The 57,308-nt window shown below is 45.3% G+C and carries 60 protein-coding genes (1 of these 60 running past the window's edge); 16 read left to right on the top strand and 44 right to left on the bottom strand.

The genetic code is table 11. From position 1 onward, the window contains the following. On the top strand, positions 1-64 hold the end of the coding sequence (locus tag AC1WMD_RS14465) for an EAL domain-containing protein (RefSeq protein ID WP_494257731.1). It extends 2,498 nt beyond the left edge of the window; the window shows 64 of its 2,562 coding nt (coding positions 2,499-2,562); its start codon lies off the left edge, out of view; the stop codon is at positions 62-64. A gap of 251 nt (positions 65-315) precedes the next feature. On the opposite strand, the gene glpK is transcribed toward AC1WMD_RS14465, so the two are convergent. The 4 genes from glpK to AC1WMD_RS14445 form a co-directional block, all read right to left on the bottom strand. After that, positions 316-1,806, bottom strand: coding sequence for a glycerol kinase GlpK (gene glpK / locus AC1WMD_RS14460; RefSeq protein ID WP_043904251.1), 1,491 nt, complete (start codon positions 1,804-1,806; stop codon positions 316-318). A gap of 19 nt (positions 1,807-1,825) precedes the next feature. Continuing rightward, complete coding sequence (locus AC1WMD_RS14455) at positions 1,826-2,653, bottom strand: MIP/aquaporin family protein (protein WP_043904250.1); 828 nt, start codon at positions 2,651-2,653, stop codon at positions 1,826-1,828. 234 nt (positions 2,654-2,887) lie between these two features. Next, on the bottom strand, positions 2,888-3,286 hold the full coding sequence (locus AC1WMD_RS14450; RefSeq protein ID WP_043904249.1) for a sporulation protein: 399 nt from the start codon (positions 3,284-3,286) through the stop codon (positions 2,888-2,890). A gap of 204 nt (positions 3,287-3,490) precedes the next feature. Continuing rightward, positions 3,491-3,742: a hypothetical protein gene (locus AC1WMD_RS14445; protein ID WP_043904248.1), complete on the bottom strand. Its 252-nt coding sequence runs from the start codon at positions 3,740-3,742 to the stop codon at positions 3,491-3,493. Between the two features lie 332 nt (positions 3,743-4,074). Here AC1WMD_RS14445 and cspD point away from each other — a divergent pair, with 332 nt between their 5' ends. The 3 genes from cspD (at position 4,075) to AC1WMD_RS14430 (ending at position 5,046) form a co-directional block, all read left to right on the top strand. Beyond that, positions 4,075-4,275: a cold-shock protein CspD gene (gene cspD, locus AC1WMD_RS14440; protein ID WP_003251474.1), complete on the top strand. Its 201-nt coding sequence runs from the start codon at positions 4,075-4,077 to the stop codon at positions 4,273-4,275. A gap of 175 nt (positions 4,276-4,450) precedes the next feature. Continuing rightward, a complete protein-coding gene (locus AC1WMD_RS14435) occupies positions 4,451-4,651 on the top strand; it encodes a cold-shock protein (protein WP_494257729.1) in 201 nt (66 codons plus the stop codon). A 128-nt stretch (positions 4,652-4,779) separates the two neighbouring features. After that, positions 4,780-5,046 (top strand): DUF2564 family protein, encoded by a 267-nt coding sequence (locus AC1WMD_RS14430; RefSeq protein WP_043904246.1) that lies wholly within the window; start codon positions 4,780-4,782, stop codon positions 5,044-5,046. Positions 5,047-5,095: 49 nt separating this feature from the next. On the opposite strand, the gene AC1WMD_RS14425 is transcribed toward AC1WMD_RS14430, so the two are convergent. Together AC1WMD_RS14425 and AC1WMD_RS14420 are read right to left on the bottom strand one after the other, a co-directional pair. Continuing rightward, on the bottom strand, positions 5,096-5,314 hold the full coding sequence (locus AC1WMD_RS14425; RefSeq protein WP_043904245.1) for a zinc-finger domain-containing protein: 219 nt from the start codon (positions 5,312-5,314) through the stop codon (positions 5,096-5,098). A 7-nt stretch (positions 5,315-5,321) separates the two neighbouring features. Beyond that, positions 5,322-5,987: a ribonuclease H family protein gene (locus AC1WMD_RS14420; protein ID WP_043904244.1), complete on the bottom strand. Its 666-nt coding sequence runs from the start codon at positions 5,985-5,987 to the stop codon at positions 5,322-5,324. 240 nt (positions 5,988-6,227) lie between these two features. Here AC1WMD_RS14420 and AC1WMD_RS14415 point away from each other — a divergent pair, with 240 nt between their 5' ends. After that, the gene (locus AC1WMD_RS14415; protein ID WP_043904243.1) at positions 6,228-7,157 is read left to right on the top strand and encodes a DMT family transporter; all 930 of its coding nucleotides are present in this window, start codon (positions 6,228-6,230) and stop codon (positions 7,155-7,157) included. A gap of 401 nt (positions 7,158-7,558) precedes the next feature. Next, on the top strand, positions 7,559-7,696 hold the full coding sequence (sspL, locus tag AC1WMD_RS14410) for a small, acid-soluble spore protein L (protein ID WP_043904241.1): 138 nt from the start codon (positions 7,559-7,561) through the stop codon (positions 7,694-7,696). 40 nt (positions 7,697-7,736) lie between these two features. Here the strand turns inward: sspL and acnA are convergent, their stop codons facing one another. Continuing rightward, complete coding sequence (gene acnA, locus AC1WMD_RS14405; RefSeq protein ID WP_043904240.1) at positions 7,737-10,457, bottom strand: aconitate hydratase AcnA; 2,721 nt, start codon at positions 10,455-10,457, stop codon at positions 7,737-7,739. 220 nt (positions 10,458-10,677) lie between these two features. Here acnA and sspO point away from each other — a divergent pair, with 220 nt between their 5' ends. Next, entirely contained in the window at positions 10,678-10,827 is a 150-nt protein-coding gene (sspO, locus tag AC1WMD_RS14400) for a small acid-soluble spore protein SspO (RefSeq protein ID WP_017434996.1), read from the top strand. Positions 10,828-11,052: 225 nt separating this feature from the next. Beyond that, on the top strand, positions 11,053-12,723 hold the full coding sequence (locus AC1WMD_RS14395) for an IS200/IS605 family accessory protein TnpB-related protein (protein WP_494257726.1): 1,671 nt from the start codon (positions 11,053-11,055) through the stop codon (positions 12,721-12,723). A gap of 334 nt (positions 12,724-13,057) precedes the next feature. Here the strand turns inward: AC1WMD_RS14395 and AC1WMD_RS14390 are convergent, their stop codons facing one another. Then, positions 13,058-13,318: a hypothetical protein gene (locus tag AC1WMD_RS14390; RefSeq protein WP_017434998.1), complete on the bottom strand. Its 261-nt coding sequence runs from the start codon at positions 13,316-13,318 to the stop codon at positions 13,058-13,060. Between the two features lie 125 nt (positions 13,319-13,443). Between AC1WMD_RS14390 and AC1WMD_RS14385 the strand changes: the two genes are divergently transcribed. Together AC1WMD_RS14385 and AC1WMD_RS14380 are read left to right on the top strand one after the other, a co-directional pair. Further along, positions 13,444-13,590, top strand: coding sequence for a small acid-soluble spore protein P (locus tag AC1WMD_RS14385; RefSeq protein ID WP_070104934.1), 147 nt, complete (start codon positions 13,444-13,446; stop codon positions 13,588-13,590). A 100-nt stretch (positions 13,591-13,690) separates the two neighbouring features. Beyond that, on the top strand, positions 13,691-14,074 hold the full coding sequence (locus AC1WMD_RS14380) for an Hsp20/alpha crystallin family protein (RefSeq protein ID WP_052351425.1): 384 nt from the start codon (positions 13,691-13,693) through the stop codon (positions 14,072-14,074). 48 nt (positions 14,075-14,122) lie between these two features. On the opposite strand, the gene AC1WMD_RS14375 is transcribed toward AC1WMD_RS14380, so the two are convergent. Both AC1WMD_RS14375 and AC1WMD_RS14370 read right to left on the bottom strand, forming a co-directional pair. After that, positions 14,123-14,524 (bottom strand): sigma 54-interacting transcriptional regulator, encoded by a 402-nt coding sequence (locus AC1WMD_RS14375; protein ID WP_043904238.1) that lies wholly within the window; start codon positions 14,522-14,524, stop codon positions 14,123-14,125. Between the two features lie 152 nt (positions 14,525-14,676). Further along, positions 14,677-15,342 carry a cell wall hydrolase gene (locus AC1WMD_RS14370; protein WP_494257724.1) on the bottom strand — a complete coding sequence of 222 codons (666 nt, stop codon included), beginning with the start codon at positions 15,340-15,342 and terminating at the stop codon, positions 14,677-14,679. A 261-nt stretch (positions 15,343-15,603) separates the two neighbouring features. On the opposite strand from AC1WMD_RS14370, the gene AC1WMD_RS14365 reads away from it, so the two are divergent. Beyond that, positions 15,604-16,038 (top strand): DUF2621 family protein, encoded by a 435-nt coding sequence (locus tag AC1WMD_RS14365; RefSeq protein WP_043904236.1) that lies wholly within the window; start codon positions 15,604-15,606, stop codon positions 16,036-16,038. A gap of 87 nt (positions 16,039-16,125) precedes the next feature. Here the strand turns inward: AC1WMD_RS14365 and AC1WMD_RS14360 are convergent, their stop codons facing one another. The 3 genes from AC1WMD_RS14360 to AC1WMD_RS14350 form a co-directional block, all read right to left on the bottom strand. Continuing rightward, complete coding sequence (locus AC1WMD_RS14360; RefSeq protein WP_043906507.1) at positions 16,126-16,605, bottom strand: CcdC family protein; 480 nt, start codon at positions 16,603-16,605, stop codon at positions 16,126-16,128. An 83-nt stretch (positions 16,606-16,688) separates the two neighbouring features. Further along, positions 16,689-17,045, bottom strand: a complete 357-nt coding sequence (locus AC1WMD_RS14355) for a response regulator (protein ID WP_043904235.1) — start codon at positions 17,043-17,045, stop codon at positions 16,689-16,691. 31 nt (positions 17,046-17,076) lie between these two features. After that, positions 17,077-17,784 carry a cytochrome c biogenesis CcdA family protein gene (locus AC1WMD_RS14350; RefSeq protein ID WP_043904234.1) on the bottom strand — a complete coding sequence of 236 codons (708 nt, stop codon included), beginning with the start codon at positions 17,782-17,784 and terminating at the stop codon, positions 17,077-17,079. Positions 17,785-17,964: 180 nt separating this feature from the next. Here AC1WMD_RS14350 and AC1WMD_RS14345 point away from each other — a divergent pair, with 180 nt between their 5' ends. Further along, on the top strand, positions 17,965-18,141 hold the full coding sequence (locus AC1WMD_RS14345; RefSeq protein WP_043904233.1) for an aspartyl-phosphate phosphatase Spo0E family protein: 177 nt from the start codon (positions 17,965-17,967) through the stop codon (positions 18,139-18,141). A 21-nt stretch (positions 18,142-18,162) separates the two neighbouring features. Here AC1WMD_RS14345 and AC1WMD_RS14340 read toward each other — a convergent pair whose 3' ends face one another. The 8 genes from AC1WMD_RS14340 to yneA form a co-directional block, all read right to left on the bottom strand. After that, entirely contained in the window at positions 18,163-19,947 is a 1,785-nt protein-coding gene (locus AC1WMD_RS14340; RefSeq protein ID WP_043904232.1) for an ABC transporter ATP-binding protein, read from the bottom strand. After that, positions 19,944-21,698 (bottom strand): ABC transporter transmembrane domain-containing protein, encoded by a 1,755-nt coding sequence (locus tag AC1WMD_RS14335; protein WP_043904231.1) that lies wholly within the window; start codon positions 21,696-21,698, stop codon positions 19,944-19,946. Before AC1WMD_RS14335 ends, AC1WMD_RS14340 begins: the two co-directional genes overlap by 4 nt. Positions 21,699-21,814: 116 nt before the next feature. Continuing rightward, positions 21,815-22,027 (bottom strand): YneF family protein, encoded by a 213-nt coding sequence (locus AC1WMD_RS14330; RefSeq protein ID WP_043904230.1) that lies wholly within the window; start codon positions 22,025-22,027, stop codon positions 21,815-21,817. A gap of 87 nt (positions 22,028-22,114) precedes the next feature. Then, positions 22,115-22,552: a sporulation inhibitor of replication protein SirA gene (sirA, locus tag AC1WMD_RS14325; RefSeq protein ID WP_043904229.1), complete on the bottom strand. Its 438-nt coding sequence runs from the start codon at positions 22,550-22,552 to the stop codon at positions 22,115-22,117. A 156-nt stretch (positions 22,553-22,708) separates the two neighbouring features. Next, entirely contained in the window at positions 22,709-24,715 is a 2,007-nt protein-coding gene (gene tkt, locus AC1WMD_RS14320) for a transketolase (protein ID WP_494257720.1), read from the bottom strand. 135 nt (positions 24,716-24,850) lie between these two features. Continuing rightward, entirely contained in the window at positions 24,851-25,081 is a 231-nt protein-coding gene (locus AC1WMD_RS14315) for a DUF896 domain-containing protein (protein ID WP_043904227.1), read from the bottom strand. 155 nt (positions 25,082-25,236) lie between these two features. Next, on the bottom strand, positions 25,237-25,896 hold the full coding sequence (locus AC1WMD_RS14310) for a YneB family resolvase-like protein (RefSeq protein ID WP_494257718.1): 660 nt from the start codon (positions 25,894-25,896) through the stop codon (positions 25,237-25,239). A 21-nt stretch (positions 25,897-25,917) separates the two neighbouring features. Beyond that, a complete protein-coding gene (gene yneA / locus AC1WMD_RS14305; RefSeq protein ID WP_494257716.1) occupies positions 25,918-26,223 on the bottom strand; it encodes a cell division suppressor protein YneA in 306 nt (101 codons plus the stop codon). A 151-nt stretch (positions 26,224-26,374) separates the two neighbouring features. Here yneA and lexA point away from each other — a divergent pair, with 151 nt between their 5' ends. After that, the gene (gene lexA, locus AC1WMD_RS14300) at positions 26,375-26,998 is read left to right on the top strand and encodes a transcriptional repressor LexA (protein WP_043904224.1); all 624 of its coding nucleotides are present in this window, start codon (positions 26,375-26,377) and stop codon (positions 26,996-26,998) included. Positions 26,999-27,083: 85 nt separating this feature from the next. Here lexA and glnA read toward each other — a convergent pair whose 3' ends face one another. The 4 genes from glnA to hflX all read right to left on the bottom strand — a co-directional run bounded on the left by glnA (position 27,084) and on the right by hflX (position 31,470). Further along, a complete protein-coding gene (gene glnA, locus AC1WMD_RS14295; protein WP_043904223.1) occupies positions 27,084-28,418 on the bottom strand; it encodes a type I glutamate--ammonia ligase in 1,335 nt (444 codons plus the stop codon). 42 nt (positions 28,419-28,460) lie between these two features. Then, the gene (locus tag AC1WMD_RS14290) at positions 28,461-28,862 is read right to left on the bottom strand and encodes a MerR family transcriptional regulator (protein ID WP_043904222.1); all 402 of its coding nucleotides are present in this window, start codon (positions 28,860-28,862) and stop codon (positions 28,461-28,463) included. Positions 28,863-28,937: 75 nt separating this feature from the next. Beyond that, positions 28,938-30,206 carry a methionine gamma-lyase family protein gene (locus AC1WMD_RS14285; protein WP_043904221.1) on the bottom strand — a complete coding sequence of 423 codons (1,269 nt, stop codon included), beginning with the start codon at positions 30,204-30,206 and terminating at the stop codon, positions 28,938-28,940. A gap of 13 nt (positions 30,207-30,219) precedes the next feature. After that, a complete protein-coding gene (gene hflX / locus AC1WMD_RS14280) occupies positions 30,220-31,470 on the bottom strand; it encodes a GTPase HflX (protein WP_043904220.1) in 1,251 nt (416 codons plus the stop codon). A 166-nt stretch (positions 31,471-31,636) separates the two neighbouring features. Here hflX and AC1WMD_RS14275 point away from each other — a divergent pair, with 166 nt between their 5' ends. Then, entirely contained in the window at positions 31,637-32,257 is a 621-nt protein-coding gene (locus AC1WMD_RS14275) for a trimeric intracellular cation channel family protein (protein ID WP_043904219.1), read from the top strand. A 33-nt stretch (positions 32,258-32,290) separates the two neighbouring features. On the opposite strand, the gene AC1WMD_RS14270 is transcribed toward AC1WMD_RS14275, so the two are convergent. The 16 genes from AC1WMD_RS14270 to AC1WMD_RS14195 all read right to left on the bottom strand — a co-directional run bounded on the left by AC1WMD_RS14270 (position 32,291) and on the right by AC1WMD_RS14195 (position 50,356). Further along, the gene (locus tag AC1WMD_RS14270) at positions 32,291-33,439 is read right to left on the bottom strand and encodes a thiolase family protein (RefSeq protein WP_043904218.1); all 1,149 of its coding nucleotides are present in this window, start codon (positions 33,437-33,439) and stop codon (positions 32,291-32,293) included. A gap of 18 nt (positions 33,440-33,457) precedes the next feature. Then, positions 33,458-34,309 (bottom strand): 3-hydroxyacyl-CoA dehydrogenase family protein, encoded by an 852-nt coding sequence (locus tag AC1WMD_RS14265; RefSeq protein ID WP_494257712.1) that lies wholly within the window; start codon positions 34,307-34,309, stop codon positions 33,458-33,460. Between the two features lie 51 nt (positions 34,310-34,360). Beyond that, positions 34,361-35,980 (bottom strand): long-chain fatty acid--CoA ligase, encoded by a 1,620-nt coding sequence (locus AC1WMD_RS14260; protein WP_494257710.1) that lies wholly within the window; start codon positions 35,978-35,980, stop codon positions 34,361-34,363. 7 nt (positions 35,981-35,987) lie between these two features. Next, positions 35,988-37,064 carry a CaiB/BaiF CoA transferase family protein gene (locus tag AC1WMD_RS14255; protein ID WP_494257709.1) on the bottom strand — a complete coding sequence of 359 codons (1,077 nt, stop codon included), beginning with the start codon at positions 37,062-37,064 and terminating at the stop codon, positions 35,988-35,990. Positions 37,065-37,079: 15 nt separating this feature from the next. Further along, a complete protein-coding gene (locus AC1WMD_RS14250; protein WP_043904214.1) occupies positions 37,080-38,225 on the bottom strand; it encodes an acyl-CoA dehydrogenase family protein in 1,146 nt (381 codons plus the stop codon). Between the two features lie 3 nt (positions 38,226-38,228). After that, complete coding sequence (locus AC1WMD_RS14245; RefSeq protein WP_494257707.1) at positions 38,229-39,800, bottom strand: fatty acid--CoA ligase; 1,572 nt, start codon at positions 39,798-39,800, stop codon at positions 38,229-38,231. A 195-nt stretch (positions 39,801-39,995) separates the two neighbouring features. Beyond that, the gene (gene spoVK, locus AC1WMD_RS14240) at positions 39,996-40,928 is read right to left on the bottom strand and encodes a stage V sporulation protein K (RefSeq protein ID WP_043904212.1); all 933 of its coding nucleotides are present in this window, start codon (positions 40,926-40,928) and stop codon (positions 39,996-39,998) included. 244 nt (positions 40,929-41,172) lie between these two features. Beyond that, positions 41,173-41,397: an RNA chaperone Hfq gene (gene hfq / locus AC1WMD_RS14235; protein ID WP_043904211.1), complete on the bottom strand. Its 225-nt coding sequence runs from the start codon at positions 41,395-41,397 to the stop codon at positions 41,173-41,175. Positions 41,398-41,430: 33 nt separating this feature from the next. Beyond that, positions 41,431-42,378, bottom strand: a complete 948-nt coding sequence (miaA, locus tag AC1WMD_RS14230) for a tRNA (adenosine(37)-N6)-dimethylallyltransferase MiaA (protein WP_043904210.1) — start codon at positions 42,376-42,378, stop codon at positions 41,431-41,433. Between the two features lie 114 nt (positions 42,379-42,492). After that, positions 42,493-44,184, bottom strand: coding sequence for a methyl-accepting chemotaxis protein (locus AC1WMD_RS14225; RefSeq protein WP_494257704.1), 1,692 nt, complete (start codon positions 44,182-44,184; stop codon positions 42,493-42,495). A gap of 102 nt (positions 44,185-44,286) precedes the next feature. Next, positions 44,287-45,639 carry an MDR family MFS transporter gene (locus AC1WMD_RS14220; RefSeq protein ID WP_494257702.1) on the bottom strand — a complete coding sequence of 451 codons (1,353 nt, stop codon included), beginning with the start codon at positions 45,637-45,639 and terminating at the stop codon, positions 44,287-44,289. 220 nt (positions 45,640-45,859) lie between these two features. Further along, positions 45,860-47,392 (bottom strand): MDR family MFS transporter, encoded by a 1,533-nt coding sequence (locus tag AC1WMD_RS14215; protein WP_494257701.1) that lies wholly within the window; start codon positions 47,390-47,392, stop codon positions 45,860-45,862. A gap of 18 nt (positions 47,393-47,410) precedes the next feature. Next, complete coding sequence (locus tag AC1WMD_RS14210) at positions 47,411-48,142, bottom strand: polymer-forming cytoskeletal protein (RefSeq protein ID WP_043904206.1); 732 nt, start codon at positions 48,140-48,142, stop codon at positions 47,411-47,413. Between the two features lie 13 nt (positions 48,143-48,155). After that, the gene (locus AC1WMD_RS14205; RefSeq protein ID WP_494257699.1) at positions 48,156-48,860 is read right to left on the bottom strand and encodes a polymer-forming cytoskeletal protein; all 705 of its coding nucleotides are present in this window, start codon (positions 48,858-48,860) and stop codon (positions 48,156-48,158) included. A 4-nt stretch (positions 48,861-48,864) separates the two neighbouring features. Then, entirely contained in the window at positions 48,865-49,494 is a 630-nt protein-coding gene (locus tag AC1WMD_RS14200; RefSeq protein ID WP_043904204.1) for a YhbD family protein, read from the bottom strand. Between the two features lie 121 nt (positions 49,495-49,615). Beyond that, positions 49,616-50,356 carry a metallophosphoesterase family protein gene (locus AC1WMD_RS14195; RefSeq protein ID WP_494257698.1) on the bottom strand — a complete coding sequence of 247 codons (741 nt, stop codon included), beginning with the start codon at positions 50,354-50,356 and terminating at the stop codon, positions 49,616-49,618. Between the two features lie 634 nt (positions 50,357-50,990). On the opposite strand from AC1WMD_RS14195, the gene AC1WMD_RS14190 reads away from it, so the two are divergent. Further along, positions 50,991-52,709 (top strand): GMC family oxidoreductase, encoded by a 1,719-nt coding sequence (locus AC1WMD_RS14190; protein ID WP_494257696.1) that lies wholly within the window; start codon positions 50,991-50,993, stop codon positions 52,707-52,709. Positions 52,710-52,991: 282 nt separating this feature from the next. Here AC1WMD_RS14190 and AC1WMD_RS14185 read toward each other — a convergent pair whose 3' ends face one another. Then, a complete protein-coding gene (locus tag AC1WMD_RS14185) occupies positions 52,992-53,351 on the bottom strand; it encodes a nuclear transport factor 2 family protein (protein WP_494257695.1) in 360 nt (119 codons plus the stop codon). Positions 53,352-53,686: 335 nt separating this feature from the next. Beyond that, entirely contained in the window at positions 53,687-54,703 is a 1,017-nt protein-coding gene (locus tag AC1WMD_RS14180) for a C40 family peptidase (protein WP_494257693.1), read from the bottom strand. Between the two features lie 378 nt (positions 54,704-55,081). On the opposite strand from AC1WMD_RS14180, the gene AC1WMD_RS14175 reads away from it, so the two are divergent. Next, complete coding sequence (locus AC1WMD_RS14175) at positions 55,082-55,267, top strand: hypothetical protein (protein WP_043904200.1); 186 nt, start codon at positions 55,082-55,084, stop codon at positions 55,265-55,267. A 176-nt stretch (positions 55,268-55,443) separates the two neighbouring features. On the opposite strand, the gene kimA is transcribed toward AC1WMD_RS14175, so the two are convergent. Then, complete coding sequence (gene kimA / locus AC1WMD_RS14170) at positions 55,444-57,267, bottom strand: potassium transporter KimA (protein WP_494255957.1); 1,824 nt, start codon at positions 57,265-57,267, stop codon at positions 55,444-55,446. Positions 57,268-57,308: the final 41 nt, after the last annotated feature.

Raw genomic sequence — 57,308 nt, 5'->3', positions numbered from 1 at the left:
CCGCCCGCCGGTGCCCGCCGTGGAGGCGACCGATCTGCTTCGTAGCGGAGTTGCCCATACATGAACGTAATCGGGATACCCTCTTCCATCATCCTTGTGCAGAAAAATGGACAATCCTTCACTTAACTTCTGAAGTGGGGGCTCTGGAGCAACCTTGTATGTTTTCGCGATTGAATATAAAACCTCAAAAAAATAACAAATGGTTTATCTCCCACTTGCTTCATTGAAGTGGGAGTGTTCTCGGCTAAAAAGAAGGGGCGGTTGCAAAAGATCGATTCCACCATCTTTTGCGTCAGCCCCTTTTTGCATCCTTCCTTATTTAAACGCCATTGCCGCTTTGACTGCTTTTTTCCACCCCGCATACAACGCTTCTCGTTTTTCTTCTGCCATTTGCGGTTCAAAGCGGCGCTCTAATTGCCACTGGGCGGCAATTTCATTGCGGTCTTTCCAATAGCCGACGGCAAGCCCGGCCAAATAGGCGGCGCCAAGCGCCGTTGTTTCATTGATGACCGGACGCTCTACCGGCACGCCGAGCATATCGCTTTGGAATTGCATTAAGAAGTTGTTTTTCACCGCTCCGCCGTCGACGCGCAGCGTTTTCAAGGCAATGCCCGAGTCCGCTTCCATCGCCGTCAGCACGTCTTTCGTCTGGTAAGCGAGCGATTCCAATGTCGCGCGAATGAAATGTTCTTTCGTCGTACCGCGCGTTAGGCCGAATACCGCACCGCGGACATCGCTATCCCAATACGGCGTGCCAAGGCCGACGAATGCCGGCACGACGTAAACGCCGTCAGTCGAGTCTACTTTTTCCGCATATGCTTCGCTGTCTGCCGCCTGCTTAATCATGCGCAACCCATCACGCAGCCACTGAATCGCCGAACCGGCGACGAAAATGCTGCCTTCAAGCGCATATTCGACTTTTCCGTCAATTCCCCAGGCAATCGTGGTTAACAAACCGTGCTGCGATTGCACCGCTTTTTCGCCCGTATTCATCAACATAAAGCACCCGGTGCCGTACGTGTTTTTCGCCATTCCTTCGGCAAAGCACGCCTGCCCGAACAGCGCCGCTTGCTGGTCGCCGGCCGCCCCGGCAATCGGCACTTCGACACCGAAGAAATGATATGGAATCGTTTTGGCATACACTTCGGAAGATGGACGCACTTCTGGAAGCATCGACTTTGGAATGCCTAAAATCGTTAAAATTTCTTCATCCCATTGCAAGGTGTGAATGTTAAATAACAATGTACGCGACGCGTTGGAATAGTCGGTAACATGGGCGCGGCCGCCGGAAAGCTTCCAAATGAGCCACGTGTCGATCGTACCGAACAATAAATCACCTTTTTCTGCTTTCTCCCGCGCTCCTTCCACGTTGTCTAAAATCCATTTTACTTTTGTCCCGGAAAAATAAGGGTCAATTAATAAACCAGTTTTCTTGCGGAATAAGTCATCATATCCTTGTTGTTTGAGTTGTTCGCAAATGTCGGCCGTCTGCCGCGATTGCCAAACAATTGCATTATAAACTGGCAACCCTGTATGTTTATCCCATACGACGGTCGTTTCCCGCTGGTTCGTAATGCCGATCGCTGCTACTTGTTCCGGCTTCACCGATGCTTCTGACAAGACGCTGGCAATCACCGCCAAAATCGATCCCCAGATTTCATTGGCATTATGCTCGACCCAGCCCGGTTTTGGAAAATATTGTGTAAATTCCTGTTGCGCGATATGAACGATTTCTCCTTTTTGATTGAACAATATGGCGCGTGAGCTTGTTGTTCCTTGGTCTAGTGACAAAATGTATTGTTCCATTACCATTTCCTCCCCCTAATTACATTAAAGCATTTTTTGGTTTATTATAGCTACTCGATGTTTTTTCTTGACTAATGAATGCAAATGCGAGTACTACTACAATTGCAATAAGCACATACCAAAATGCTGCTGTCATTTTTCCTAGAAAGACAGCTTTGTAAAATAACCCGCCAAATGAACCGCCAAGAACCGGTCCAACAACCGGAACCCATGCGTAAGACCAATTAGATGATCCTTTTTTTGGTATCGGAAGCAAAAAGTGAGCGATGCGCGGTCCTAAATCACGCGCCGGGTTAATGGCATATCCTGTCGTTCCGCCAAGAGAAAGACCAATGGCGACAATAAGAAACCCGACGATAAACGGATTTAGCCCATCAGCAAATTTATTGGCACCAATTGCTAAAATGCCAAGTACTAATACAAACGTGCCAATCATTTCGCTTATTAAATTCGCAAAATAGCTTGGAACAGCCGGACTTGTTGCAAACACGCCAAGTTTTACGCCAGGGTCGTCTGTTTCTTTCCAATGAGGTAAATAATGAAGATATACAATGACAGCACCAATCATTGCACCAAGCATTTGCGCAACAATGTATTTTGGCACATCTGTCCATGGAAAATCACCGTTAAACGCTAATGCAAGCGTTAACGCTGGATTTAAATGAGCGCCGCTAAATTGACCAACCGCATATGCTGCTATTGCAACCCCAAGCCCCCATCCCATTGTAATAACGATCCAACCAGAGTTTTGCGCAAATGACTTTTTTAAGTTTACACCCGCGCAAACCCCGCCACCAAAAATAATTAGTAACGCAGTTCCAACAAGTTCAGCAACGAACGATGACATCTTTTCTCCCCCTTGTCTTTGTTTTTTGTAACTGCCTATCATCCCCATCTCTACGGTGGAAAACACCGGATGTTTTGAAAGCAGTTACATTTTTTTGGCAGAAGATAAGACAAAAACCCACACATCTTCCCTCTGAAAACAAGGAATATGTGTGGGTCTCCGATTTCTCCGCCACAAATTATTAACTTAATTATAAGATTAATCCATTTTGTAAGCGTTGTCAATAGATTTAGATTATTTTGGCAAAATTTGAATATAATCGAAATCAAGCGTATCGACCGCATCTTCAATATCGAGGCGGGTGATAAACCGGTAAGACAATCCAGGCTGTGAAGGCGGAAGCGAATCCGGTATCTGGTACGTAAACGGCATTTCCTTCCTTTCTCCTGCATCGATGCGAAACGCTCCTGCAACCGGAATCGTCGCAATGACAGTATCGGCTTCTTTCCCATCACGCAGCGTTTTTTGAACCAATTCTACATCCAGTTTTTCAATTTTTTGCTCCACCGTTCCGCCGCAAATATGAAGAATCCCCTCTATGCATTCTCCTGGTTGAAATATGGTTTTATTTAAAATCAAATCGACATACGCCGATCCGACCCCTATTCTTGACATCATTTTGCGCAATAACATCTGCCACACCTCTTGTCCATTGTTCTTTTTTGTTCTTCATATAATACGAAACAATGCGAAAGTTTGTTTCGTTATTTGCCCATAAAAAATAAACAGACTTGTGCTTTACACAGCATAAGTCTGTTCCTGCAAACGAACAGGCAAAACAAGCGATCATTTTGATACCGCTTACGGTGTAGATGGCGGTCTGTTGTTTGGCGACGGTTATTCGTACACATTTTCATTTTCAATAATATAATCAATACGAATAACTGGAATGTCGTTTCTTTCGACCTCAGCGACGATGAAGCCGATGCGGTCGTTGTAAATGCAAAATGTTTCTTGTCCTTTGCGAAACGCCGTCTCCCCGTAAGAAAGCACCATGTTGTAAATTTTATTGTCGGAAAAGTAGCGCCGGCTGACTCGATTTCCTAAGCGAATAATCACATCTTTCCCCGCGATTTTCCCGCGGTACATCCGATCCATCCTCCTTTTTCATCCCTTTTATTCCAATGTATGGCACGTTTCTTCCATCCATTCTTACTTTTTTACCTTTTACCAAACTATTTTGACGATGCCGCAAGAAATCCCTGCTTTTTTCTCCTTTTATAACTTTTTTCGGAAATTTCCTTTCTTTTTCTTGACGGTGCCCTTCCATTAGTGTATAGTAAAGTCATCACATAACAGAATATATTTCAGGCATCAGCATGGTTATGCACCTTAGATTGCTGTGGAGTATATTCCGTTATTTGATAAAAAATCTTTAAGTTAGCCAGATCGGCTAAAGGTATTAGGAGGAATTCAGTATTATGCAACGTGGTAAAGTAAAATGGTTTAACAATGAAAAAGGTTACGGTTTTATCGAAGTAGAAGGCGGTTCTGACGTATTCGTTCACTTCACAGCAATCCAAGGTGAAGGATTCAAAACGTTGGAAGAAGGCCAAGAAGTTTCTTTTGAAATCGTTCAAGGAAATCGTGGACCTCAAGCTGCTAACGTTGTCAAATTATAAGACGTTCGTTGACATAAACGAAAGAACGTAATCGAAACCAATGAGAACTGAAAGACCGGCGGTGCGCCGGTCTTTTTGTTTGGCACGCATACTTTTTCTTCTTTCGCGAACACTATCCGTTAGGGGGGATACTGATATTCATACCGACTATAACGATTTAGGGGGGATTCGTATTATGCAACATGGTAAAGTAAAATGGTTTGACAATGCAAAAGGTTATGGTTTTATCGAGGCAGAAGATGGTTCTGACGTATTCGTTCACTTCACAGCGATCCAAGGCGAAGGGTTCAAAACGTTAGAAGAAGGCCAAGAAGTTTCTTTTGAAATCGTTCAAGGAGATCGTGGACCTCAAGCTGCTAACGTTGTCAAATTATAAAGCGTTCGTTAACATAAGCGAAAGAACATACCATAAGAGCTGAAAGACCGGCGGTGCGCCGGTCTTTTTGTTTGGCACGCATACTTTTTCTTCTTTCGCGAACACTATCCGCTAGGAGGTGTTGGCAAATGGAACGGGATATCGATATTCATACCGGCTATAACGATGTTAAACAGGTCGAAATGTTTGTCGAAACGGCCGAAAAAATGGTCGGACAAGCGACGATGAGCTTGGACAAGGAGATGCTTGAAGGGGCAAAACAAGCGATCGAAAATGCCCACGCCCAGCTTTCCCGCGCCCGCACGCAAGCGACTGGCGTGGATGAAGAGTTTTTCAAACATTGCGAACAGAAGCTGGCAAGAGCAGAACACCAATTAAATGAGGCGCTGCGTTAAGCCGCTGCCATGAAAAAAAGGGCTTCCGATAGTGTGAAGTCCTTTTTTGTTATTTGGCGGAACGCGAAGAAGAGGCTAAAAGCATTGCCCCGTACTGCCGCATTTTCTCACCGACCGTGCATTGGTTGATGCAAAACGATTGCGCATATGTTTTTCCATATTCTTTGCGAAAGGTGCTTTTTAAAAAACAGCCTTCGCAATACATTTGCTGCAATTCCGTAATTTTGTCTAATATTTCTTTTCGCTTGTTTGGCTTTTTCTTGTTCATGGTTTGTCTATCCTTTCTCCGTAAGTTCCATCGTGCTTGTAATCACCTGCCCAGCGAGCGCTTGGCGAGCAAGCTGATCGGCTTCTTTATTTTGCTTTCGCGAAATCGGTTCATAAGTCGGCTCAATCCCCAATTCACTCATCTTTTCTTCGATGCGGTCAAGCCATGCGTTATAATCGTCTTCAAAACACGGCCAATCGCCGGACAGCTGCTTTAAAACAACGTGCGAATCCCCGCGGAAAGTGACTGGCAAATGATGGACACCAAGCTCCTCGAGCATTTGCATTAAAAACCAAAATGCGGCGTATTCCGCCTCATTGTTGGATTTTAACTCATCAAGCTGGAGATTGGCGCGCAAACGATACTGCCCATTGTTTTGCTTATAGTAAACGACGACACCGACCCCTCCTTTTGCAGTCGCATGGTCAAAGCCGCCGTCAAAATAAGCAATTACATCATGCGGTTCGCTTTCCATTTCTTTCAAAAGCTTGTTTAGCTCTTTTTTCGACCATATCACATCATGATGATCCATAAAATGTATTTCTTTCACCCGGCCGGTTTTTTCGAAATCTTCGGCTAATGCAAGCGCCTCTTCCGCGCGGATAAAGTCGGAAATCAGCACCACTTCGCGTTTTTTCGGCGTCATATATGTCCAGTGGATCCTAACGTCCAAACCATCGTCACCCTTCCATCGTCTATCCGTGTCGTATTTCCTATTTTTATTATACAATGATAGTCAAGAAAACAGGTAAAGCAATCCCTTTTCATTACCTATTATTATGCACGATTTGTTTAGATATCAACATTACGTATATTTTTCAAAAAAGTGTGTTCTTTTTCAGCGATTTATAGTATACTACCGTTCGACTATGTTTAGCGTTCGCAAAGGCGAAAATAGAACGGGGGGATGGGGTTGAAAAAACGCTGGATTGCCGATATCAGCCTGCTGGCAGTGACATTCGTCTGGGGAGCGACGTTTGTCGTCGTGCAAAATGCGATATCGTTTCTTGAACCACTTTCGTTTAATGCCGTCCGCTTCAGCTTGGCGGGAGTATTTTTACTACTATGGCTAGCAATTTTTCATCGCTCTCTTTTTCGGCATTATACGTTGCCACTCATTCGCGCCGGTATATGGATGGGGCTATGGCTGTTTAGCGGCTACGCGTTTCAGACGATCGGCCTGTTGTACACGACTTCGTCGAAAGCCGGATTCATTACCGGGCTCAGCGTCGTGCTTGTGCCGTTATTTTCATTTCTCTTTCTCAAACAAAAACCATCGCTTAACGCGGGAATTGGGGCGGTCATCGCCGCTATTGGCCTTTATTTTTTGACGATTGGCGACGGGAAAATGGTGCTGAACCGCGGCGATGTATTCGTATTTTTTTGCGCTCTTTCATTTGCGATGCACATTATTGTCACCGGAAAGTATTCGTCCCGCTATTCGACACTGTTATTAACGATGACGCAAATTTTTACGGTAGCCATCATGTGCGCCATATTTGCGTTTTTGTTTGAAGATGCCACGCAAATGTGGAATATCGCGGTGCTGCGGAAACAGGAAGTATGGAACGCCCTTCTCATTACGTCCTTGCTTGCCACTACCGCCGCCTTTTTAATTCAGACGAACTTTCAGAAATATACGACGGCCGCCCGCGTCGCCCTCATTTTTGCGATGGAGCCCGTCTTTGCCGCCATAACCGCCTACATTTGGGCGGGGGAGCGGCTTACCGCTTCCGGCGTCATCGGCTGCATCGGTATTTTGGGCGGCATGATTCTCGCTGAACTGCCGCTGGCGTGGATCGTTGGAAAATGGTGGCGGACAAAGCGGCATTTTACTTCATGAACCCCCTCCCACTTCATTCCATGAAGAGGTGGGAGTTTCTTGCCATCTCCATCGAAGAAGTTTTTGTGTAGGAGAAGGATGCTCCTTCCGTTCGATGTCTGCATCGGAATCTTTCTCGAGGCTCTTGACCAATGGAGCGGTCCAGCTCTTCTCCTGCTTTTTGCTTACACAGTCGGTAGAAGGTTCGTTTTTGTGATTCATCTCCCGCCTTCCCTTCGTTTCGAAGAGAGAGACTTCTCGGGAAAAATGTTAAATCGTTTGCTTCAAGGTTTCTTCTTGAGCGAGAAAAAGATATTTCTTTTTGCCGCATACTAAAAAATCCCAATCAGTGCGCCGTGAGCCGCTTTCCTATTCATATTTTCTTGCTAGCCGGTGATACTATGCCCATGGAGGTGAGAGAAATGGCAAAAAACGGCGGCAAAAATCGCGGAACAAAGGCGCCTGGCGTCAATCCGCAAGGCTTTGGCCAAGATGCAACATTAACCCCAGATCCGAAAAGCAAGCTAGAAGATGCGGCAAAACGGTCGAATACGAAATAAAAGCAGGCTTCCAATCACGGAAGCCTGCTCATTTTATTGTTTATTGTTTCACTTTCGCCAATTTTTCACGCAATACCATTTGTAAAATTCCGCCGTGGCGGTAATAGTCGATTTCCACTTCGCTATCAAAGCGGACGATCACTTCAAATTCTTTTTTCTCGCCCGTATCCGGATTTGTTGCTGTCACTTTGACAAGGTCGCGCGGTTTGACGCTTTCATCAATATGCACTTCGAATACTTCTTTGCCGGTTAAGCCGAGCGTTTCCGCGTTTTCCCCTGCTTTAAATTGCAGCGGCAGCACGCCCATGAGCACAAGGTTGGAGCGGTGGATGCGCTCAAAGCTTTCCGCAATGACCGTTTTAATGCCAAGCAAGAACGTTCCTTTTGCTGCCCAGTCGCGGGAGCTTCCCATTCCGTAATCTTTGCCGGCAATGACGACAAGCCCTGTGCCGTCTTGTTTATATTTCATGCATGCATCGTAAATCGACGTTACTTCACCTGTCGGCCAGTAAGTCGTATAGCCGCCTTCTGTGCCAGGAGCGATTTGGTTGCGGATGCGGATGTTTGCGAATGTGCCACGCATCATCACTTCATGGTTACCGCGGCGAGATCCGTAAGAGTTGAAATCTTTCGGCTCGACACCTTTCGAGATGAGATATTGACCAGCAGGTGTATTTTTGCCGATCGCTCCGGCTGGCGAAATATGGTCGGTTGTGACGGAGTCTCCGAATTTGCCGACGACGCGCAAACCTTTGAGTGGTTCCACTTTGCGCACGTCTGGCGACAAGCCTTCAAAGAACGGCGGATTTTGAATGTATGTCGAGTTTTCATCCCATTGATAAAGCGGCTCATCCGTCGTTTCGATCGCATTCCAGCGCGGATTGCCGTCGAACACGCGCTCATATTCTTTGCGGAACAATTCTGGATCGACCGCCTGTTTGACAACGGCTTTAACTTCTTCCATCGATGGCCAAATATCGCGGAAATATACGTCATTGCCATCTTTGTCTTTGCCGATTGGCTCGCTTAACAAGTCGATATCGACCGTGCCTGCGAGCGCATAAGCGACAACAAGCGGCGGCGATGCCAAATAGTTTCCTTTCACTAGCGGATGGATCCGGCCTTCGAAGTTGCGGTTACCGGAAAGGACGCTTGTCACGAGCAAGTCGTTTTCAGCGATCGCTTTTTCCAGCTCTGGCGCGAGCGGCCCGGAGTTGCCGATACATGTCGTACAGCCATAACCAACGATGTTAAAGCCGATTTGTTCGAGATATGGAAGCAATCCCGAATCGCGCAAATAGCCAGTTACGACTTTCGAACCTGGTGCAAGCGATGTTTTTACATATTTCGGAACTTGCAATCCTTTTTCCACTGCTTTTTTCGCTACTAAGCCAGCAGCAATGAGCACGTATGGGTTCGAGGTATTCGTACAGCTTGTAATCGCGGCAATGACAACGGCGCCTGTTTTCATTTTCACTTCTTCGCCGTTTAACGTTACCGTAATTTCTTTGTCGAGATCCGCTTCCGTCAATCCAAAGCCTTGGTTGCCTTGCGGCGCTTTTACCGCATCGCGGAACGCTTGTTTCATTTTCGAAAGCGGAATCAAGTCTTGCGGACGTTTCGGTCCGGACAAGTTCGTTTCAATTTCGGACAAGTTAATTTCGACTACATCCGTAAACACTGGCTCTGGCGCATCAGGAGTGTAGAATAAGCCGTTCGCTTTGCAGTAGGCTTCCACTACTTGAACATGATGTTCATCGCGGCCAGTTAGGCGCAAATAGTCAAGCGCTTCTGCATCGACCGGGAAGAAACCGCATGTCGCACCGTATTCTGGCGCCATGTTGGCAATCGTTGCACGGTCTGCAAGCGGCAATGTCGCTACGCCTGGACCAAAGAATTCAACAAATTTGCCGACCACACCTTTTTTGCGAAGCACTTGCGTCACTTTTAGGGCAAGGTCTGTCGCTGTCGAACCGTCTGGCAATTTTCCTGTTAAACGGACACCGATCACTTCCGGTACCGGGAAGTAAGAAGGCTGCCCAAGCATGCCGGCTTCCGCTTCAATTCCGCCGACCCCCCAGCCAAGAACGCCAAGGCCGTTGATCATCGTCGTATGGGAGTCCGTGCCGACCAGCGTATCCGGAAACGCTTCATATTCGCCGTTGTCTCCTTCTACTGTATGAACGACGTTAGCGAGATACTCTAAGTTGACTTGGTGGACAATCCCTGTTGCCGGCGGAACAGCGCGATAGTTGTTAAATGCTTTCTGTGCCCATTTTAAAAACTTATAGCGCTCGGCGTTGCGCTCAAACTCTAAGTTCATGTTGTACTCTAACGCATCGTCCGTTCCAGCGCGGTCCACTTGCACAGAGTGGTCAATGACAAGGTCGACTGGAATTTCCGGGTTGATTTCATATGGGTCGCCGCCTAAGTCCGCCATCGCTTTGCGCATCGATGCCAAGTCCACGACAGCTGGCACACCAGTGAAGTCTTGCAAAATAACGCGCGACGGCTTAAACGGAACATCGATGTCTTTCATTTCCGGCGTTCCCCATTTGGCAAGGTTTTCGACGTGCTCTTTCTTGATCACACGTCCGTCTACTTGCCGAAGCACCGATTCCAATAACACTTTGATTGAGTATGGCAAACGGGAGATGTTGCCAATCCCTGCTTCTTCAAGCGCTTGCAAACGGTAATAGTTGTATTTTTTACCGTTTACTTCAAATGAAGAGCGGGCATTAAAAACGTCTTGTTTCGCCATATGTATTACCCCCTCACATCAATACTATACTATTTTTTCGCGGCAAAGTCGAAAAAATAGCACGAATTCTCCCAATACCCGTAAATTTGGTACGTTTTTATCTTATTATAACGAAGGACATGTTGTAAATAGAATTTCGAAGGTTTCGTCATATTATCCCACTCCCTAGATGAGCATAAAGTTGTCTTTCGGTCGCAAACTAGTACCGGAGGTGAAGAGGATGGGCAAACGAAAAGCCAATCACGTCATTCCAGGCATGAACGCGGCAAGCGCGCAAGGAATGGGAGCCGGCTATAACGAAGAATTTTCGAACGAACCATTGACAGAAGCGCAGCGCCAAAACAATAAAAAAAGAAAAAAGAACCAATAACCTTGCGCTTGTTTCGTCATCCCAGACAAAAGGGAATGTCGGATGGTGACATTCCCTTTATCTTTTTTTTGCCAATTCATCCCCCCACCTCTAAGCGAAGCATAGGTGGGGAATGAATCGGCATTTTTTGTTTTTTGTAATCGTAATAGTTGAAAAACTTTCTTCCTCTGTCATAAAATATAAACAAATATATCGAACCTACGTTCTGTTAGAGGTGGGGAAAAGATGAAAAAAGCGTATTTTTCAAGAAGATTGTATAAATCCGAAATAGATATTCTTCATGTGACGGAAACATCTTATGCATTAGAGTTATTCAATCAAGCGAAACGTTTCGCCTTTCAAACGCTGGTCCGAGAAAAACGATGGGGACGAAAATTGTATCCAAGTCTGCATATCGCTGTGAAGAAAAAGTACGGACTGAACGATTATTTCACCAACAGTGCAGTCCGAGAAGCAAATGCTCTTTTCTCCTCTCTAATGGAATTAAATAAAATACACGTTCAACAGACAGAAGAAAAAATAAAAAATTTGAAGAAAAAACTGAAAACAGAACGAACCAAACTGACAAAATTACGCAAAACCAAAGAAAGTTGTATCAAAGGAAACTTACGGTTTCTGAAAAATACAAACTTTGTTTTGCATAAGAGCGGAATCATTTCTCTTGAATTAAAAAATAGATCTTTGATTTGGATGAATTCCTATTTGTTTGAACATCGTTATTTAGATGTGAAAATTAAACAGACTAAAGCAAAAATCGGTCGTTTAAAACATCGTTTAGATAGATTAGAACAAAAAAAAGCCAAATTAAAAGAACACATTCCAAGTGTTGTTTTTGGCAGTAAAAAACTATTCAAACAACAATTTACAAAAGAAGAATTTATGAAAGATCACGAATCCTGGAGAAAACTTTTTTTAGCTGCACGAAATAAAGAAATGATCATCTCCGGCCGGAAAGATGCCGGCTCTGGAAACTTTGTGTTTCACTATAATCCAATTACAAAAGAACTTCATATGAACTCGATAACAGGAAAAGTAGTTGCCTTTTCGGGAGTAATATTCCCTTACGGCCAAGAAATTGTGGATAAAACGGTGACAGATCAAATCCAATGTAAAAACAAAAAAGAATACGGAAAACCAATCTCTTGGTCCGTGGAAGATCACGGGGAATACTATATCATCAAATGTTTGGTGAATGTAGAATCGAATCCATATATTAATTTTTCTACTTCCGATGGAGTTATTGGTGTAGATTGTAACTATAATCACATTGCTTGGACGGATGTTTCGAAAGACGGAAACTTTTTGGAAAGCGGAAAACTTTCGTTTTCGATAGAAGGGAAAACTTCGGGCCAGATTACAAAAATCATCGAAGCAGAAGTCATTGCTTTAGTGGATATTGCGGTTCGAAAGAAAAAACCTATTGTTTTGGAGAAGTTAGATACCACCTTATCCAAAACAGGAGATCGATACGGCAACAAAAAAGCAAATCGAATGAAGAGTATGTTCGCGTATCGAAAAATGATACAAGCAATCAAAAGCCGTGCCGATAAAATGGGAGTTGCTGTTATAGAAGTGAATCCAGCTTTTACTTCTGTCTCTGGGAAACTGAAATATATGCGCAAATTCGGTATCTCTATCCACCAAGCAGCTGCATTTACGATTGGCCGTCGAGGATTAGGATATAAAGAAAAAGCTCCAAAGGTGCTTAAAAAGTATGTCCCGAAAGATGCTTCTCATCATTGGAAGCATTGGTCTATTTTAGATAAAAAGTTTTCTGTTCGTACACATACACTGTACCATCTTTTTAATGTGAATCAACCATATCAAGAGATAGATGTATTTCATCCATCGTTGTTAGAAGAAGAAAAACATCAATTAATAAAAGCTTTAGCGTAATAAACAATGAGATTTCATGATCGCTTAGCGCTTTAAAATAAAAGAACACATTGTACCAGTCTCTTACTCTCGTCACCGGAGCAGATGGCGGTTCTAGGAACTGGATGCATTGCAATGTGTTCTTTGGATGCCATACGAATGGAAGATGGTGTACCTTCTATGTGAGCTGCATCAGCAGACATATAGCTGGTCGTCCGGAAAGGACACTTCGGACATCTCGTATGGCTACTCCTCTCGTTGAACGGAGGGGGTTCTTGGGACCTTTGAGCAACAACAGTCAAAGGAAACAAGAATCCCCCACTTCCACCGGCTTTAGCCGGTAAGTGGGGATAGTTCAATGTATTTCATTGACTTCATCGACAATCGCCTGCAAGTCATTGCGAAACTTTTCGAGCTGCACCCGCTGTTTTTCCGAAGCGACTTCAAGAGCGTTGTTAATTTGTTCAAACGCCTCGTTTACCTCTTGCTTTAAATGGCTTAATTGATGGCCGTAATCGGCTTGGTCGCGCACTAAATGGTCATGCCATTCTTTTGCTTCCATCGTTGCCTTTTGCGCCGCTTGAAACGCTTCTTGTTTCGTTTTATGATAAGCCATAATTGCCTTCCTCCTTTGCTAGTGGCGGTCATTCATTACTTATCGTTTCAAACATGGCGCAAATTATACCGCGAATAATTAAAAGGGATGCCGGCATGCTAATAGACAAAAGGAGGGGGATGAACATGACCAATAAAAACACAGGCGCAGACATGCGTAAAAATGCGCCAAAAGGCGATAATCCGGGGCAGCCGGAGCCGCTAGACGGTTCAAAAAAAGTGAAAAACAAAAACCATACGCGGCAAAAACATAATTCCGGCCACGACATGTAATAAAAAATGATTTTTCGCTCCCGCCGCGAACCTCTTCGGTGATGCTGCATATGATAAACAACAGCAATACAGTTTAACAATGCGGAGGGAGCTTTCCATCGTGCATAAAAATGGCGATGAACAAAATGAGCTGCGGCAGTGGCTTGACTTGTTATGCAACGATCCGCTTGCTCCTCTGTTGGACGAAACGATCTTTCACGTCGAAGTGCTCGAAACAGAGGAAGACTATATTATCGAAGCAGAGCTTTGCCATTGTCAAAAAGAACATATTGTCGTACTGCGCGAAAGCCGTTCCCTTTCGATTCAAATCCAGAAAAACGGCCACGTGGAAAAGCAGCGGACAATTTTACTACCGTTTTCGCTTGCGGACAAACATATTTCCGCGCATTTTTCCGCACCTATTTTAGAAATTCGCATCAGCAAAAGCGCGCGACAAAATGATGTGCAGCCACAAGGCAATTCGATCATCGATATCAACGAGTAGGCTCTTACTAAAAGGGCTTTTTGTTTACATAAAATATTTATCGGAAAATCAACTTTGACGTGAAAAGCCCAGCTTAGGTTTCCCTTGCTGGGCAAACATCGATTTGCCTGTGCCCGTTTCGCCGAAAATAAGCATATGCATCCCTTTCGGCGGATAAAGGATCGCTGCTTTCCCTTGTTCGACGGCAATCGTTAAACTCGGTTGCTGGTAGGAAAGCTCATCTAATTTCGTGGCAAATATTTTTTCCGCTCCCTGTTTGGCAATGGTAAACCTCACTGGTCTTCCCGGCAGTTTTTTCGCCTTTCCTTGCCGCCACAGTTTATTTAAATCGCTGCTGACATTGGCGCGGTCAAGATGCAATGCATCCGCCAATTCCTTCGCGCTGACCCACCGATTTTCCCCTACTGTCCATTCTTTTAGTTTTTCATAGATTAGGTCGATCCGTTTCATGGCATGCTCCCCCCTATAACTATGTTACGAGACAGAAGGGGGAAAATACTTGTTATTACAAAAACAGCCGTACATATAACAACGTTTCGACTACTGGCTGCTTTCATGCAAAAAAAGAGGATATCCCCTCTTTTCGTGGGGGATATCCTCTTTTATTTTGCGAACACATGATGTCCGATACGGATCGTGACTGGTCTTGACAGCATCCATTTATCTTTTGTGATTTTTGGATTATAAAAGTAGAGCGAACCGCGGCGGTCGTTCGGAAACAGCGATAGCGCCTTATCGACCGCTTCGTAATCCTGCTTTGTCGGCTGAATGTGGGTAAGCTTTCCTGTTTTTACTGGTACAAACGCGTAGCCTGATTTTGTTTTTTGATAAATGACACCTTTGACCGTATTTGGAAAGTCAGGATGTTTGACGCGGTTGAAAATGACGAGCGCGACTTCCACTTTTCCGGCAAACGGCTCGCTAAAGCCGGTTTCCGCTTGGACAAGCTGTGCCAACAGTTTTCGCTCTTCAGCGCTAATCGAAATCGTCCGCTTTTGGGAAGAAGAGCTCGCTATCGGCTTTGCGCCGGAAGCTGCAGCAAGGCGCGGCACTTTAATTTTCTCGCCCGCATAAAGAACATCGCTTTTGCGGCCGTTTAATGATTTTAACGCCGAAATAGTAGTTTTATATGTTTTGGCAATCTTGGAAAACGTATCGCCTTTCTTTACTTGATAGTATGTATATGCGGTTGCCGCTTCTGTTGAATGCGAAGTCAAACCGAAGGCCATACAGCAAACTACTGCGAGTGTTGCAACAGTTTTCTTCATTATTGTTTCCTCCTCATAGTTGCTTTTTGGCTTGGCGTCTGCGTTTAATAGAGTAGCATGTTTGTCCACATCGGTCACTGTATATCATTTCCATATTACGGTTGTAATGGCTGCGCATCCATTGATACATAAAGGATCACGGCGCTTCTTTACATTTGCATTACATTTTTGTAACAGAGCGATAAAAACATGCTTATCTTGCAAAAATCCGCTTTTTTCGCAATAATGGTTGATAGATTGGAATTCGTTGAGGTGGAAAGGATGTTAACAGGCTGGTTTCTTTGGTTTATTTTGTTTTGGAGCGTATTTTTGTTTGTCACGATGTCGATCGGCGGCTTTTTTATGTTTCGCAAATTTTTAAAACGGCTGCCAAAAGAAGACGGAAAATCGGAATTGGACTGGCAGGAATATTATATTGAACAGACGCGGCATTTATGGGGAGAAGAAGAAAAGGCGCTTTTAGAGGAGCTCGTCAAGCCGGTTCCTGAATTGTTTCGCGATGTCGCCCGACAAAAAATTGCCGGAAAAATCGGGGAACTGGCAATAGCGGAAAACGCCTCCCGAATCACAAGAGATTTGATTATTCGCGGTTATATTATCGCCACCCCAAAACGCGACCATAAATTTTTGATCCGTACATTAAAAGAAAAACAAATTAATATTGCTCCTTATGAAGATCTGTTGCAAAGCAAATAGTCGATACAGCTTTTGTCCTGTCCGTGACGGCTGGCTGAACAACAAAAAAGCGGGGACTACTTCCCGCTTTTTTGTTATGCATTATCGTTAAGTTAAAATCGGCGGTTGATATTTCAGGCGCCGCTCTAGTTTTTTGTAGGAAATATACATGGCGATGCGCCACGGTAAAATCATCGAAAAAGCAAGCAGATAAAACATTCCGCTTAACTGGCGGTAATCGATCGTTCGGCCTAAATAGGATTTCAATGCAAGGCGAATGAGGATCAAGCCGACTAAAATAAGCGCAAATGCTTTCGAACGTTTCAAATAAATTTCGCCATCTCTAATTTCAAATTTCGACGTTTTAATAAGAAAAATGGAAAAAAACGCTCCAAGCACAATCGCCTCGATCAGCTCGCCTTTCGTCACGCGGAATACAGGATCCAAAAACATAAGCGCGCCGGTGCTCATAAATATCGGCGGCAAAATAATTTTTTTCGCGTTTGCCGGTTTTTGCGATGCTTTCATGCGCACGAAGAATATGAAAAACGCCATGAATACCGCAATGAGTGATGTTATGATAGCCAAACGCATCATCCTCTTCTTTTAAGTTTGTGATAATGGTATTATAACAAAAATCCACAAATCGTGCATATTTATATTGCTAATTGTTATAACAGACGGCTGACCGCTTCAAGCACGCGGCTTTCTTCAAACGGCTTTACAATAAAGTCAGCCGCGCCGGCCTCAATCGCCTCGACGACCATGCGCTGCTGTCCCATAGCCGAACAGATAATGATTTTCGCGTTTCGATCCACTTGTTTGATGGCGCGCACCGCCTCAATTCCATTCATCACCGGCATCGTAATATCAAGGATGACAATATCTGGATTTAAACGCCGATATAACTCCACTGCCTCTTTTCCGTTTTCTGCTTCGCCGATGATAGTATGATTCGCTTTTTGCAAAATTTTCGTCAACGTTACTCTCATAAATTTCGCATCATCGACAATGAGAATAGTAGCCATAATATTCACGATTCCCCCTTAACAAACAAGTTTAGAAACCTCTAAATCCTCCAAAAATGCTTGTCGTGTACGCAATAATTTTCGTCATCCAATCGAAAAAGAGAACAACCCCCATCGCAATCATAACATATCCGCCGACTTTCACCATTTTTTCGCTATGGTTGCGAATCCATTGCATCTTTCCGATAAAGAAAGAAAGAATAAAAAACGGCACGGCAAAGCCTAGCGAATAAGCGAGCATATACAGCATTCCCGATCCAGGATTCGTCGCCGCCAGCGCGATGACCGACACTAAGATCGGGCCGGTGCACGGTGTCCATCCCGCCGCAAACGCCATGCCAATGATGATCGAACCGATGAATCCGGAAGGGCGTTCTTGAAAAGACAGACGGCGGTCTTTCATTAAAAAGGATGGTTTCCATATTCCGACAATCACAAGACCGAAAATCACGATAAGAATGGCGCCGATTTGCCGGATGAAATCTTGATATTCGCTAAACCACTGACCGACAAGCGAGGTGCCAAATCCGATCGAAATAAAAATGAGCGAAAAACCAAGGAGGAAAAACAGTGTATGTAATAAACTGCGCCGCTGCATCATCGCTTTCTCCGTTTTCAGCTCACTTACCGATACGCCGGTAATATAGGATAAAAACGCCGGATACAAAGGCAGACAGCACGGAGAAATAAAGGATAAAAAGCCGGCGCCAAACGCCAAAAATACATTGACATCCGTCATGATTCATTCAACCCCTACCCATTTTTTATTTTTATTGTAGCAAAAATAGACTTATTAGTAACGTATTTGACTAGCATCATGTATATATTTTCTATTTTCCCTTTTTGCATTAACTGGTAAAATAGTATACAATACAATCACCCACTATAAATTTTGGATCATGAAAGGAACTGTTTTTCCGTGATTAAAGACGAAATTTTAACATTAATTGAGCAAAAACGGACGGAGCTTGTGGAAATTGTCGCGAAAAATGGATTGAACTCGGCCGCCGCCATTCAAATAAGCAAAGAATTAGATTCGCTTCTGAACGCTTATAACCGGCAGAAGCGTAAGCAAAAAAGCGCTCCCCGACCATAGCGGGAACAGCGCTTTTCCTTTTTATACGTACTCTTCTGCATCTACTAAGCCATTTTGCAATAAATACATTTTATAGTACAGTCCTTTTTGCGCCAGCAGCTCTTGGTGCGTCCCCCGTTCGACAATTTCGCCGCGATGGAGCACGAGAATTTGATCGGCGTCTTGGATCGTCGAAAGCCGGTGGGCGATCGCAATCGTCGTCCGGCCTTTCCGCATTTTTGCGAGCGCCTCTTGAATCGCTCCTTCCGTTTCTGTATCAATATTGGCCGTCGCTTCGTCGAGCACCAATATTTTCGGGTTTGCCGCGATCGTGCGCGCAAAAGAGATTAGCTGCCGCTGGCCGCTTGAGAAAGTAGTCCCTCTTTCCACTACTTGATGGTCGTATTTGTCCGGCAGCTTTTCAATAAACACATCCGCCTGCACATAGCGGGCGGCTTTAATGATTTGCTCATCGGTTAATGAATGGTTGTACATACGGATGTTGTCTTTAATCGTTCCGTAAAAAAGAAACGGATCTTGCAGCACAAGGCCGATATGTTTACGCAGCTCCTCGCGCGAATAATCACGAATCGATATGCCGTCAATGAGAATATCGCCGCGGTCAAACTCGTAAAAACGCATTAACAAATTAATAATCGAACTTTTTCCGCTCCCGGTATGCCCGACAAGGGCGACCGTTTCTCCCGGCTTGACGACAAAGGAAATATGTTTCAGCACATCACGCTTTCCGTCGTAGGAAAAACTGACATCGCGAAACTCAATTTCTCCTTCTTGAATGACAGCCTTGGATGTTTCCGCATTTGGCGGCGCCAATTCTTTATGATCCAAAAGGGCAAAGACGCGAGCGCCGGAAACAATCGCTTGCTGGTACAGCGATAGACGCATCATCATTTGCGTCACCGGTTCGAAAAAGCGCTCCAAATAGTTGACAAATGCGTACAGCACCCCGATTTCCACCGGGCTTTCTTGGGCGGAAATGCCGAAAAAGCTTAACACAATGATAATCGATACAATATAGACGAAATCGATCGCCGGACGCAATAATAGCCCGTCGATTTTAATGTTTTTCATACCCGCCGCATAATGTTTGTCGTTAATGTGCGCAAACTCGTTATATAGCCGCTTTTGCTGGCGGAACGCTTGAATGATCGCCATTCCTTGCAGCGACTCGTTTAATTTGGCGTTCAACTCGCTGAGGCGCTCGCGCATGTCTTTATAAAAAATCGAACTATAATGGCGATACAATTTCATAATCCCAACAATGACCGGCAAAATAAACAAACAATAAAGAGCAAGGCGCACGTTTAAGGAAAACATGGCGATAAATACGCCGATGACAAATACGCCGTTTTGAATAAAAGCCGCAAGGACGCTGATGAACATGTCTTTGATCGCTTCCGTGTCATTTGTCACGCGCGAGACAATGCTTCCGCCCGGCGTGCGGTCAAAATAGCTCATGCCAAGCTGATGCACTTTTGTAAACACATCCATCCGCAGCGCTTGAATCACTTCGAGCGCCAGCTCTTGAAACTTAACGAGCTGAAAGTAAGAAATCACCGTTTTCAAGAGCAGCACGGCGATATAGACCGCCGCCAGCCAAAACAATGGAGTAAAATCCAAACGCCGCGGCGTTAAATAGTCGTCGATAAATATTTTGACTAAATACGGCCCGACAAGCTCCCCCGCGGTCGCAAGCACCAACAGGGCAAAGGCGAGCGCCGTATCTTTCTTATACCGGCGCATATAAGCAAGCAGCCTCCATAACACTTGCCGTTGTTCTTTTGGTGTTAATAGTTTATCGTTCATGTTTCTCCTCCCTGTTCGACTAACGATTCGAGCTGCTGCCGCTCGTACATGTCGCGATACCATCCGCGTTCTTGCATCAATTGTTCATGCGTCCCCATTTGCACAATCCGCCCCTCATCGAGCACAACAATTAAGTCGGCGTGCTGAATTGCGCTCAAGCGGTGGGCGGTAATGATCGTCGTTTTTCCGGCGCGGTTTTCTTTTAAAGCGGATAAAATCTGTTCCTCCGTCTTCGCGTCCACCGCCGATAGCGAATCGTCCAAAATAAGCACTTCCGGGCTCATTAAAAGCGCACGGGCGATCGAGATCCGCTGTTTTTGGCCGCCTGAGAGGGAAACCCCTCTTTCGCCGACAATCGTGTCGTAGCCGTCGGCAAACTGCATAATATCGTCATGGATATTAGCCAGCTTCGCCGCTCTCACTACTTCTTCTTCACTCGCTTCCGGCTTGGCAAACGCAATATTTTCCCTTACTGTTGCCGAAAACAGAAAATGGTCTTGCGGCACGTAGCCGATCGCCGCACGCAGCGCATCCAGTGTATATTCACTAATTTCGTGGTCGCCAAAATGGATTTCTCCTTCATATTGGTCAAATTCGCGCAGCAACAGCTTCAGCAGCGTCGTTTTCCCCGCCCCTGTTTTTCCGACAATGCCAAGCGTCTGGCCACGAAGCAGACAAAAGCGGATATTTTCCAAGGAAGGACGGGATTCATTCGGATACGTAAATTGCCGAATGTTATAAACGATATCGCCGGTCGGAGGCACAGTAATCGCGTTTTGGGCTTCTTGAATTTCTTCTTTCTCGGCAAGGAGCGCGCGGACGCGGTCATAGGAGGCCCGCCCGCGCTCGACAATATTAAATAGCCAGCCAAACGCCAGCATCGGCCATATGAGCAAACCGAGATATGTCGTAAACGACACAAGTTTCCCGATCGTTAATTCACCGGCAATGACCATTTTAGCGCCGAACGTAACGGCTAAGAAAAACGAAATGCCAACGATCAATGAAATCGTCGGGTCAAACAAAGCGTCGATTTTTGCGACCGCCACGTTTTTCGCGACCACCTCTTCCGACTGCTTGCGAAACGATTCGATGTCCTCTTGTTCATAGCCAAACGATTTAATGACACGAATGCCGCTGATGCTCTCTTGCACTTTATCGTTTAAAGAGGAAAACGCTTCTTGCGCCTTTAAAAAGCGCTTATGCAAAATCGTTCCGTAACGGCTTGTCGCAATCGCCATGATCGGCATTGGCAGCAAACTGATGATCGTTAATTTCCAGCTAATGGTCAGCGCCATCGTCGCCAGCACGAAGCTGCCGAGCGTCAAGGAATCGACAAGCGTCAAAATTCCGCTTCCCGCCGTCTGCTGGATCGCCTGCAAATCATTGGTCGCGTGCGCCATTAAATCGCCGATCCGTTTCCGCTGATAAAAAGACGGCGACATTTTCGTAAAGTGGGCGTACAGCTCGTTGCGAAGCTGGCGCGCCAGTTTCACCGCAGAACCAAAAATCAAAATCCGCCACCAATAACGCAATATATACAACGCAACCGCTACGGCCAGCAAAACGGCCACCCAGCGAACGAGCACCGCATTTGTTATCGTTCCATCTTTAATATGGTCAATCACAATTCCGATGACTTTCGGTGGAATCGTTTCTAAAAACGCGACAACAATAAGAGCGAAAATCCCGGTAAGATAAGCTTTTTTCTCCTGGCGGAAAAACCAGAATAAGTCGCGGAATACTGTCATCGAACCTCTCCCATCCTTCCTATCAAAGTCGTTATATTATTGTAACAAAAATAGAAAAATTTTGAAAGATTGTTTTTCCAAAATAAAAAGACACTCCGAATCGAGTGCCTGTCTAATTATTTAAGATGATTGTTCATCATTTTCATCATCTGGTTGATTTTCTTCTGGGATGGCGTCATCCCCATTTGCATCATCATCATGCGGATCATTTGCTCATTAATTGGTGGATTTTTCTTTAAATAGTTCATCATCGTTTTGCGGGCAATGAAAAATCCTAGCGCTGTCCCGGCAATAAGCGCTAGAATGCCAACGAGAATCGTTGTCCACATACGGCTATTTCCTCCTTCATGTTGTCTATCTAACAGTGTACTAAACCATGTGGTATTATACAATATTTCCTGACAAAAATCTTTTATTTACGCAAATTTTCTTCCATCCGTTAATGGATTCAGCCAACCGTAGTCGTCAAAATCGGCGTCGACCGCTAAAAATGAAGGAGATATTTGCGCAAGTGCGTGGCAAATGTCGTCAGCGATTGATGGGCTGTCGGTGACGAGAAGCAGGCGGCGCTTTTGTACGATAAGCAGGGCTTCATCTCCGATTTCATTTTGCAATATAAACATATTGCGCTCTAAATTTTTGCCGACGCTGCCGGTAAAATATTGTTTCAATCCTAATTCCAATCGGGAAAACGATAACCGTTCGGTAATAAATTCGACTTGTTTTCGGCAAATGCTTTTTAGCGGCGCTTTCGCGACTTGATGCTCACGCAATAGTTCGACAATCTTCTCCGTACGGTCGCGGTAATAACTTGCCACTTCTTCATTTAGCAAATAAATCCAATAGCGTACCATTTCCCATCCCCCGTTCCTGCTTATTCGTTTATTTCTATTATAAGAAAACGAAAGGGAAAAATATGTCTATTAATGAAAAATTTTTTCACTAACATTGTCGATTTTTTGCATAACAAAAGCTGTCTCCACCCAAAAGGCGAAGACAGCTTTTTCTTGTTATTTCCCAAGCAATGCTTTGACCCGTTTTACGACGTTCCCGACCGTAAATCCGTACTCTTCCATAATTTTCTCCCCTGGTGCCGAAGCGCCGAAGCGGTCAATCGCTAAAATATCGCCTTCTTCACCGACATAGCGCTCCCAGCCGAGCGAAGCAGCCATTTCAATCGCCAACCGTTTTTTCACAGCGCGCGGCAGCACTTGTTCTTTATAGTCGGCAGATTGCTTTTCAAAGCGATCCCACGAAGGCATGCTGATGACAGAAACGTGAATGCCTTCTTCGGCTAGCGCTTCTTGCGCTTTGACGGCAAGGCTTACTTCCGATCCGGATGCGAGCAGCAGCGCTTCCGGCCGGCCGTTTTTCGCCTCCGCTACCACATATGCACCTTTTTTCACTCCTTCATACGCCCGCTCTGCCGTATTCGGTAGCGTCGGAACGTCTTGCCGCGTCAACACCAGCGCGGTAGGATGATCGGTTGCTTCTAACGCTAGCCGCCATGCTGCCGCCGTTTCATTCGCATCAGCCGGACGAATGACCGATAAATTCGGCATAGCTCTTAGCGATGGAAGATGCTCGATCGGCTCGTGCGTCGGACCGTCTTCGCCGACGGCAATGCTGTCATGCGTCAGTACGTACGTAACCGGCAAGCCCATTAAGGCAGCGAGACGGATGGCAGGACGCAAGTAATCGGAGAACACAAAGAACGTACCACCGAATACTTTCAAACCGCCGTGCAGCGCCATTCCGTTTAAAGCTGCGCCCATCGCAAACTCGCGCACGCCAAACCAAATGTTGCGACCGTCATAGCTTTCCGGCAAAAAGTTGCCCGCGCCTTTCATTAATGTTTTGTTGGAGCTGGCCAGATCCGCCGAACCGCCAAATAATTGCGGAACCACTTTTGCAGCCGCGTTGATCACTTCCCCGGAAGCGGCGCGCGTTGCCAAGCTTTTCCCTTCTTCATACACCGGAAGCGATTTTTCCCATCCTTCTGGAAGTTCGCCATTGATCGCTAATCTCAATTGGTTCGCTAAATCCGGATATGCTTTCTCATACGCGGCAAACAGCTCGTTCCATTCCGCTTCTTTTTTCTCGCCTGCTTCCTTGACCACTTCGCGGAAATGGTCGTATACTTCTTGCGGCACATAAAAATCTTTGGCAAAAGTCCATTGATATGCTTCTTTTGTCAACTTTGCCTCTTCGGCTCCAAGCGGTGCGCCGTGCACATTGGAAGTTCCTGCTTTATTTGGCGCGCCGTAACCGATCGTCGTTTTCACTTCAATCAGCGTCGGACGGGTCGTATCTGCTTTCGCTTCTTCAAGTGCTTTTGCAATTTCTTCGATATTATTACCGTCTTCGACACGCAAATATTGCCAACCGTATGCTTTAAAGCGTTGTTCTACGCTTTCAGAGAAGGAAAGGTTTAATTCACCGTCAAGCGAAATATCGTTCGAATCGTAAAGAACAATCAAGCGGCCAAGTTTTAAATGTCCCGCTAACGACGCCGCTTCAGAAGCGACACCTTCCATTAGATCGCCGTCGCCGCAAATTGCATATGTGTAGTGGTTCACAATTTCAAATCCTTCGCGGTTATATGTAGCTGCCAAATGACGTTCTGCCATCGCCATGCCAACGGCCATCGCAATCCCTTGGCCAAGCGGACCAGTCGTTGCTTCCACTCCCGGCGTATGTCCGTATTCCGGATGTCCTGGCGTTTTGCTGCCCCATTGGCGAAATTGTTGAATATCTTCCATAGAAACATCGTAACCGCTTAAATGAAGCAAGCTGTATAGCAGCATCGAACCGTGTCCCGCCGATAAAACAAAGCGGTCGCGGTTAAACCATTTCGGGTTGCTCGGATTATGGTTCATAAATTTCGTCCATAGCGTATACGCCATCGGGGCGGCGCCCATCGGCATTCCCGGATGCCCGGATTTCGCCTTTTCGATCGCGTCGATGGACAAAGTACGGATCGTCGTAATCGCTAGTTCCTCGATCGTATGCGGCATATCTTTCCATCCTTTCATCAACATAGTGTCAATTCTATCATATAGAAAATTGCTCAAGATGTACAATATTATATTGGCCTATAAAACAGAAAAAGAAAGCATCTTTTTACGGCATGCTTTCTTTTTCCAGCAATATTAATTCATCCGCTTTTTTTGGCTTTCCTTTAATTTTTTTGGCGTGACATCATTGCCGTTGGGATCGATGACCGTTACAGAATGTAACATATCCTCCATCGCTTTACGAAACACTTGGATGTATTCGCGGCGAAGCTGCTGCTGTTCCAGCGCTTCATCCGCCGTCAAACCGGCCGTTTTTGCCTTTTTCGCCAATTCATTAATTCGTGCCATTTTTTGTTTCGATAACATGACTGCCTCCACCTATTTTTCCTATTGTTGTTATGATCCCATCTTATAGGACAAAACGAAAAATTGCAAAGGTCCTGCTTTTTCATCCCGCACGCCTGCACTATACGGCAAAATTAGAAAAATGATAGCCACAGCTGCGCCCAGCAACAAAGCAGCTATCTTTCATGTCGCGAAGCATGCGCATCGACATATTCCCGATAGCGGCGGTGAACGGTCGCTTTCGAAACATCGTAGCCAAACCCGCGCAATGTCGCAGCAATTTCCGCAAACGTTAAACCGTTATGGCGTAAGCGGACGATTTCTTCGACCGGGAGCTCTATTCGTTCCCGGCCGGCGTTTTCCCCCATATGTTTTAAATTTCGTTCGGGACGGTAGCCTTGCTCCACCGCCCGCTTCATCCCGCGCTTAATTTTTAAATTATGTATTTTCCGTTGATATTCTTCGACAATGCTAATAATGCTCAGCACCATTTCATCCGCTTCCGACAGCTGCATTTCACCGTTATGGGCGATGGTATATATTTTTGCTCCTTCTTTTTGGATGCAATGAAGCAGGGCAATTCGCGCATGGCCACGCCCCAGCCTAGTTTCATCTTGAACTAAAAGCGCGTCAATCTCTTGTTCTTTTAATGCCGAAAGCAGCTCAAACACGCCGTCTCTGTCCACTTCATAACCGCTCGCCTGCTCCATAATCACTTTCACTACTTCAAAGCCGTGCTTCTTCGCAAGCTGCTCAAGCTCTTCCTTCTGCCGTTCGAGCGACGTTTCCTGCTCTTCTTTTTCGGTGCTGACACGGCAATATATAATCGCTTTCATGCGATACCATCCTCTTTCATGTTATTGGTTGACAGCCAGCTGTCTATCTTCCTTTGATTTTAACACAGGAATGACAATTTTTTCACCGGCAACAATTCGCTGGCCGGATAGGTGGTTAACGTCGACGACCCAGTTGATGAATTCCTCCGTGGAAAGCCGATGCTGATCTTCATATTCTTTCGCTAGCTTCCAAAGCGTATCTCCGGAAACAACGGTGATTTCCATATATTGATCTTTTTTCACCGGTTTGTTTGCGTAAAACAACGCCCCGATCACCATAAACAGCAACGAAGAAAAGATGAGATAATGCACCATCATTCGTTTCATATTCCCCACCTCTTAAGAATGTTTGTTCGGTTTTGTCCTCATTATAATAAAGAACATTTGTTTGTGTCAATACAAATTTCGAACTTATGTTTGTTTTTTTTGCGACTGCATGCTATAATGTAGACAAATGGTATGGTAAGAGGTGTATAGGATGACAAAACTATCAAAGCGGCAGCAGCAAATTTTAGATTTCATTAAAAAAGAGGTAAAAACAAAAGGATATCCTCCTTCAGTCCGGGAAATTGGCGAAGCGGTCGGACTTGCTTCAAGCTCTACCGTGCATGGGCATCTAGCGCGGCTCGAAAGCAAAGGATACATTCGCCGCGACCCAACCAAACCGCGTGCGATTGAAATTTTGGATGCCGATTTTACCGCGTCGCAGGAAAAAGAAGATGTCGTCTCCGTGCCGATGATCGGGAAAGTGACGGCCGGACAGCCAATTACCGCGATTGAAAACATCGAAGATTATTTTCCGCTGCCAAAACGGCTCGTTTCCGAAGAAGATCAAGTTTTTATGCTGGAAGTGATGGGCGACAGCATGATTGAGGCAGGGATTTTGGATGGCGATTACGTGATTGTGCGTCAGCAGTCTTCCGCTGATAATGGGGATATCGTCGTGGCGATGACCGAGGACAATGAGGCCACTGTCAAGCGCTTTTTTAAAGAAAAAGACCATATTCGCCTGCAGCCGGAAAATTCGAATTTAGAGCCGATTATCGTCCGCAATTGCACCATTCTCGGCAAAGTGATCGGCGTCTATCGCATTATCCATTAAAATAGAAAATGAAGCAAGATCGGGAGCTCTTCTTGATCGCATGATAAAAAGGCTGTCTCGTTCGCATGAGACAGCCTTTTTGTTTTTAATAGAGTTCCATATATTGATCGCGTTCCCACTGATGGACCGTGGTGCGGAACATATCCCATTCAATTTCTTTCGCTTCGACGAAATGTTCGAATAAATGTTTTCCGAGCGCTTGTACAATGACTTCATCCGCCTTTAAGTTTTCGAGCGCTTCCGCCAATGTCGCTGGCAAGTCGACAATTCCTTCCTCTAAGCGCTCTTCTTTCGTCATGACATAAATGTTGCGGTCAACCGGAGCCGGTGGAGTCAGCTTGTTTTTGATTCCATCTAATCCCGCCGCTAATAATACAGCCATCGCCAAATACGGATTGGCTGATGGGTCGACGCTGCGCACCTCAATGCGCGTGCTCATGCCGCGGGAAGCTGGGATGCGGATGAGCGGGCTGCGGTTGCGGGCGGACCAGGCTACATAACATGGCGCTTCATAGCCGGGAACGAGACGTTTGTAGGAGTTGACAGTCGGATTCGTTACCGCCGTAAAGTTTGGTGCGTGTTTCAGCACGCCGGCAATAAATTGCAACGCCGTTTCGCTTAATTGCAAATCTGCATTTGGATCAAAAAACGCATTTTCATTATTTCTAAACAATGATAAATTGCAATGCATTCCAGACCCGTTAATGCCGAAGATCGGTTTTGGCATAAATGTGGCGTGAAGGCCATGCTTGCGGGCGATCGTTTTGACGACGAGCTTAAATGTTTGGATGTCGTCGCACGCTTTCACCGCATCTGCGTATTTAAAATCAATTTCATGCTGGCCAGGCGCCACTTCATGATGGGAAGCTTCAATTTCAAATCCCATTTCCTCAAGCTCAAGCACGATATCGCGACGGCAGTTTTCCCCTAAGTCTGTCGGCGCCAAGTCGAAATAGCCACCTTGGTCATTTAATTCCAATGTAGGGTGTCCTTTTTCATCTAATTTAAATAGGAAAAACTCCGGTTCCGCGCCCAAGTTGAACGAAGTAAAGCCGAGCGCTTCCATTTCTTTTAAAATCCGCTTCAAGTTATAGCGCGGACAACCTTCAAACGGCGTGCCGTCCGGATTATAAATGTCGCAAATAAAGCGGGCTACTTTTCCTTTTTCCGCTGTCCATGGGAAAATAACAAACGTATCTAAATCAGGGTATAAATACATATCGGATTCTTCGATGCGGACAAATCCTTCAATCGACGAACCGTCAAACATCATTTTGTTGTCTAATGCTTTCTCTAGCTGGCTGATTGGAATTTCGACGTTTTTAATCGTGCCAAGAATATCGGTAAATTGCAGACGGATATACTTGACGTTTTCTTCTTTGACGATGCGCATGATGTCTTCTCTTGTGTACTTTGCCATTTTGAAACTCCTCCCCGGCTCCCAAGTTTTATTGAACGATCATTAATGAAAGAAGCGAGCGAGATCCCCTTGGCGAAGTGATGCACGTTGGAAACGCCCCGCCTGCAGCAACTCCGTTCGCAAAATTTCACGCAGCTCCTCGTCAGATAGCTTTTGTTTCACGACTTTTTCCACTTTTTCTGGCTGCTCTTTGCGATCGGCCTGCCGCGCCGCAAAAATTTGCTTAATGCCGGCCAAGTTGACTCCTTGATCAATCAAATCTTTGATTTCGAGAAGGCGATCGATATCATTGAGGGAAAACAAGCGGCGGTTTCCCTCAGTCCGTGCTGGAGAAACAAGGCCATGCTCTTCATAATAACGGATTTGGCGGGCGGACAATTCGGTCAATTGCATCACAATCCCAATCGGAAACAATGGCATGGAACGACGGATGTTGCTATTCATGCCAATTCCTCCTCGCTTATGATAGTTTTATTTTATAACGCGTCAGAAAATGTGTCAATAAAATGTTAGATTTTCTTACAAACGTATTAATTGTTTTTCGATTAATTGGTCAATCGCCGAACAAATCGCGATTTTTACATGGGAATACGTTAATCCTCCTTGTACGTAAGCCACATACGGCGGGCGGATCGGTCCGTCCGCCGTTAATTCAATGCTCGCTCCTTGGACAAAGGTTCCTGCCGCCATAATCACATCATCCTCGTAGCCGGGCATATAGCTCGGGTACGGGGTGAAGTGAGCATTGACCGGAGAGGAAAATTGAATCGCCTGGCAAAAAGCGATCATTTGCTCTGGATCGTCAAATTGAACAGATTGCACTAAATCGGTGCGCTTGGCATCCCAGGAAGGGTCAGTGTTTAGACCGATCCGCTCTAACATCGCAGCGGTGAAAACCGCCCCTTTTAGCGCCTGGCCGACGATATGCGGCGCTAGGAAAAAGCCTTGATACATTTCATGCAGACTATATAGCGCCGGGCCCGCCTCCGCACCGATCCCCGGAGAAGTCATGCGGTACGAACATGCCTCTACATATTGTTTTTTTCCGACAATATATCCACCCGTTTTCGCAAGCCCCCCACCGGGATTTTTAATGAGAGAGCCGGCGATTAAATCGGCGCCAACATGGCACGGTTCTTTTTCCTCGACAAATTCTCCGTAGCAATTGTCAACAAAAACGACGACATCGGGCTTCACCGTTTTGACAAAAGCAATCATTTCGCGAATTTCTTCAATCGTAAAGGATGGTCTTGTCGCATAGCCTCTGGAGCGCTGGATGCCGATCATTTTCGTCCGCTCATGGATGGCCGCTTTGACGGCAGCGAAATCCACCTTCCCTTCCGGGGTGAGCGGCACGCTTTGGTAACCGATCTGAAATTCTTTTAGCGAACCGCTGCCGCTGCCGCGGATGCCGACGATTTCTTCCAGCGTATCATATGGATTTCCAGTAATGTACAATAACTCATCTCCCGGCCGCAAAATGCCAAATAACGCGATCGCAATGGCATGCGTTCCAGAAATAATTTGCGGGCGGACAATGCCTGCTTCGCCGCCGAATACATCGGCATAAATTTTTCCCAATGTGTCGCGGCCGATGTCATCATAACCATATCCGGTAGACGGAATAAAATGGCTGTCGCTTACTTGATGACGGCGAAAGCTGTCTAGCACGCGATATTGATTCACATCAATGCGTTCGTCAATTTTTTGATGAATCGGAGCAATTTGCGCTTCCACTTCTTTTACTAGTGCAGCAATTTTTTCTCCGTGTCGTAGCTGTGTAAACATACCATGACCCTTTCTATTTTTGAAATTGACGCAACTGTCCGTATAACGGATGTTTCGGCATGACATACCCTTCGCATTCATACATGCCGCTTTCTTCATTATAGTGCAATTCGTGCAAAATCGTTTCTGATTTTAACTGGGCCAGCAATTTTCCTTCATCATCCGGGATCGATACATAGTAGCCGACCATCTGTTTCTTGACCATCTCTTCGATAAACTGCCGCAGGCGTCGAATATCATCGGCGCAAAACGCGCTCACCATCATCGCCTCTGTTTTCGTGCTTGGCACAAAATGAGGATGACGAATATCCCGCTTATTATAAATAGTCACGATAGGAATAGAAGCCACACCGAGCTCATCGAGCAGGTCGTAAACCGTCTGTTCATGATGATAATAATCCGGGTTGGAGGAATCGACGATATGCAAAATTAAATCCGCTTCTTTTACCTCTTCGAGCGTCGAACGAAACGCCGCGACTAACGTCGTCGGCAAATCTTGAATAAAACCGACCGTATCGGTTAAGAGCACCGTATAGCCGCTCGGAAGAATGAGCCTGCGTGTCAGCGGATCAAGGGTGGCAAACAATAAATTTTCTTCGAACGAATCGGCAGCGGTCAAGCGGTTAAACAACGTTGATTTTCCGGCGTTCGTATAACCGACAAGGGAAATTTGAAAAGCGCGATTTTTTTTGCGGCGCTCCCGATAGCGTTCGCGATGTTCGGCTACCAGTTTCAATTGTGTTTTAATCTCATCGATGCGCCGATAAATATGGCGGCGATCCGTTTCTAACTTCGTTTCCCCCGGACCCCTCGTGCCGATTCCGCCGCCAAGGCGGGACAACGCTGTCCCTTGCCCGCTTAAACGCGGCAATAAATATTGCAATTGCGCCAGCTCCACTTGCAGTTTTCCTTCTTTCGACCGGGCGCGCTGGGCAAATATATCCAAAATGAGCTGGGTCCGGTCAATAATGCGCACCGCAAGCAGTCCCGCCAAGTTACGGTTTTGGCTTGGCGACAGTTCATCGTTAAAAATAACGAGATCCGCTTCCATTTGCTCGACAAGATGTACAAGTTCTTCTACTTTGCCTTTTCCGATATAGGTGGCCGGATGGATCGCTTCCCGCTTCTGCGTCACCGTCGCAACAACTTCTCCTTTTGCCGTATGCACGAGCGATGCCAATTCTTCCATCGAATAAAAAAACCGCTCATCATCGATATGAGGAAGCTGACATCCGACTAAAATCGCTTTTTCCCGTTCGCTCAATTAGGCACCTTCTTTCCAACAGCATCACTAAGTCTGTCTCCATCATAGCAAATCTGCGGCAAAATCGCCACGGCCTTTGCAGCAAACATTCTTGTTCTAGCTATTGATTTTCCGCCCCCTTCGCCATACAATGTTACCGTATAACAGGAAGGAAAGGGATGCATCAATGACATGGGAAGTGTTAAGCATCATCGGCACGATTGCGTTTGCGATCAGCGGCGCGATTGTCGCGATGGAAGAAGAATATGATATACTTGGCGTTTATATTTTAGGCATTGTCACCGCGTTTGGCGGCGGCGCGATCCGCAATTTGCTCATCGGCGTTCCCGTCTCCGCCTTATGGGAACAAGGAACTTTATTTGTCATCGCATTAATCGCCATGACGGTCGTTTATTTATTTCCGCAAAAAACATTGCCCCATTGGAAACGGTGGGGGAACTTTTTTGATGCGCTCGGCCTTTCCGCGTTTGCCATTCAAGGCGCGCTTTACGCTGTTAAAATGAACCACCCGTTAAGTGCGGTCATTGTTGCCGCCGTGCTGACCGGAAGCGGCGGCGGCATTGTCCGCGACATTCTTGCCGGCCGAAAGCCGCTTGTGCTGCGCGCGGAAATTTATGCGGTATGGGCGATTGTCGCCGGCATCGCGGTTGGCACAAAATTGGCGTCTGCTCCCATCGAGCTTTATATATTGTTTGTTGTCGTCGCGCTATTAAGGATTTTATCGTATACGTACCATTGGAAACTGCCGCACCGCTCGCTAAAGAATCAGGCTGTCGATCAATCTTAAAAAAACCGGCGTATGATGCACGCCGGTTTTTCTTTACAGTCGTTCGATAATCGTCGCCGTGGCCATTCCGTGACCGATGCAAATCGTCAACAGCCCATATCGGCCATTGCGCCGCGCTAGTTCGTAAACGAGCGAAGTCATTAATTTCACGCCTGTCGCCCCTAGCGGATGGCCGAGCGCAATGGCACCGCCGTTGACGTTTACTTTAGAGAACGGCGCGCCGATTTCTTTTTGCCATGCCAATACAACAGGGGCAAATGCTTCGTTAATTTCGATTAAATCGATATCTTCAATCGTTAGCCCTGCCTTTTCGAGCACCTTTTTTGTCGCCGGAATCACGCCGTCAAGCATATAAGTCGGGTCGGAGCCGACGACCGTTTGCGCGACGATGCGCGCTTTTGGCACTACACCAAGCTTTTGTGCCGTCTCCCTTTCCATCAATAACACCGCCGCCGCTCCGTCGCTCATTTGGCTCGCATTGCCGGCGGTAATTTTACCGTTTTCTCGGAAAACGGGCTTCAAGGAAGCGAGCGCTTCCGGCGATGTATCCGGTCGTGGTCCTTCATCTTTGGTGACGATAATTTCGGTTCCTTCTTTATCAAGTCCTTTTACCGGCACGATTTCTTTATCAAATATTCCTTCCTGCTGGGCGCGGAGGGCGCGCCGATGGCTTTCATAGGCGTAGGCGTCAAGCTGTTCGCGCGTCAAGCCATATTTTTCAGCGATTAGTTCGGCGGAAACGCCTTGATGGACAAATTCGTATTTTTCATGGAGCGACGGCGGAATCGTATGTTCGTTGCCGTCGCTTAAAATCGGCACCTTCGTCATGCTTTCGACCCCAGCGGCAATCGTAATATCCATATCGCCCGAGCGGATTTCCTGGGCAGCGAAATGAATCGCCTGCTGCCCTGAGCCGCACATCCGATTGATTTGCACCGCTGGTACTTCGATCGGAAACCCTGCCTCGAGCGCGGCGAGCCGGCCGATGTTGTAGCCTTGCTCGGCAATCGGCGTCACACAGCCCATGACGATGTCTTCGACCAACCGTTTTTCTACTCCTGCTCTTTTTACTACTTCATCAAGCACCGTCGCCGCTAAATGGACGGGATGGACGTTGCGGAACACGCCGTTGCGTTTGCCGACCGGCGTGCGCACCGCTTCGACGATCACGACTTCTCTCATTACGCTTCCCCCTTCTGTCTAATCGTTGTACGTATAAAACCCTTTCCCCGTTTTTCTTCCTAAGTGTCCCGCCTCGACGAGCTTGCGCAATAGCTGTGGCGCCCGGAAACGGTCTCCGTATGCTTCCGTTAAATTTTCGCTGACAAACAGCATCGTGTCTAGCCCGACCATATCAGCAAGCTCTAACGGCCCCATCGGATAATTCAAGCCGAGGCGGACCGCCTTGTCGATATCTTCGGCAGAGGCGATCCCTTCCTCATACATACGGATGCATTCGATCATATGCGCGGCAATCGCCCTTGTCGTGACAAATCCTTGCCGGTCTTTGACGACAACCGTTTCTTTGCCAATTTCTTCGGACAGGCGTTGAATCGCCGCCACCGTATCATCTGACGTCGTTTCGCCTTTCACGATTTCAATAAGCTTCATCACCGGAGCCGGGTTAAACCAATGCATGCCGATCACTTTATCCGGCCTTGCCGTCGCCGCAGCAAGGGCCGTAACGCTTAGCTCGGATGTGTTCGTCGCCAAAATCGCTTCCTGTTTCGTATATCGGTCTAACTGCCGAAAAACATCTTTCTTTAACGTTAAATCTTCCGGCACCGCTTCAATGACGATATCCACGTCTTGCACCGCTTCTTGCAAATCGGTAGCGGTACGAATGCGTTGCAATGTTTGCTGTACATCTTGTTCAGATAGTTTTCCCGCTTTCGCAAAGCGAGAAAGGCTTTTTTGTATCGAAGCAAGCCCTTTGTCAAGGGCCGCCTCGGAAATATCATATAAACGGACATCTTTGCCCGCCATCGCGATCGACTGGGCAATGCCGCTTCCCATTAATCCTGCACCGATAACAGCAATCGTTTCCGCCATCACAAAATCCTCCGTTTCCTATTCGTATATCGATCACGCAAAGCGTTTTCTTTATTCCGCATTCGTATTGGCATAATATTCTTGCAGCTGGTCGCGCAATTTCCGCTTCAAAAACTTGCCGACGCTCGTTTTCGGTATTTCATTCATAAAGACGATATCGTCCGGCAGCCACCATTTTGTAAACTGCGGCCGCAAAAAGTCATACAGCTCTTCTTTCGTGACTGTTTTTCCTTCTTTCAATACGACGCAGGCGATCGGACGCTCCTGCCATTTCGGATGCGGAACGGCGACGACCGCCGCCTCAAACACCGCTTCATGGGCCATAAGTGCGTTTTCCAAATCAACGGAAGAAATCCATTCCCCGCCGCTTTTGATCACATCTTTTGTCCGGTCGACGATTTTGACAAACCCTTCTTCATCGACGGTAACGACATCGCCCGTGTGCAGCCAGCCGTCATGGAACGCGTCTTTCGTACGTTCGTCATTGTAATATTCAGCGGCAATCCACGGTCCGCGCAAACATAGTTCGCCCATTTCTTTTCCGTCCCAGTTTACCTCGCCGTCTTTGCCGACGATTTTCATCTCCAGGCCTGGAGCGAGAATGCCCTGCTTCGCACGGAATTCGAGCTTTTCTTCATACGGCAGATCTTGCTGATAGCTTTTCAGACGCGATACTAACACAAGCGGACTTGTCTCGGTCATGCCATAGGCGTGAATAAACGGAATATGAAATTTCTCCTCGAACGCGCGGATGATTCCTTTTGGCGCTGCCGCACCACCGCAAATGACGCGCGTCAAGCTGCTTACATCGTAATTGCCTTTCTCCAATTCTTGCAGAAGCCCGAGCCAAATCGTTGGCACCCCCGCGGTGATCGTCACTCTTTCTGACTCGATTAATTGCGCCAGCACTTTCGGCGTAAACGCCGGCCCCGGCATGACGAGCGTCGCGCCGAACCATGTCGCGGCAAACGGAATTCCCCACGCATTAACGTGGAACATCGGCACGACTGGCATCGCGACATCGCGCTCGCAAAGCCCTTGCGTATCGGCAAGCCCGAGCGCCATGCTATGCAAGACGGTGCTGCGGTGCGTATATACGACGCCTTTTGGATTTCCTGTTGTCGCCGACGTATAGCACATTCCCGCCGGCTGATATTCATCCAAATCTTTTTTAAACGGGAATGTCGGGTCTCCTTGCTCCAATAGTTTTTCATAATGATAGGCAGGGGAAAGCGTCGTTTCCGGAAGCTCTTCTTCATCGGTCATAATGATAAACGCGCGCACATTCGGAATCTCGTCTTTCACCGCTTCAATAGCCGGAAGCAAATCGTCATCAATGAGCAGCACGCGGTCGTCGGCGTGGTTAATAATATAAGCGATATGCTGAGGCGAGAGACGGATGTTAATCGTATGCAGCACCGCGCCGATGCCCGGAATGGCAAAATACGCTTCCAAATGGCGGTGATGGTTCCAGGCAAACGTTCCGACGCGGTCGCCGACGGAAACGCCGAAATCAGCCAAAACGCTGGCAAGCCGTCTTGTCCGTTCGCCAATTTCCTTATATGTATGGCGGACGATACCGTTCTTCATGCGGGAAACGACTTGTTTCGTCGGGAAAAACATTTCCGCTCTTTCCAACATTGTTGAAATATTCAATTGCGTCTTCATCATTTCCTCATCACTCCTTATTTTGCAATGGATCCGCATGTTCATTCAATAATGGGGCTCTTTTCCGTTTTTGCAATATGTTTGGCTCGTAGCGGGTAGCCACTTCGATGCGCCCGTCTGTGATGTGGACCATCTTGCGGTAACGGTCATCTGCAAACAGCGTTTTCGCCTCATCCGTTTCGAGCACGGGCGCGAGGCAGCAATCGACCGTTTGACTAAACTCCAGCCACTCCTTCATCGTTTTCGACCGAAACAGGCTTACGATTTCTTGATAAACATGGTTGGTTTCGTCCGCCGGCGAATAATGATGCGCAATCCATTCCAGCTTGCCGACGGCGCGGCAAAAGTTTTCCCAAAAGTTCTTTTCCAAGGCGGCGATGCTGACGTAGCGGCCGTCCTTCGTCTCATACAGCTGGTAAGATACGATCGTGCCGGCAAGCTCGGCGATGCCGTCTTTTCTCCCTGTGTGATGCTCGATGGCAAAATGATTTGCCATCATCGACAGCAAGCCATCGACTAAGGAAAGGTCAATGTACGTCCCTTTTCCGGTCCGCTCGCGGTAAAACAAAGCGGCGAGAATTTGTTCGGCAACATGGATGCTCCCGATTAAATCGGCGAACGTAATCGTCGGATGGACAGGGCGGCCCTGTCTATCTTTTAGCTGCGCCAACACACCGGTAAGCGCCATATAATTTAGATCGTGGCTGCCGAAAGACGCATACCGGCTATGTTGGCCGAAGCCGCTGATCGAACAGTAGATGATTGTGTCATTCCACTCGCGCACATCGTCATATCCAAGCCCGAGACGTTTCATCACCCCCGGGCGGAAGCTTTCGATAAGAACATCGGCTTTAGAAACGAGATCTTTTGCTGTTTGCAGATCCCGTTCGTTTTTTAAGTTTAAAGCAATACTTTTTTTGCCCGCGTTGTTGGCATGAAATACGCATTCATCGGCAAGCGAGCGCATCCGGTCTCCGCCTGGCGGTTCGATTTTAATGACTTCAGCGCCTAAATCAGCGAGGCGAAGGCTGGCAAATGGACCGGGCAGGTAGTGGGAAAAATCGATGATCGTTACTCCGTTTAACACGCTGCCACCCTCTTTCTATAAATCTAAGTTTCTTGCAATGATCGTTTTCATCATTTCATTCGTCCCGGCGTAAATCGCGCTGACTGGAATGTCGCGGTAACGTCTGGCAATCTCGTATTCTTCCATATAGCCGTAGCCGCCATGAAGCTGCATGCTCTCGGCGGCGACCCGCTTCGCCATTTCCGTAATCCACCATTTCGCCATCGACACGTGTGTGACGACGTTTTTTCCTTGCATATGCTCCTCAATCACACGATCGACAAACGTCCGTCCGAGAGCGATTTCCGTCGCCATTTCGGCGAGGCGGAATTGGACGGTTTGAAACTCGCTAATGCGTTTTCCAAACGCCGACCGCTGCATGACATAATGCTTCGTCAGCTCAAACATCACTTCCGCCGCCGTCTGTGCGGCGATCGCCACCACCAGCCGCTCTTGCTGGAGCTTTTCCATCAAGTAGTAAAAGCCTTTTCCTTCTTCGCCAAGCAAGTTTTCTTTTGGCACTTTCGCGTCATTAAAAAACAATTCTGCCGTATCCTGCGCGTGCAGCCCGACTTTCTCGAGCTTGCGGCCGCGCGTAAACCCCGGCGTATCGCGCTCGACGACAAGCAAGCTGATGCCCCGGTGCGGCGGTTTGGCGTTCGGATCGGTTTTGCAGGCGACGACGATTAAATCGGCGTGAATGCCGTTTGTAATAAACGTTTTTTGCCCGTTGACGATATAGTAATCACCGTCTTTGACCGCCGTCGTCGAAATGCCGGCCAAATCCGATCCCGCTCCCGGTTCGGTCATCGCGATCGCGGTAATGATTTCGCCGGATACGCATTTTGGCAGCCACTTCCGCTTTTGCTCTTCCGTTCCGTAAGAGGCGAGGTACGGAACGACGATATCGTTATGCAAGCCGATGCCGACCATGCTTGATCCGACTTTTTCTAACTCTTCATTGATCACGACCGAATAAGCGAAATCGGCGTTAAAGCCACCGTACTGTTCATCGACCCATGGACATAGAAAGCCGTTTTCGCCCATTTTTGCCCAAAAGGAACGGGGAATGATCCCTCGTTTCTCCCATTCTTCATAGTATGGATATGCCTCTTTTTCTAAAAATTTGCGAAAGGCATCACGGAAAATGTGATGCTCTTCGCGCAAGTAGCGAGCTGTCATTGATCATCCCTCTTTTCCGCTTTTCGCCGCGTTTTTCATTTGTTCGCGAAGCAAAAATTTTTGAATTTTTCCGCTTGCATTGCGCGGCAGGGCGTCAACGAAGTAATAGGCGCGCGGCCGTTTGTAAGGGGCAAGACGGTCGCTGTTTTTGCAAAATTGCTCCAGTTCCTCTGCAGTCACATCCGGGTCTTTTTTGACGACAAACGCTACGACTTTTTCGCCCCACTTTTCATCCGGCTCGCCGACAACAGCAACATCAAGCACACCGCGGTGTTCGTACAGCACATCTTCCACTTCGCGCGGGTAGACATTTTCACCGCCGCTAATAATCATGTCATCGACGCGGTCGGCGACATACAGGTAGCCGTCTTCATCGATATAGCCTAAATCGCCGGAATGATACCATCCTTTATACATCGCCTTTTCCGTCGCTTCTTCGCGATTGTAATAGCCGACCATCATGCACGGCCCCCGCATAATGATCTCGCCGACTTCCCCCGGCGGCAGCACTTCATCCGGATCGGACGGACCGTCCTCCCGCGGCCTGACGACGCGAATTTCATGGTTTAGGCAGGCGCGGCCGGCCGAACCCGCTTTTGTCAACTGTTCATCTTCTAGCAAAAACGTCACCGCCGGTCCCATTTCTGTCATGCCGTACGCTTGAATCAGCTGGATGCCCAGCCGCTCTTGGCATTCTTTCACAAGAACCGGAGCCATCGGGGCGGCGCCGTACAATCCGAGACGGAGCGAGGATAAATCGTAATCGCTTACATTTTCCTGCAAAAGCATATTCCACATCGTTGGCGCGGCAAACAATAATGTAATGCGTTCCTGTTCGATCGTTTTTAAGGCAAGCTTCGGGTCAAAATGGTGAAGAATGACATTTGTCGCGCCGGCATGCACGCGCGGCAAAAAGCAGCAATGCAACTCCGCGCAATGGAACATTGGAGCGCTGACAAGCCCGCGGTCCGTATCGCGAATGCGCATGACCGCATTGCAAACCATGCTCTGTTCAATCATATCGCGATGACGGTGCATCACCCCTTTTGGTCGTCCGGTCGTACCGCTGGTGTACATCATCGCATAAATGTCATTTTCTGATACGTCAATCGAAGGAGCGGCTGCTTGCGCGTTGCTGACAAGCACGTGGTAGTTCGCAGCATACGATGGTGTATCGTCGTCAATATACCAAAACGAAATGTGTGGGAATTGATCATGGATGTCCGTTACTTGCGGCTCTACTGCTTTCTCGAACAAGACGACTTTTGGCATTGCGTCCTCAATAATGTAAGCGATTTCCTTTGACTTCAAACGAAAATTAATCGGGTTGAATACGGCGCCGATTTTCGCACAGGCAAAAAACGCCGTCCCAAGTTCAAGCGTATTGTACAAAACGGTGGATACCCGGTCTCCTTTTTGCACACCCGCTTCAAGCAGCGCGTTGGCAAGTCGGTTTACTTCTTTTTCCCATTGTTCATACGTATAGCGGCGTCCTTTCGCGATATCGACGACCGCTTCTTTTTTCGGAAATTTCCGCACCGTCTGGGAAAATACTTCCCCAATCGTCATGTACAAGCGCCATACCCCCTTTATTCCTTTAAAGTATCATTACTATAACTATCAAGGAGCGGAGGGCAATATGCAGAAATAAATAAATATACATATTATTCAAAATATTAAACCTCCGCTTCCCCTTGTTTACATATTCGACATATGCTCGCAAAATCCTTTCTATTGCACAAAAAAAGAAAAGGGTTTCCCCCTTTCTTTTTAGGAACTGATGACAAGATCGCGGTCGCGGATCACCATCAATTCCTTTTTATCATATCGCCCTTCATGCAGAAGACGCACCGCCTGTTTGCGAATCGCCTTTTCAATTAAGTTGCGCACATAGCGTCCGTTGCTGAACTTGCCGCGCTGGTTGCTTTCCAGAACTTCCTCAATATGATAGTATAATTTTCGCTCCGCTTCCGGCGTAAACTCATATTCCCGTTCCCGCAGCATCTGTTTTGCCATTTTCACCAGCTCATCGACCGTATAATCAGGAAACTCGATCGTTAACGGAAAACGAGACGGCAAGCCTGGATTTAATGATAAAAAATAATCCATCTCTTTCGGATAGCCCGCCAAAATGACGACTAAATCATCGCAATAGTCTTCCATTCCTTTGACAAGCGTATCAATCGCCTCTTTGCCGAAATCCTTTTCCCCGCCACGGGCAAGCGAGTATGCTTCATCAATAAACAAAATTCCGCCGCGCGCTTTTTTGATTAAGTCCCTCGTTTTATTCGCAGTATGTCCGATATATTCACCGACTAAATCGGCTCGTTCCGCCTCGATAAAATGCCCTTTGGAAAGCACGTTCATTTCAAAAAACAGTTTTCCTAACAAACGCGCCACCGTCGTTTTTCCCGTGCCCGGATTGCCTTTAAAAATCATATGGAGCGCTTGTCTATTCGACTTTAGGCCGTTTTCTTTGCGGACTTTGTTAATATAAAGCCACGCGTAAATTTCTTTAATGATTTTTTTCACATGATCAAGCCCGATCAGCTGATCGAGTTCTTTTTGAATATTTTTTAACGCCTGATGCTCTTCATAATTAATGAAATCATGCCGGTCCTCTTTCACTAGATGATTAATATTTTTCGAATTGAGCACAATGTTAATCTGCCCTTTTGCTTTGTTCATCGTCAATTCCGACAATGGGGTGTCACCTCACTTCACCATTTTCGTGGCTGCCTTTTTCATCGCTTCGTTCTTTATCAGTATACGTCTTTCACCGCCGATTCGTGACAATAGCCCAAGTAAAAGAAACAAGCAAGCATTGCAGTTTGGCAGGAATACAAGTTTGTATATTTTATTCAGCGCGACCGATTTTTACGCGTAAAAAAGTGCCCGCCTTTTTCGGACGGACACTTTCTGTTTCCATTCGTTATGTAAAACGTATTTATTCTGTTTCAAACTGGATGTTTTTTTCCGGGGCAAATGTCGAAATCGCATGCTTGTAAATGAGCTGCTGCTTTCCATGGACTTCCAGCAACACGGTAAAATTGTCAAACCCTTTTACGTAACCTTTCAGCTGATAACCATTTAGCAAAAATACGGTGACTTGTGTTCCATCTTTGCGCAATTGATTTAAAAACTGATCTTGAATGTTAATCGAGTTTTTCATAAAACGTCCTCCTCTTTTTCTCTCTAGCTAATTTTATATATTCGCTTCTAATTGAAGCTTTCCTGCTATGTATTGAAAAATTTCCTCTGTTTTCTCAGCAAACTTCGCTGCATCCGTCATATCAAACCATTGGACGGGCATTTGGTTGCGAAACCATGTCAGCTGCCGTTTCGCATAGCGGCGTGAGTTTTGCTTCATCTGTTCAATTGCTTCTTCTAAAGAAACGCGCCCATCAAAATAGTCATAAAGTTCTTTATAGCCAATCGCCTGCACAGATTGGCAATCGCGAATGCCGCGGTCATATAACGCTCTTGCTTCTTCTAGCAGCCCTTCGGCAAGCATTTGCTCGACCCGTTCGTTGATGCGGCGGTACAATTGTTCCCGCTCCATCGTCAGCCCGACGATGGCGGCATCGTAAACAAGTTGTTTCGTTTGTCCGCGTTGCCATTCCGTCATCGTCTTGCCTGTGCAATGATATATTTCTAGCGCGCGGATGACGCGGCGAAGATTATGCGGATGAATGCGCTCGGCGCTTTCCGGATCAATGGCTTTCAATTTTTCATGCAACGTTTCTTCTCCTTTTTCCTCAGCAATCTTTCGCAATTGGCGGCGATATGCTTCATCGGAAGGAGCAGCGGAAAATTGATAATCGTAAATGACCGATTGAATATATAGCCCAGTGCCGCCGACGATCATCGGCAAACGTCCACGCGCGGAAATTTCGTGAATATGCGAGCGGGCAAGCTGCTGAAATTCGACGACGGAAAACGATTCCCACGGTTCTTTAATGTCAAGCAAATGATGCGGAATCCCTTCCATCTCCTCCGGTTTAATTTTTGCCGTTCCGATGTCCATTCCTTTATAAATTTGCATGGAATCCCCGCTGATGATTTCCCCATTTAATCTTTTCGCTAAAGCGATGCTTAATTTCGTTTTCCCGACGGCGGTCGGCCCGATGATGACGACAAGCTTCTCTCCCATCGGCAGTTTCACTACTTTCTTTTTAGCAATATGTACATTTATTTATTATATCCAAATACGCAAAAATTTTGCATGTATTTTTATAAAAAAACCGAACGCCACTATGGACGTTCGTTACATATTGAATCGTTTTAAAAGTGATTGTACGTCTTCCGCCATTTTCGATAGGGAAGCAGCGGAAGCAGAAATTTCCTCCATGGAAGCAAGCTGTTCTTGCGTTGCCGCGGACACTTCTTGCGTTCCCGAAGCGGCGGATTCGGCAATTTGCGTCACTAGATGCATCGATTGCACCACTTGTTCAGCAGCCGCTGACATTTGTTGAACAGAAGCGGAAACGTCTTGAATTTGCGCCGCGACTTCATGGACAGCTGTTTGAATTTGTTGAAAAGCTTCTCCAGATGTACGGATGGCTCCAGTTCCAGTTTCTACTTCTTTTCGTACCGTCTCCATCGATTGAACAGCCTCATTTGTTTCCTTTTGAATCGTTGCAATTAACGAAGCAATCTGTTGTGCCGATTGTGCGGATTGTTCCGCCAATTTCCGTACTTCATCAGCCACCACAGCAAATCCTCGTCCATGCTCGCCTGCCCGCGCCGCTTCAATCGCCGCGTTCAACGCTAAAAGGTTCGTCTGTTCAGCAATTCCGCTAATCACTTCAGTAATTTTGCCGATTTGTTTGGAACGGTCTCCTAATCCTTTTACAATCTCAGCAAGTCGTTCCACCGTATTATTTACTGTATTCATTTGCGTGACAGCCGTTTGAATCGTCTTTCCGCCTTCCGATGCTTTTTCCGACGTTTGCATTGCAATCGTCGACACGTTTTGAGCGCGTTCGGAAATTTTCTGAATTCCGTCAGACATTTGATCGATCGTCTCTGAAGTTTCTTCTACGCTTTGCACTTGCTTTTCCACACCTGCAGCAACATTTTGAATCGTTAATGCAATTTGTTCCGTCGCCTTGCTCGTCTGTTCCGCACTTGCCGTCAATTGTTCGGAAGACGCCGCAACTTGTTCGGCATTCATCGCTACTTGCTCTAATACATCACGTAAATTTTTCGTCATTTGGTTAAAAGATGCCGCCAGTTCCCCGATTTCATCGCGGTTGCGAATCACAATTTCCTCCCCGGTCAAATCGCCGTCTGCAATTCGTTTTGCGGCTTCAGAAAGAATGATAAGCGGGCGAGAAAGAACGCGACTCATATAAATAGTAAGGATGTTGCCAATAGCGAGCGCAATGACTCCGATCATAATCATCCATACTTTAAGGGATGACGCTTCTGACGTTGCATCTTTATCAGCCTGATTCATATCTTTTTGCTGGATTTTCGTTAGCTGTCCTGCCGCTTCATCAAATTGTGAAGTAATATCTCTTCCTGTAGTTGTAATTAGCTGTGTATAAGCCTCGACATTATTTTCCTCTTTTAATTGAAACGCTTTTTGCCCAAGTTCGTAAAACTGCTGTTCTAGCTCATTCAATCGTGTTAACAACTCTTTTGTTTTCGTTTCTGTCAACGTTTTCTCCAGTTCATTGCTTAGCTTTTCAAATTCATCATGCGCTTTCGTAAAGTTTGTTAATGACGTTTGATCGCCGGTAAGCAAATAGCCGCGCATGCTTCCTTGCTCGCGTCGAACCAAAATTTCTAGCTGTTTAACATTGATAAGATTGGAAACATCGCCATTTAAAAGGCGCGTATAATTAGCATTAATAGTGGAAATCTCGTAATAAGCAATGCCAACAAGCGCGATTAACAACATATATACAGCGGCAAATACTGCATACAATTTTTTTCGGACTGTCATCTTCATCGTCTAATCCTCCCGTTTATAAACATCGTGCAGCACTCCATCTGCAAAAAAAGAGAAGGGAATAATCTTCCCTTCTTTATATCGGCATATAATGCCAAATATTTAGGCCATTTCTCCCGAACGAAGCAAATTTTTTTTCCTCTGTTCGGACTCATCCCGAATGAAAAACGAGGTTAATAGAGCCACAATGCTGCCGATAAAACCAAATAAAAAGAGATGATGGATGCCTGTCATAAAATCGGCCGCTTTCGTTAAAAAGGCACCCATAATCGTGACGCCAATGGCTGTGCCGATGTTGCGGCAAAACATAAAAAACGAAGTTGCTATTCCTTTTTCATGCGCATCGGCAAGCTGCTGCGAGCCAATCACACCGACAGTAGATGTTAATCCAAACGATAGTCCTTGAATGAACATGGAAAAAAAGACGTACAAAAATCCATGGCTTTCATTTAAAAGTGCAAGCGATATTCCAGAAAGCACAAGGAGAACGTTTCCGATAATCAATAAAATGCGATAGCCATAGCGTAAAATCCATTTTCCCGCCGGCACAGCGGCAATCATCCAACCAATCGACATGCCTAAAAGAGCGAGACCGCTCACAAACACTGTTTTATGCGCGATATTTTGCAAAAATAGCGGAATGTAGCTAGACGTGCCAAATAAAGCGACACAGCTGACAAATCCGTTAATGTTCATCCATTTTAACGTTTTATGCTGCACAAGCGTCAATGGAACAAGCGGAGACGTTTGCTTTTTTTCATATAAGTAAAAAATAACTAATAACAAAGCACCAATTCCGCCATACACCCACTGATTGCTTTCGACTACCGTCATCAATAGAAGCAGGCTGATCGCGGCCGCAAATAATACCGCTCCGATATAGTCAATCGACGTCCGCTTCGGTTCGTACACTTCTTTATATGGCAATAGCGTGAGTAAGGAAAGCAAGCAAATCGGGATATTAACATAAAAAATCCAGCGCCATGATGCATACTCGACAAATAACGCTCCTAAAAGCGGGGCGATAACGGCAGAAATTCCCCACATCGCCGTAAAAAACGCCTGAATTACTCCACGTTTTTCCACTGGAAATAAATCTCCAGCAATGATGGCCGGAAACGGCATCATAAATCCTGCACCAATTCCTTGGACAGCACGAAATAGGACAAGCTGAACCATATTTTGCGACATCCCACAAAGAAGAGAACCGATTAAAAATAAAATAATACCGAAGCTAAACACTTTCTTTCTCCCAAAAATATCGGAAAGTCTCCCGGCGATTGGAGAAAGAACGGTCGTTGTAATCATATAGGAAGCAAACGACCACGCATAAAGAGAAAACCCTCCGAGTTCTTTCGCAATGATCGGCATCGTCGTATTCATGATCGTCGTATCCATCGATGCCACGAGCATCGCGAGCACAATGCTTACCATTACGGATATTCTGCTATTCACTAGTCTACCCTCCTTTTTATTACCACGAGTAATTTATTTTACACGATATCAGCGTTTTCCTACAAAAAAAATGCTTTTTCTTTCCATACAAAGCAAATCCATTATCTTTCATGGATTTCATCATTCGCTCGTTTCCAAAAAAGCCATTGCGAAAAAACGAATATAAACAAAAAAACGAATGCCGGCAATACGCAGCATTCGCGTTTTCATTGCGAGAAACTTATTCCTTTCCGACCTGCACCTTGCCTTGCTGTGCAGCATGCATCGATGCAAGCCGATCGTTTGTCATGAAAAAGACGAACAGAAGCGTCAGCACTGCTGGGATTAAGCTCCACAAGAACGTATGCGCGATCGAAGAAGCTAACTCGGTCGTTATTTTTTCGAGTATAGGCGCCGGAATGTGCGCGCGTGCTTCCGGCGAAAGAATCGCACGAGGGTCATGAACGCTCATGGCTGGAACTCCGTTTTTCATTCCATGAAACGCTTCTTTTAATTGATTAGTAAACAAATTGCGTTGAATAATTCCGAAAATCGTAATGCCGATCGTCATGCCGAGCGATCGTAAAAATGAGTTCGTTGAACTGGCCGCGCCTCTTTCCGTTTCTGAGAAATGGTGGATGGCCGCCATTCCTAACACGGAAAATGAGGCCCCAACTCCTAAGCCTACGATAATCATATACCAAGTTACCGTGAAGCGGGACGTGTCCTCCGTAATCGTGCTAAGCAAAAACATGCCAATCACAAACACCGACATGAAAAGAATCATGACGTTCCGATAGCTTGTTTTTCCCGCTAAAAATCCGCCTAATTGCGCAGAGACGGTAGTCGCCAGCATCATCGGAAGCAAAATCAATCCGGAGTTCGTCGCGGTGCCGCCCGTTACTCCTTGAATAAAAATCGGAATGTAAACGGTGGCAACGATAAAGGTTGCTCCCGAGAAAAAGCCGATAAGGTTGCTCGCAGCATATAAACGCTTACGGAACATATGATACGACACAATCGGCTCTTGCGCTTTTGTCTCGACATAAAGAAACAATAAAAATAGCACGGCAAAAGCAGAAAATAAACTAATGATCACCGAAGAGTCCCATTCGTATTGATTGCCGCCGAGTTCAAGCGCAAACATCAAGCATACAATCGCCGGAACAAGCGTGATCACGCCAAGCCAGTCGATTTTTTGTTTGGCATGCTTCGGTGACTCGCGGTAAAAGAAAGCGATAAGCAAGAAAGCGATAATGCCGAGCGGAATATTAATATAAAACACCCAGCGCCACGTCAAATAGTCGGTAATATATGCTCCAAAGAGCGGACCGAAAATGCTCGACAACCCAAATACCGCTCCGAAAAGACCGCCCATTTTCCCACGCTGCTGTGGCGGAAAAATGTCAAACATAATCGTAAACGCAATCGGCACTAAGGCGCCGCCGCCAATCCCTTGAATCGCCCGAAAAACGCTGAGCTGCACAATATTTTGCGCGATTCCGCACAGCATCGAGCCAACTAAAAAGACCACCAATCCGAAGATAAAAAACCGCTTCCGTCCGTACATGTCGGAAAGCTTCCCGAAAATCGGCATCCCTGCCATTTCCGTCACCATATACGCGGACGTCACCCAAACAAACTTATCAAGTCCTCCTAAATCGGCGACAATCGTCGCCATCGCCGTCGCAACGATCGTATTGTCCATCGAAGCGACAAAAATGCCGATGAGCAGCCCGAGCACCACCCATTTAATGCTTCTTTCGTTCCTCATCACCTTTCTCTCCCTCTCTTACGATTGTTTTCTTTTTTCTTTCACGATCGCTTTTTCGTCTTGGTGAAAACTTGTGTGATATTCAACAAGATCAATGTTACAGCCTGGACCAATGATGATGCGGTCCCCTCTGACAATTTTGGCGTCGGTATGCTCTAAATAAATGTCATCCCCTTCAATCATTTCCGCTTTTAGCTTTGCCGATTCGCGTGTAAATCGCTTCAAAAAGTGAAGAATATTCAATGCTTTACTCCGTTTTACTTGAATCGTTTTCCCGCCAATTTCAGCGATGCGGCTGTCCGCAAAATGAAGATACAATTCAACCTGCTCCGCGTTTAAGATGTTCCCAATCTCTACCGCACCTTTGACAGAAAAAACGTCCGCCTCACAATCGCGGGATACTTTCATTTCTCCGTAACCGTGAATCGTTTCTCCTGTTACATCGCCATCTACATGGGCGGCGCCGCGGAGATGAAAATCGTATGCCAAGACATTTCCGCGTAGATTCATTTCCCCAAATAGCTTGATCGTTTCACCTTGAACATTTCCCCGTATGTTCGCTTGACCGAAGATGTGGAACGACTTCGCCTTGATGTTGCCGCTCACATCGGCATTTCCAAACACCTTGCAGCGGCCGCACCATAAATCACCGTTAATCGTTGCGTCCCCGCGAATCGTCACTTTATGAAACGTTCCTCCCGAAGTAAGAGCAGATCCGTTTACGGTTAAATGGCGCACATTATTTCCCACATTTCCTCCTCCTTCACACTTTTTTATAAGTACCGACTTTCGCTCCCGGATCGCACTGAAACTCATCTTGATACTCCACGACTTCAATGTCGCATCCAGGCCCGATCGTCACTCGATTGCCTCTGACTGCTTTTGCACTCGTGTGCTCTAAATAAATTTCATCTCCTTCGATGCTTTCAGCGGTCAAGCCAACAGGAAAGATCAGTTTCTTCAGCCATGTCCTTCCCGGTTGCTTGACTTCGATGCGCTCCCCGCCGATTTCTTTTGCTTGGCAATGTCCGAAAAGCTTTATTTGAATGGTCCCCGCATTTAATAAGCCACCGATGGAAAACTCCCCTCTCGCTTGAAATTGTTCCGCATCACAGTCTCCTTTAATGACTGCCTCTCCATGAATATGCACTTCGTCCGCCGATAAATTCCCGTCTACATTTGCACTCCCATGACAATCAAATTGTTTGCATTGTACACCTGCGCCAATTTGTGCCCTTCCATGAATTTTTACGTGTTCCGTTTTTAATGATCCCGTAATGCGGGCTTTCCCGGATATATGCGTCGCCTTCGCTTTCACGTTTCCTTCCATCGTCGCCGTCCCGTGAATCGCCATATCGTTGCAGTCGATATCTCCATGCACCTTACCGGTTCCAGAAATTTTAACCAAATTGTATAGACCACCCGAAGCACTTCCAGCGCCAGAGATAACTAAATCCTTCCTTTCCATCTGTTTATCCCTCCGACATCATCAGTTTTAATTGCTCTACACAAGTCGGCACATGAAGGCGAACAATGATTTTCGCCTTTTCTTCGACATAGACGTCATTTCCGCTTGCTACTAATAGACATATGGCTACTCCCATTTTCCGTAGGAAAAGCAATTCACAGCTCCGGCCTTGCAAGGCGGAATAATGTTTCTCGAATACGTCGAATACGCTTTTTCCTTCTTCCAAACTAATTTCCCCTGTTTGCAACAATTGATCAAGAATATAGAGCTGCAGCAGTTCGGTAAAGGAAAAAGTGTACTGCTCCCCTTTTTGTTCCATATACAATTGCAGCGCCATTTTCGAAACAATGTTACGTTTTATAATTTCGTCTCTATGGAGAGTAATCGCAGCAGGGTTCGGCGAAAACATATTTGCTAGTTCATCGAGCGACAGATCATCTTTCATCTGTTTAATTCTTTCGATTCTCGCTAGTATTTTTTCTTTTGGAAAAAACGTTTCTTGCCCCGTAAATGTCGATTTGCGAATAAACCATTCTTCGGGAATCAGCTTTTTCCGTTTCCACCGATAAAGTTGACCATAAGAGATCCCTGTTTGCTCGAGCAATTCTTTTTTCGAGATTAATTCCTCCATCATGCGCACCTCCTTGCTATATAATGTAACATAACAATGTTATGTTGTAAATCAAAAAAAAACAAACGGAATCTTAAGATTCCATTTGCTTTTTGCCGCGAACAATGGACTCGTTGACAAATAGTCAGCTTGTTTGGCCTTTTTCCAAATGCTGATCGCCAAAAAACACCCGTAAAATAAACTCGCGCGCTGGAACGTTTTTCTTTTCAAAGGCAAGCAGAAAATGATGCGGATCATATGGTACTTGGCGAAACGTTACATGGATAGCCGTATTATCGGTATGTAAAACTGCATACGGAGCGAGCGGTTTTGTATTGCACCCTAACGAACCGGGATTAATGTAAAGCCGTTTATCCGATCGAAAATGATGAAGAGGATGATGATGACCAAAACAAACGATATCACAATCCAAATTGCGATATAGCTCATCAAGTTTTTCCGCTGACGGCTGCCGATCAATCGGAAGAAAATTTTGATGATGGTCTAAATGATAATGGACAAATAGCAGCTTTTTTCCATCGTATTCCGCTTCCCGCTTTTTCGGCATTCGCGCTAAAAGCGAAACGAATGAAGGATCGAGATGCGAAGCGATCCACTCATGATGCTCCCGCTCTTCCCCGCTGCTTCCTGGCTCTTTCCCTTCCGCGATCCGCAAGATTGCTTCATCATGATTTCCCATCACATAAGAAACATCGTTCCGTTCCGACAAACATGCCAATACTTCATTCGTTTCATGTCCAATCCCTACTAAATCCCCTAAACAATAAATATGTTTAATATCTCCTTGCCGGTCGATATCATCTAGCACGGCTTTTAAAGCGGCATAATTGCCGTGGATATCGGTAATAATCGCTAGTTTTGCCATGGCGTCCTCCCCCGTAAGCAACATATGCTAAGAATAAACCACTCCTTTAACGTCTCAATTAACGTAATCCCCCTTCGTTTTTCTCGTTATAGTAATACATACTATATTTTACAATATACTCCTTTAGCTTCTAAGATCATTTTTGTCACGAGTGAAAAAAGTAAAGCTCAATCCCTTGATGGATAAGTAGTTCCGTTTTTGTGAAGAAAACCTTAAATCCATATAATGTCCACAGTAAAATCACATAGTAATCCACACAAAAAATCTGTCCTCAAGCTTTAAATTTTAACGTCACTATTCCACTACGCACTCGTTAGTTCAATAAGAAGGTCCTACTTCCAGCTAGCACATTTATTGCACCAATTTGGGTGTTTAACCATAAATATGAAGATGTAAGTTCCGATTTTCTAAAAAATGAGATAATTTTTTATCCTTACTATTTTTATCGAGTTAACAACTAGCAACATATTTTTAATTTGTTACACCAAATATATGCCGAAGAAATGGTATGTGCTATGAGCACTGAACTTTTCCATGAGTAGACAAGTGAACAGTCCGATCCGATCATTTCAGCGCAGAAAGGTTAAAGGATGGAATTGGTTATTCTAAATCCTATATTGAAAGGAATGATTGCATGTCAACCAAAAAACCTTTTGATTATATCGTGATTGGTGCTGGAACTGCCGGAGGGGTAATTGCCAAAGAATTAACGGATGACAAACGTACTTCTGTGCTCGTCCTTGAAGCAGGAACTAATCTGACGAACGAGCTAAGTAGTCCTTCTCGTGCAACATCAAGTGCTTTATCTACTGACAACAGATTTTCATTTAACATTCTTTCTAAAACACAGCCAACCATTAGCAGTCAGCTTAGATTAGCAAGTGGCAGAGCAATTGGGGGAAGCTCAGAACATAATGCAATGTATGCAGTACGTGGAAGTAGCAACCTTTATGATGAGTGGGCAAATCTCGTCGGATCTCAATGGAGTTACAACAATATCCGTTCTTTATTCAAAAAAAATGAAACCTATACAGGAAAGACACAAGAACCGGATGAACGGGGAACAAAAGGCCCTATTTTTGTTAGACAACAAATAATTCCTAAGCGTGGACTTACAACTATTTTAGCTAAAGCAACATCAGATGTTTTGGATATCCCAATTGTTGAAGATTATAATACAGGCATAAGAGATTGTACATTTTTCAAATCACAATTTCTGAACAAAGAGGTAGATGGAAAGTTTGTCCGTTCATCTACTGCAACCGGATATTTAAATAAAAATATTGTCACACAAGGAGATGAGTTCGATCCAGATGAGTTTGGGGTTGATGGGAGAAAATTGGTCATTTTAACAAAAACAACAGTCAATAAAATTCTATTTAAACAAAAAAGAGGAGTTAACATTGCCGTTGGTGTTGAGTTTGTCAGGAACGGGAGATCACAAAGAGCTTTTGCAAGAAAAGGAATCATTGTCTCTGCAGGTAATTTTTCTTCGGTCATTCTACAACGTTCGGGAATTGGGAGACCAGCTGATTTGGGTAAAGCAGGCATACGAACATTAGTAAAGAGCCCAAATGTTGGTTACAATTTCCAAACCCATTATGCTGTTGGAATGGGTGTAGAAGTAGAAACAACACGACTTCTAAAGGTAATGTCCGCTGATCCTGATCAGCCATTTACGCTCGGTGCTTTTAAAGGGGAAGACGGAGGAGGTCGCCGCCTTCAATTATTTGGACTCCCAACACCATCGTTTGTCCCTATTCAAGATGTAATTATTAATAATTGGGATTTTGATCCGAAAAAAACAAGTAATATAATGAGTATTGGAATTTTCGACCTTAACCCTAAAAGCAGAGGTACGATTATGGTGGCACATAGCGATCCTGAGGCTTATCCATCCGTTGACCTTAATCCGTTGGGAAATCCTGATGACTTAGATTTTATGGTGGATCAGTATATTCAGACTTTCAATATTATAAAGAGAGCTCGTAAACTAGATCCGGACGGCATTTATAAGGTTGTATACCCTCCTGAAAATATATTCCATTTAACTAATGAGGTAGAAAAGCGAAACCTGCTTGCTAATTATGTCAAGGCCTCTTATCATAATCTCGCTCATTTTGGTGGGCAATGTAGAATGGGTAGGAATATTCAAGAAGGAGTTGTTGATGGATTCCTGAATGTCTTTGGTACCAAAAACCTTAAAGTCGCTGATCTTTCCATCTGCCCTATTTTACCAGATGGTAACACTTCCATGCCTGCTCAGATGATCGGTTTAAATGCGGTACGATTTATTCGAGAGGATCCTTCCCCATATGTGGTGGATGATGAGGAATTTGAAGATAATGAATGATAAGAATTAAGAAAAGAAGCCCTTTCTGTTTTGGAAAGAACTTCTCTTCAGGCCGTTGAGAAAAACTATCTCAACGGCTGTTGACATAAGACTTGTTAGAGGAAATTAGTATCACAAAAAACCTCTTGTCGCCCAAGGGGGAATCTCCGATTTTACCGTTTATACATTGTTGATACATCAACATTTTTAGCTTCTGAAGAAGCCTGACAGCTGCATAAAAAAGTGGGAGTTTATGCAATGTCTTATCAAACTAACCTGCGCGTTTGTTTAATAAGACTATTATTATGATTTTATTATAGTTCCTTGATGGAAAAACATTTGCCATCTTCCATCTATAAATTTCCAAATTGAACTGCGCAAAGTATGTTGCATTCTTGTTTCATCTTTTACACGATATGTCGTTAACACGACATCTTCTGATAAAGGGTGTATATCAAAATCATAAAGAGTCATCTTCCTTACACTAAGGCCACCTTCACCAACACAATCCTTTTTATACCAAACATTCCCCGAACTTCCAAATTCGAAAAAATCGTCTGCAAGTAACTTTTCTAGTTCTGCTGGCGTTGTTCGAGTTTCAGGTTCTAGCAACCGTTTCTCTAATTGATATAAATGCTCTTTTAATGCAGATTGATTTTCCATTTTTACCCCCCTATTTTCTTGTTTAACAAAACTCCCCCTTAGCCAACTATGAAGCGGGCTTCACCGCAGATGACGGAAGTTCATTCGTTCTGCCATGGGAGTTCCATAACTTCTACTTAATTTTAACATAAATTCCCTTATTACCTCCCTATAAAAAATTATTTTCAACACTCTTATAAATAAAATCGCACACTAAATCTATGAGCGACAACAGCGATTGTCAATAAACGAAATAGGGTGCTAATCTTATTGTTAAAACGTGTGAAACTTTGCTTTAATAATAAAAAATCGAGTGTAAAATCTATGCGATTTTACACTCGATTGCTTTTCATAGATTAATTGATTACACGTACTGCTTTCACAAAACGTTCTTTCCAATAAGAAGAACCGATCGATGTATAAGAAACGCCTTTGGAAGTTGAAGCATTTAACATTTGGCCGTTACCCGCATAAATTCCGACGTGATTGATCACTCCATTGAAGTCTGTATCAAAGAAGATTAAATCTCCTTTTTGAAGCTGATTGAAAGAAACCGGCGTGCCAGCTTGTGATTGTGCTGTCGAACTGCGAGGTAAAGAAATTCCAGCTTCACCAAATACCCGCATAGTAAAGGATGAGCAATCAAATGCATCTGTGCGAGATGGGCTGGCACCATATAAATATTTCGCACCTAAATATTTTTCTCCAATTTGAATGACTCGATCAGCTAAAGAAGAATTCACAGCTTTTGTGCTATTTTCGGAAGAAACGGCAGATACCATTGAAACCGGGGAACGTTTAGAAACGTTTTGATTTGAAGATTGAACAGGAACTTTAATAGATTTTCCCGCTTGAATAAGATTAGGATTTGTAATTTCCGGATTTAAAGCGAGCAATGAACTAACTGTTGTATGAAACATTTTAGCGATGCCAGAAAGAGTATCTCTTTCTTTAACTATGTAATAACCATTAGCATCTGATTCCTTAGCAACAGGTTTAACAGGATCTGTAATCGCCCCAGACAAACGAATCGTTTGACCGTCCTTAATAAAATTTGGATTAGAAATTTCGGGATTCATCTTTAATAACGCATCAACAGTCGTATTAAATTGCTTTGCAATTTCACTTAAGGTGTCACCGGCTTTCACTACATATGTATCTTCTTTTTCGTTAACTTTTAATATTTGTCCAGGGAAAATAAAATCAGAAGTTAAATGATTCATTTGTTTTAATGTTTCTACAGTAGTGTTGTATTTTTTGGATATTTCCCAAAGCGTATCTCCTTTTTGAACGGTATAATTACTAGCGAAAGCAGTTTGGCCTGCTAATAAAGAACTGATAATTGTACCTGTAAGAATAAACGATTTTTTCATTTTGTGCCCCCCAAGGTGTATTCTTGATATTCATTTCCATTAACGTCAATCATTATATTTTAAAAAAATTACTAATCTATAACAAAAACAATAAGAAGTAGTTACAAATATATTACAGTTACATTACAGATTAAAAAATATTGCTTCGCTCGCAGTATCTTTTTTCACGTATTATTATTTTTGTATTTAATAGAAAATTTTATCATTTTAGCAAAAAAAAAAAAAAAAGACTTCCGCCTCTAAACGAAGTCATAATAAAATCAGCTTGTCGACAAAGTCGACAAGCTGAAATGAATACGTTGGAATTATTCATTGTTCACTCTTCATGAACAATTTCTCCTAATTGTACATATATTGTCATTGAAAGGAGGAAAAAGCATGGATAAATTTGTGTTCTTGTTCTTAGCTTGCATCCTTGCTGGTTTTGCACTAATAAACCTTCCTTTAGCCGGTTCACCTTTAGCTGGTATACAACCAATAACGTCCTTAATTGGGATTTTAGCTATTCTTGTTTTTTCATTAGTTCTCATATTCAAAGGAATATTGGCCCTCGTAGGTAAATAAATTTTATGGAGGTTTTGTCGACAAGCTAAAATCCCTCAGATTTATAGAATCTATGGAATTTTTGGATTGCTAACAAGAACTATTATGACTAAAACCCGGCATTCGGCCAAAATCCGCCGTCTACCGGGTTTTTAATGTTTGGGAAATCATCCCCGCTTGCAATCGAATATGAACTTCTACTTCTGAAGCCGATAAGGAACTGTGGAGACAATCACATTTTTCTTATATAGAAGGTGCAATCTCAACAAAACGCTCGATTGGTTATGCAAAATGTTATGCCAGCCCTTTTTGGGTATAAATTGAGGAATCAAAACCGTTACTGTATAGTTTCTTTCCTCTGCCTTGCTTTCAATGGTATCCACTAGCTTGGAAATTGGTGTGATCAGATCACGATAATGAGAAATGAGTGTAACAAGGCGAATATCCGGCCTCCACTTCTCCCACTTCTCTTCCATCCGGACCATGCTTTCCCGGTCAAATGCCACATATACCGCCAATACATAATCGCCAATGGCCTGGGCGTAATTTAAGGATTGCTCTACTACCTTTGTGATTCCCGCAACAGGTACAATGACGACATTTCCCTCTATTTTGTCTGGAATCTTATTGGGATTGACCCGCAGTTGTTCCGCCACCGCATCATAGTGCTTATGGATTTGATGAAAAATAAATACGATGATCGGAAGAAATACAAGCACAGACCATACTTGAGCAAATTTTGTAATAAAGAAAATGCACAGTACGGTTAGTGTTATGATCGCTCCCAGCAAGTTCGTAAGCAGCTTCGGGACCCACCCCGCTGGTTTTTCGCGCACCCATTTGACAATCATGCCTGTTTGGGACAACGTGAAAGGAATGAATACGCCAACCGCATACAAAGGAATGAGCTGTTCCGTTTGCCCTTTAAAAGCGATAATCAACAAAATGGAGGCAAAACCAAGCGTGATGATTCCGTTGGAATATCCTAAACGGTCACCGCGTATCAGATACATTCTTGGCATGTATTTATCGGATGCCATATTATAGGCCAGCAAAGGAAATGCAGAAAATCCCGTATTGGCCGCCAACACTAAAATAAGGGCAGTGGTTCCTTGGATAAAGTAATATATCACGCCTCTTCCAAACACCTCGGAAGCGAGCTGGGAAACAACCGTCTCTTCTGCTTTCGGAGCAATTCCATACCAGTATGCTAAAAAAGTGACTCCTGTAAATAAAACTGCGAGAATGAACCCCATCATCACTAACGTTTTGGCAGCATTTTTTGCCGCCGGCTCCTTAAAATTGGGAACGGCGTTGGAGATCGCTTCTACCCCTGTCAACGCAGAGCAGCCAGAGGCAAATGCCCGCAGCAACAAGAATAAGGTAATTCCAGGCACCGCAGTACCGATCGGTGTATGTAAAGTAGACGGTGCTTGTCCATTAATAATACGAAAAATCCCGACAATAATGAGAGTAACGAGCGCCAACACAAACAAATAAACGGGATAGGCCAAAACGGTAGCGGATTCGGTGACGCCTCTCAGATTAAGAATAGTGATCAACACAACCAGTGTGATAGCAATTCCAACTGTGTATGGATGTAAAGTGGGAAACGCCGATGTAATGGCATCTGTTCCCGCGGACACACTTACTGCCACGGTGAGAATATAGTCGACCAGTAAAGAGCCTCCGGCAATGAGACCCGGGTTTACACCCAAGTTCGTTTTAGAAACGACGTAAGCTCCGCCTCCATGCGGATAAGAGTAAATGATTTGGCGATACGATAAAATAAGTGCCACCAGTAGAATAAGAACGCCAATCGCAATAGGAATGGAATACCAAAATGCAATAGCTCCAATCGTTGCGAGAACCAGCAAAATCTGTTCCGTACCGTACGCAACCGAAGACAGAGCATCCGAAGATAAAACGGCTAATGCCTTTAATTTACTCAATTTTTGCTCTCCCAGTTCGGTTGATTTCAACGGTCTGCCGATTAAGAATCGTTTTAACGATGAAAACATATGTACACCACCAATATGCAGAATTTCAATAAAAAATATTA

This window comes from Parageobacillus sp. NEAU-HV-2, from assembly GCF_059115485.1.
This window is presented reverse-complemented; position numbering and strand designations above follow the sequence as displayed.

Excerpts from the sequence above, each read along its gene's own strand:
- glpK (WP_043904251.1), bottom strand. The coding sequence starts at position 1,806 with ATGGAACAATACATTTTGTCACTAGACCAAGGAACAACAAGCTCACGC.
- AC1WMD_RS14455 (WP_043904250.1), bottom strand. The coding sequence starts at position 2,653 with ATGTCATCGTTCGTTGCTGAACTTGTTGGAACTGCGTTACTAATTATT.
- AC1WMD_RS14450 (WP_043904249.1), bottom strand. The coding sequence starts at position 3,286 with ATGTTATTGCGCAAAATGATGTCAAGAATAGGGGTCGGATCGGCGTAT.
- AC1WMD_RS14445 (WP_043904248.1), bottom strand. The coding sequence starts at position 3,742 with ATGTACCGCGGGAAAATCGCGGGGAAAGATGTGATTATTCGCTTAGGA.
- cspD (WP_003251474.1), top strand. The coding sequence starts at position 4,075 with ATGCAACGTGGTAAAGTAAAATGGTTTAACAATGAAAAAGGTTACGGT.
- AC1WMD_RS14435 (WP_494257729.1), top strand. The coding sequence starts at position 4,451 with ATGCAACATGGTAAAGTAAAATGGTTTGACAATGCAAAAGGTTATGGT.
- AC1WMD_RS14430 (WP_043904246.1), top strand. The coding sequence starts at position 4,780 with ATGGAACGGGATATCGATATTCATACCGGCTATAACGATGTTAAACAG.
- AC1WMD_RS14425 (WP_043904245.1), bottom strand. The coding sequence starts at position 5,314 with ATGAACAAGAAAAAGCCAAACAAGCGAAAAGAAATATTAGACAAAATT.
- sspL (WP_043904241.1), top strand. The coding sequence starts at position 7,559 with ATGGCAAAAAACGGCGGCAAAAATCGCGGAACAAAGGCGCCTGGCGTC.
- acnA (WP_043904240.1), bottom strand. The coding sequence starts at position 10,457 with ATGGCGAAACAAGACGTTTTTAATGCCCGCTCTTCATTTGAAGTAAAC.
- sspO (WP_017434996.1), top strand. The coding sequence starts at position 10,678 with ATGGGCAAACGAAAAGCCAATCACGTCATTCCAGGCATGAACGCGGCA.
- AC1WMD_RS14395 (WP_494257726.1), top strand. The coding sequence starts at position 11,053 with ATGAAAAAAGCGTATTTTTCAAGAAGATTGTATAAATCCGAAATAGAT.
- AC1WMD_RS14390 (WP_017434998.1), bottom strand. The coding sequence starts at position 13,318 with ATGGCTTATCATAAAACGAAACAAGAAGCGTTTCAAGCGGCGCAAAAG.
- AC1WMD_RS14385 (WP_070104934.1), top strand. The coding sequence starts at position 13,444 with ATGACCAATAAAAACACAGGCGCAGACATGCGTAAAAATGCGCCAAAA.
- AC1WMD_RS14375 (WP_043904238.1), bottom strand. The coding sequence starts at position 14,524 with ATGAAACGGATCGACCTAATCTATGAAAAACTAAAAGAATGGACAGTA.
- AC1WMD_RS14370 (WP_494257724.1), bottom strand. The coding sequence starts at position 15,342 with ATGAAGAAAACTGTTGCAACACTCGCAGTAGTTTGCTGTATGGCCTTC.
- AC1WMD_RS14365 (WP_043904236.1), top strand. The coding sequence starts at position 15,604 with ATGTTAACAGGCTGGTTTCTTTGGTTTATTTTGTTTTGGAGCGTATTT.
- AC1WMD_RS14355 (WP_043904235.1), bottom strand. The coding sequence starts at position 17,045 with ATGGCTACTATTCTCATTGTCGATGATGCGAAATTTATGAGAGTAACG.
- AC1WMD_RS14350 (WP_043904234.1), bottom strand. The coding sequence starts at position 17,784 with ATGACGGATGTCAATGTATTTTTGGCGTTTGGCGCCGGCTTTTTATCC.
- AC1WMD_RS14340 (WP_043904232.1), bottom strand. The coding sequence starts at position 19,947 with ATGAACGATAAACTATTAACACCAAAAGAACAACGGCAAGTGTTATGG.
- AC1WMD_RS14335 (WP_043904231.1), bottom strand. The coding sequence starts at position 21,698 with ATGACAGTATTCCGCGACTTATTCTGGTTTTTCCGCCAGGAGAAAAAA.
- AC1WMD_RS14330 (WP_043904230.1), bottom strand. The coding sequence starts at position 22,027 with ATGTGGACAACGATTCTCGTTGGCATTCTAGCGCTTATTGCCGGGACA.
- sirA (WP_043904229.1), bottom strand. The coding sequence starts at position 22,552 with ATGGTACGCTATTGGATTTATTTGCTAAATGAAGAAGTGGCAAGTTAT.
- tkt (WP_494257720.1), bottom strand. The coding sequence starts at position 24,715 with ATGCCGCATACGATCGAGGAACTAGCGATTACGACGATCCGTACTTTG.
- AC1WMD_RS14315 (WP_043904227.1), bottom strand. The coding sequence starts at position 25,081 with ATGTTATCGAAACAAAAAATGGCACGAATTAATGAATTGGCGAAAAAG.
- AC1WMD_RS14310 (WP_494257718.1), bottom strand. The coding sequence starts at position 25,896 with ATGAAAGCGATTATATATTGCCGTGTCAGCACCGAAAAAGAAGAGCAG.
- yneA (WP_494257716.1), bottom strand. The coding sequence starts at position 26,223 with ATGAAACGAATGATGGTGCATTATCTCATCTTTTCTTCGTTGCTGTTT.
- lexA (WP_043904224.1), top strand. The coding sequence starts at position 26,375 with ATGACAAAACTATCAAAGCGGCAGCAGCAAATTTTAGATTTCATTAAA.
- glnA (WP_043904223.1), bottom strand. The coding sequence starts at position 28,418 with ATGGCAAAGTACACAAGAGAAGACATCATGCGCATCGTCAAAGAAGAA.
- AC1WMD_RS14290 (WP_043904222.1), bottom strand. The coding sequence starts at position 28,862 with ATGAATAGCAACATCCGTCGTTCCATGCCATTGTTTCCGATTGGGATT.
- AC1WMD_RS14285 (WP_043904221.1), bottom strand. The coding sequence starts at position 30,206 with ATGTTTACACAGCTACGACACGGAGAAAAAATTGCTGCACTAGTAAAA.
- AC1WMD_RS14275 (WP_043904219.1), top strand. The coding sequence starts at position 31,637 with ATGACATGGGAAGTGTTAAGCATCATCGGCACGATTGCGTTTGCGATC.
- AC1WMD_RS14270 (WP_043904218.1), bottom strand. The coding sequence starts at position 33,439 with ATGAGAGAAGTCGTGATCGTCGAAGCGGTGCGCACGCCGGTCGGCAAA.
- AC1WMD_RS14265 (WP_494257712.1), bottom strand. The coding sequence starts at position 34,309 with ATGGCGGAAACGATTGCTGTTATCGGTGCAGGATTAATGGGAAGCGGC.
- AC1WMD_RS14260 (WP_494257710.1), bottom strand. The coding sequence starts at position 35,980 with ATGATGAAGACGCAATTGAATATTTCAACAATGTTGGAAAGAGCGGAA.
- AC1WMD_RS14250 (WP_043904214.1), bottom strand. The coding sequence starts at position 38,225 with ATGACAGCTCGCTACTTGCGCGAAGAGCATCACATTTTCCGTGATGCC.
- hfq (WP_043904211.1), bottom strand. The coding sequence starts at position 41,397 with ATGAAAAACTCGATTAACATTCAAGATCAGTTTTTAAATCAATTGCGC.
- miaA (WP_043904210.1), bottom strand. The coding sequence starts at position 42,378 with ATGGGAGAGAAGCTTGTCGTCATCATCGGGCCGACCGCCGTCGGGAAA.
- AC1WMD_RS14225 (WP_494257704.1), bottom strand. The coding sequence starts at position 44,184 with ATGAAGATGACAGTCCGAAAAAAATTGTATGCAGTATTTGCCGCTGTA.
- AC1WMD_RS14215 (WP_494257701.1), bottom strand. The coding sequence starts at position 47,392 with ATGAGGAACGAAAGAAGCATTAAATGGGTGGTGCTCGGGCTGCTCATC.
- AC1WMD_RS14205 (WP_494257699.1), bottom strand. The coding sequence starts at position 48,860 with ATGGAAAGGAAGGATTTAGTTATCTCTGGCGCTGGAAGTGCTTCGGGT.
- AC1WMD_RS14200 (WP_043904204.1), bottom strand. The coding sequence starts at position 49,494 with ATGATGGAGGAATTAATCTCGAAAAAAGAATTGCTCGAGCAAACAGGG.
- AC1WMD_RS14195 (WP_494257698.1), bottom strand. The coding sequence starts at position 50,356 with ATGGCAAAACTAGCGATTATTACCGATATCCACGGCAATTATGCCGCT.
- AC1WMD_RS14190 (WP_494257696.1), top strand. The coding sequence starts at position 50,991 with ATGTCAACCAAAAAACCTTTTGATTATATCGTGATTGGTGCTGGAACT.
- AC1WMD_RS14185 (WP_494257695.1), bottom strand. The coding sequence starts at position 53,351 with ATGGAAAATCAATCTGCATTAAAAGAGCATTTATATCAATTAGAGAAA.
- AC1WMD_RS14180 (WP_494257693.1), bottom strand. The coding sequence starts at position 54,703 with ATGAAAAAATCGTTTATTCTTACAGGTACAATTATCAGTTCTTTATTA.
- AC1WMD_RS14175 (WP_043904200.1), top strand. The coding sequence starts at position 55,082 with ATGGATAAATTTGTGTTCTTGTTCTTAGCTTGCATCCTTGCTGGTTTT.
- kimA (WP_494255957.1), bottom strand. The coding sequence starts at position 57,267 with ATGTTTTCATCGTTAAAACGATTCTTAATCGGCAGACCGTTGAAATCA.